The organism is Pseudoalteromonas distincta (assembly GCF_000814675.1).
GTDB classification, from domain to species: Bacteria; Pseudomonadota; Gammaproteobacteria; order Enterobacterales; family Alteromonadaceae; genus Pseudoalteromonas; species Pseudoalteromonas distincta.
The window spans coordinates 1-41,212 of record NZ_JWIG01000012.1 but is presented as its reverse complement, the minus strand read 5'-3'; the positions used below and the strand labels follow the sequence as shown (position 1 = coordinate 41,212).

Genomic DNA, 41,212 nt, shown 5'->3' with positions numbered 1-41,212 from the left:
TTGGCATCAAACTGGGGAGATGAGGCACTGGCTGATACCAGCAAGGCCCGACTTACAGTATGAAATCATCTCCAGCGCAGGTAAAAATGACCATATCATTGAATTGAAAACCACAAAGCATGCACAAAAAAACTTTCCCGATGTTCCTGAAACAATTAAAGCGAGATTAATCAGCAAAACAATAAAGGGCAAAAGCTACCGTATATTAACCTCGATGACGGATAGATTGCGTTATCCAGGTAATGAAATTGTTGAATTATATTGTCATCGTTGGGAGATAGAACTTGGGTTTAGAGAAATCAAACAAACCATGCTTGATAGCGCATACCATTTAAGAAGTAAGCGTCCAGACATGGTGCGTCAGGAGCTATGGGCCGTGTTACTCGCCTATAATTTAATACGAAGAATAATGACGATGGCGGCGACAGTCACAGGGATATGGCCTAACCAGCTTAGTTTCTCTAGCAGTTCGATGGCTGTCATTCAGTATTTCTCGTCAGTATCTATAATGAGCCCAGGGAACATTCCAATACACTGGCAGCACTTACTCGATACACTGGTCTTATTTAAGCTTCCAGCTAGACGAGAGGATAGAAGATATCCCCGATGGGTTAAGCCAAAACCATCTAAGTATCCCCATAAAAAGAAAGATGCCAGTCAGCTTAACTGACTGGCATTAGGCATTTAGCCGCTTTTTTTGTAGCAAAATTAGTATTCGCTTTTAGTCTTTATTTGATAAGTGGTGCAGATGAATCGCGCTGCATTAAAGTAGGTTCAAAAAAGCGATTTATAACAAGGTTTTTATTTTGATAAACATCTTTAAGCACTAATTTAGCAGCCATTTCGCCCATTTTTCCGATCGGATTATCAATCGTCGTGAGTGTAGGGTACAGGTAGTTTGCAAAAATAACGTTATCAAATCCAACAATCGATAAATCGTTTGGTAAATTATAACCGTGCTCTCGAGCATATTTCATAGCACCGGAAGCCATTTCGTCATTGGCGCACACTAGTGCAGTAAAACTGAGCTTTTCATCAATAAAATGTTTTAAGCCTTTACTACCACCGGTTTCGTTAAAGTCCCCAATATAATAAAGCGCAGGATCAAATTTAATATCAGCCTCTGTGAGTGCTTGTTTATGACCCTCTAAGCGGTTAAAAGCATCGGCTTTAAACTGCGGACCTGCAATGTACGCTATTTGTGTATGGCCTTGATTTAATATCGATTTAGTGGCTAGGTAACCACCTAATTGATTATCTAAACTGATACAGTTATCTTTTAGTTGCTCTACATAACGGCTCATTAAATAAACAGGCGTAGAGCCTTTACTTAATTTTATTAGGTAGTCGTCAGAAACGGCTTCTACGTGCAAAATAATAGCATCGCAGCGTCTGCTAATTAAAAACTCAATGCCTTCTTGTTCTTTGTCTTCTTCACTGTGCCCGGTGGTAATAATAACGTGTTTACCCGCAGCTCGAAGCTCCGACTCAATGCCTGCCATCATTTGGGCAAAGAAAGGACCATGTAACTCAGACACTAAAATACCGACACTGTTAGTACAGTTAGAGGCTAAAGATTGCGCTATTGAGTTAGGCTTGTAGCCAAGCTGCTCCATGGCATCAAGCACTTTTTGTTTGGTTTTATCGCTTACACGGGTATTTTTGTTCATCACGCGAGAAACGGTGGCTAACGATACGCCCGCAAGCTCTGAGACTTGATAAATTGTTGCCATGTTATTTGTTCACTCGCTTATCCTTAACTAGTTGTTAGTTTAGATTGAATATTTTCAACAACCTGATTAGTCAGTGTATATTTTTTCATTATGTAGGCAACAAATAAAGATCCAAAAGCAGGTAAGACAGTGAATGACAGTAAAATACCGTGTTGAGTATCAAGTGTTTGTACTACATCGGCTTGATAGCTGTAAAAAGATAACAACCAGCCTGCAATTGCGCCGCCTACCGCCACGCCCATTTTAATAAAAAATATGACGCCTGAATAAACTAAACCCGTAATGCGTACACCTGTTTTTTCATGCCCATAATCTATGGTGTCGGCCATTTTTGCCCACAACAACGGGGTTGCCATATCTAAAAAGAATTTCCATAAAATAAAGGCAGTAAATGCGAGTACTAATTGATCTTTACTAATAAAGTAACTAAAACCACAAATAGCGGCAGCAATAACTTGTAAGCTTATATAGGCTTTTATTTTACAAAAGCGCTTTGCAAGCGGTTGAGCTAAAGCACACCCTAGCATGCTTGCTGCAACGCCTAGTGTCATAAATAAGGTGATTAAATCGTCTCGACCTAAATAGTATTTTACGTAGTAAACAGCAAGCGTAAGCCTTAATACTTGACCGGTAAGTAAAAAAAACGCAGCTAAGCAAAGTGTTCGCCATTGATCGTTTTTAATTAATGCTTTAATACTTTGGGCAAAAGGAATGTTTTGCTCTTTTGGCTGTTGTATACGCTCTTTTGTGCCTAAAAAACAAAGTAAAAACAGTACAAAGCCTAAAATGCTCATTGCAGTCATGGTGTATTGATAGCCCTTAGCTGCATCGCCTTGGCCAAAGTACTCAACCATTGGCATAGTACAACCCGCTACTATTACGCCGCCTAACATACCAAATACAAACCGGTAAGACTGAATAGTCACGCGCTCTTTTACATCTGCTGTAAGTACACCGCCCAGTGCACAATAAGGAATATTGATAGCGGTGTAAGCCACCATAAGTAGTGTGTAAGTAGTAAAGGCGTAAATTATTTTATCGGTGCCTTCTAAATCAGGCGTAGTAAACGCTAAAATACTAATAATGGCAAAAGGAAGTGAAAGCCAAAGTAGGTAGGGGCGAAAGTGCCCCCAGCGCGTATGTGTTTTGTCAGCAAGGTTGCCCATTAATGGGTCGGTTACGGCATCAAAAATACGTACTGCTAAAAACATAGTACCGACAACAGCGGGTGATAAACCCACTACGTCTGTGTAGTACAGCATTAAAAACATCATAACTGTTTGAAAAATAATATTACTGGCGGTGTCGCCTAAGCCATACGCTATTTTTTCTTTTACACTGACCATGATTATTTATCCCGCTTTATACTTGTTTTTAGTTATGGGTATGCTCTTATCTTTTAGAGATGAGTTCTTTATAAGCTAAGCCACTGTTTTTAATAGTGCGTTGCTGGGTTTTATAATCTACATACACAATACCAAAACGTTTTAAATAGCCTTCTGCCCATTCAAAGTTATCCATTAGGCTCCAAGCAAAGTAGCCATGTATAACAACACCTTGTTCAATTGCATTATGAACCGCGTTTAAATGAGTATTATAATAACTTAAACGGTCTAAGTCGTTAACTTCACCATTATTATACGTATCGGGCATTGCTGCACCATTTTCGGTTATATAAATAGGCGGTAAGGTGTATGTTTTATTAAGCGATACGAGCAAGTCAGTGAACGATTGCGGGTAAATTTCCCACCCCATATCAGTTAGCGGGCCCGTAGGTGCAATAGGCTCATAAATGTCAGTAGGGTGCGCTTTATAAACTTGGCGGGTATAAAAATTAATACCTAAGTAATCAATAGATTGAGAAATTAGTTCCATATCGCCCTCAAGAATATCAGGCTGATGGTTTAATGGTAATTGATTAATTATATCAGGATATTGGGCATCAATTATTGGTTTGATATACCACTGATTAAGGTAGTCGTCTGCAAATGCAGTGGCTTTTAAGTCTTCATCACTTTGAGTAAGGCTATAACACGGCGTAAAGTTAAGCACTATGCCATTTAATGTATTAGGCGAGTTTTGCTTTAATACGCTCATAGCGAGTCCGTGGGCTAATAATAAATGGTGCGCTGCTTTACGGCCATATTCTTTACCCACTTTACCTGGGGCATGAATACCAATTTCGTAACCTAAAAACGCACTACAAAATGGTTCATTCAATGTGGCATAAGAGTGAACGCGATCGCCAAAGGCTTTAGTAATTAAATTTACGTAATGTTCAAAAGCGTAAGCTGTTTGTCTGTTAAGCCAACCGCCTTCATCTTCAAGGTGTTGCGGTAAATCCCAGTGGTACAAAGTAACAAAGGCTTTAATATTGCGACGTTTTAGCTCATCTAAAATATCAGTATAAAACTTCACGCCTACAGGATTTAACTTTGCGTCTTGGGTCATCACGCGCGGCCACGAAATAGAAAGCCTGTAAGCATCTACGCCAAGTGACTCAATAAGGTCTATATCATCACGCCAAAGGTTATAGTGATCGCAGGCGGTATGACCGTCTGAGCTATCGACTATTTTATTGGGCGTATCGCAAAAAGTGTCCCAAATACATGGGAGACGATCTTGTGATCCGCCTTCTATTTGAAAAGAAGCTGTGGCCACACCGTATACAAAGTTTTTAGATAAAAGCGGTGAATGGGGTGGTAATGATAATTTTGTCATTAATAACAAACCTTTTGTTAGTCATTTACAGAGAAATCAGCTCTGTGTTTTTGCTTAATTAATGCTGTATGCGTGGTACAAAAAATAAAAAGTGTTGAAATATACAGCTTGTTCGTATTTAATTGCATATGAAAGCGCTTACATTTAAGGTTAGTGTTTATTAATTCTTAGGTCAACTCTTTAATGCTTCTGGATGGTTTAAAGACAGCTGAAAACTAAAACAGAGCAGCTTAAGAATAGATTTATAATAATAAAATACGGAGAACACATGGCAAGTTCAGCACCAGTGACAACACACACACAGTCGCAAAACTATCAGGATAAAAATTACAGTTTTGCATTAACTTCTTTAACAACATTGTTTTTTATGTGGGGATTTATAACCTGCTTAAATGATATTTTAATCCCACACTTAAAAGCCGTATTTAACTTAACGTATGTACAAGCCATGTTGGTTCAGTTTTGCTTTTTTGGCGCTTACTTTTTAATGTCACTTCCAAGTGGTTATATAGTTAAAAAGGTGGGATATAAAAAAGGCATCGTGATTGGATTATTAATTGCAGCAGTCGGGTGTATATTATTTTACCCAGCAGCGTCTTTACATAGTTACCCTGTATTTTTATTCGCTTTATTTGTACTTGCCAGCGGCATAACGTTATTGCAAGTATCTGCTAATCCTTACGTAAGTTTGTTGGGCTCACCAAAAACTGCGTCGTCTCGACTTACGCTTACCCAAGCTTTTAATGCATTAGGTACCACTGTTGCGCCATCATTTGGTGCTCTGTTAATTCTAGACTCAGCGTCAGAAGCTTTTTTAACACCGGCTCAAAATGCAGAGTCAGTTCAACTTCCTTACCTCCTTTTAGCTGCAATGCTTATTTTACTAGCCGGTATTTTTGCTTGGCTTAAATTACCAGACATTATGAGCGAGCAAAAAGCAGAAGCCGAAAAATCAGAGGCAATTGAAGGCAGTGCTTGGCAGTATCGCCATCTTGTATTAGGTGCTGTGGGTATATTTATGTATGTAGGCGCCGAAGTGGCAATTGGTAGCTTTTTAGTAAGCTTTTTAGCACAAGAAAATATAGCAGGGCTAAAAGAGAATGTTGCAGCTCATTACATCACTTATTATTTTGGTGGTGCTATGGTTGGGCGTTTTATTGGTGCTGCTGTAATGCAAAAACTACCCGCAGGTAAAGTACTTGGCTTTAACGCAACCATGGCTATTATTTTAGTCATTATTGCCATGAGCACGTCGGGTCAATTAGCAATGTGGTCAATACTATTGGTTGGTTTATTCAATTCTATTATGTTCCCAACTATTTTTAGTTTAGCGTTAAATGGACTTGGTAAGCATACCGCTCAAGGCTCTGGTATTTTGTGTTTGGCGATTGTAGGTGGTGCAATAGTGCCACTTTTACAAGGTGCGCTTGCTGATAGTGTGGGTGTTCAACTTTCGTATGTTTTACCTATTTTATGTTACATATTTATTGTTTTTTACGGCCTACGAGGCAGCAAACCAGTATTAGTGAAGGAGCCATCATAATGAAAACGACTTTTAAACTTAATGCATTAGCAATTGCAACGTTAGTAGGAAGTGTTACTGCACTAAGCGGATGTACTAACGAAAGCAATGTTGAAAAAGTAAATGTTGAAGCGCAATCAGAGCTTGAGAAAATTTGGCCAAAGCTTTCAATTGCAGTGAAAAAAGACCCAGCTATTGAAGCTCAAATTGTCACGTTTTTAGAAAATATGACGCTTGAGCAAAAAGTAGCGCAAATGATTCAACCAGAAATTCGTGATATTACCGTTGAAGACATGCGCAAATATGGTTTTGGCTCTTACCTTAATGGCGGTGGTGCTTTCCCTAATGGCGATAAGCATGCAACGCCAGAGGATTGGGTTGCACTTGCAGAAAAAATGTATCAAGCGTCTATTGATGACTCAGTTGATGGCAGTAAAATTCCAACTATGTGGGGCACCGATGCAGTACATGGTCATAATAACGTAATTGGCGCGACACTTTTTCCACATAATATTGGTTTAGGCGCAGCTAATAACCCAGATTTAATAGAGCAAATAGCGTCTATTACGGCAGTAGAAGTAATGGCTACGGGGATAGATTGGGTATTTGCACCCACTGTAGCAGTAGTACGAGACGACCGATGGGGCAGAACGTACGAAGGCTACTCTGAGGATCCAAAAATTGTTCACGATTACTCAGCAGCGATTGTAAATGGATTGCAAGGTAAAGCCGATGGCGACTTTTTAAGTGATAAGCGCGTTATTAGCACGGTTAAGCATTTTATTGGCGATGGCGGCACTGTTGATGGGGATGATCAGGGAAATAATATAGACAGCGAGCAATCGCTATTTGATATTCATGCTCAAGGTTACGTAGGTGGTTTGTCGGCGGGTAGTCAATCTGTTATGGCGTCTTTTAATAGCTGGAATGGCGTTAAAAATCACGGCAATAAATACTTACTTACAGATGTATTAAAAACACGTATGGGTTTTGATGGTTTTGTAGTGGGAGATTGGAACGGCCATGGGCAAATTAAAGGCTGTACTAACGAAAGCTGCCCAGAAGCGGTAAATGCTGGCCTTGATATTTTTATGGTGCCAACAGGCGCGTGGAAGCCGCTATATGAAAATACAATTGCACAAGTAAATGCAGGTAAAATAAGTATGAGCCGCATTGATGATGCGGTTGCACGTATTTTACGCGTAAAGTTACGCGCTGGGTTATTTGATAAACCAAGTCCGGCTAAGCGTCTTTACTCTGGAAAAACAGAGCTTATTGGCGCGCAAGCGCATCGCGAAGTAGCACGCCAAGCTGTGCGCGAATCGCTTGTATTACTTAAAAATAAAAATAACCTATTACCTATCGCAGCTAATCAACGCGTGCTTGTTGCAGGTGATGGTGCCGATAACATAGGTAAACAGTCGGGTGGTTGGAGTATTACGTGGCAGGGAACCAATAACAAAAATGCAGATTTCCCAGGAGCAACGTCAATTTACAAAGGGCTTAAAGAGCAAATATCTGCAGCAGGTGGAAGTGTTACTTTAAGTGCTGATGGTACGTTTGAACAACGTCCTGATGTTGCCATTGTTGTATTTGGTGAAGAACCTTACGCAGAAGGGCACGGCGATAAAGATAACCTTGAATTTGAGCGCGGAAATAAAAAGTCATTAGCACTTTTAAGCTCGCTAAAAGAGCAAGGCATTCCTGTTGTATCTGTGTTTATTTCAGGTCGACCTATGTGGGTGAACAGCGAACTTAACGCATCTGATGCGTTTGTGGCTGCTTGGTTACCAGGTACAGAAGGTGCGGGTATTGCTGATGTGTTATTAAAAGCGGCAGACGGCACCATCCAAAATAACTTTAAAGGTAAGCTATCGTTTTCTTGGCCTAAATCGGCGGTACAAACTGCGGTTAATAAAGGCGATGAAAATTACGATCCATTACTTCCTTATGGTTTTGGTTTAACGTATGGCGATAAAAATGTGCTAGCTGACGACCTTGATGAAGACTCTAAACTTGATAACTCAGGGCTTACGAGTATGGATATACTTGTTGGTGCACCTGTAGCACCATGGCGCTTATTGTTAAAATCGGGCGATGAGCTTTTAGATGTATCGAGTAGTACGCATGAATTTGGTGCAATTAAATACCGTACTGAGGACAAAACAGTACAAGAAGACGCGCGCCAATTTCACTTCAGTGGTGCAGAAAAAGCCAGTGCTGAAATAGTAACAAGCTTTGCAGAAGATACCATTGCCTACGTTGAAGCAAACAGTGTGATTAGCTTTGATCTTAAATTAAACGAAGCACTAACGAGCGATGTAGCCCTTGCCATGACTTGTTCTGGTGAGTGTGGTGCAAGCATTGATTTAGCAAGCGTCGTGGATAAAACTATTGAAAATAAATGGCAGTCAGTATCAATTGATTTAGGTTGTTTTGCTGATAAGGGTGTTAATTTTGCAAACCTAACAAGCCCGTTTAGCTTACACAGCAATGGTAAAGCATCAATTTCTGTAGCTAATATTCAGTTTGTACCAAATAAAGCGGACGAGGCTACGCTGTCTTGTAAGTAGTTTATTAACTCTATTGTGTGTATACCAAAGCCCTTCTAATGAAGGGCTTTTTTTATGGATAGATGTTAGCTAGATAAAATATGGTATTTTAAATATAGTTGTTTTTAATGCGCTTATAAGTCACTTAAAAGCAATTAACTTTTAGTGAGTAAGTTTTTTTCATCAAAGGTTACTACTTTGTCTCGGCCTGTTTCTTTAGCTAAGTAAAGGCGTTTATCAGCATAAGCGAGCAGCTCTTTTATAGTTGCATTCCCATTAATTGCATTACTTACCCCAGCGCTTACGGAAAGTTTTATATGCTGATTTTCATGATAAAAAGCTTGAGTGCTTATATTCTTTCTTAATAGCTCAGCATCACTTTTTGCTGCACTAAGGGTGTAATCAGGTAGTAAAATGGCAAATTCTTCTCCGCCAATTCTGGCACTAATACCTACATTTAAAAATTGCTCTTTAATAAAGTGAGATATCCACTTAATTGCGTGGTCGCCCGCTTCGTGACCAAACTGATCGTTTACACGTTTAAAAAAATCTATATCGAGCAAAATAACAGACACATTTTTGTCTATATTTTTAGGATCACTTAGTGCTTCTTTACTTTTTGTAAAAAAGCCACGGCGATTAAGTAATTGGCTTAAAGTATCGGTGTTAGCAAGGCTTGAAAGTGTATGCTCTGTATTAGAAGCCAGCAGGTATGGCAATATTAGTGCGCTACAAGTGGCCAAAATTAAATGACTACTTAAGATAAGTTGCAGTGGCTCTATGTAGTTTGGCGAATTAATACTAAAAATAGATATTGCCAACAGTGTTGTTTGTATAAGCATTAAAATACTATGAATTGAAAAACAAACTATCAGCGCTTTTTTTTGCAAAGTGGCTACAAAGTTCATCTGCTTAATAATATATGCGGAATATAGGTATAAAACCGAAATAATTAAGCTTGTCAGCATTTGCCCTGCAGGGTCTGAATATATGGGTAATAAAGCAACCCCCGTTAATCCAAGGAGACAATACAGAGGTTTTAAGTTTAGTGCCTTACTGTGCTTATATTTATTTAACCCAATAATAATTAACAATGGACTTAGTAATATAAAAATATCAGCCAAATAGTGAGTAATAAAAGGCGCGTCTATTACTAACTTTAAACAGGCAAGTAACTCGGCAAATGCAAAGGTAATGCACGCTAGGCCAAATAATAAAAATGATGTTTGTTTTTTAAAGTTATGTACGGATAAAAAAAACAAGCCTATTAATACGTTAAGAATAAAAGAGAGACTGATCACAGTAGGCAGGTGTAGCATTTAAGATTCTCTTTTATTAAAGATAGGCGTGGTTGGCGTGGAAAACGTGCTGATTATTATGTATTAATGTTTAAAGGTCAATATGGGTAAAAAGTAGTAATTTACCCATATATCTAATTTGATAGGGATTTTAACTGAACGAATATTAACGCCCGCTAAACCAAGCTCTCTAAAGCCGATTTTATATCAGGATGATGAAAACGATAATTGTTAACGAGTGCCTTTTTAGGGACTACAAATTGCCCCGTTGTTAGTAAGTCTGACATTTCACCCATTAATAGTTTAAGTACTGGGGTTGGCATAGTGATAAATGCAGGTCGAGAGAGCGCCTCGCCTAAGCTTTTACTAAATTGAGCATTGCTTACAGGGTTGGGTGCTGTTGCGTTAACAGGGCCTGATATTTCTGGGTGTTTAATAATAAAGAGTATTAGCTGAATCATATCGTCGATGTGTATCCACGACATGCCTTGCTCGCCATTACCAATCGGGCCACCCAAGCATAATTTAAAAGCAGGCAACATTTTTCCAAGTGCACCTCCTTTTTTAGCTAAAACAATACCCGTTCGCAAAAGACATACTCTGGTTTGTTCTGATTGGGCGAGTAGTGCTGCATTTTCCCAGTCTTTACAAAGCTGGTGGCTAAATTCATCGTGTGGGCGTTCAAAAGTTTCATCAATAGGATTACTATTTTGTCGACCATAAAAACCAATTGCACTGCCAGATATAAAAGTATGCGGGGGTATACTACAGGCTTTAATAGCTTCACTAATTTGCTGTGTAATATCAATACGACTGTTTCGTATTATTTGCTTTTGTTTGTCGCTCCAGCGTTTATTTACAATCGGCTCGCCAGCGAGATTAATAACGATATCAACAGTGTTAAAGTCAACATCACTAATGTCACTTACGGCTTTAACTTTGTGGCCTAATAATACGTTTGCTTTAGTTGGATTGCGGCTAAGTACAGTAACAGTATTATGATGAAGTAAAAAAGGGCATAAGTGCTTACCAATTAATCCCGTCGCGCCAGTTATAAATATATGCATTATTCATCCTTACAATAAAATAGAAGCAAGTGATTAAAAAACATACTCGCCAGCAAACAGCTTTGCAAATTTATACGTAAAACAGGCTTTTATGATCACTTCGTAATTATTTCATTTAATTACCTTTTGCCTTACACTGGGGCGATATAGTTAATAAAAGGATTAATAAATTGGCAAGTTTAACTGGAGTAAATAAAAGCTTAATAGTTTTTGCTTCCTTGGTAGTGGTCCTCGCTGGAATAAAAGCCGCGAGTGTAATTATTATTCCGTTTATTTTGGCGGCATTTATTGCCATTATTTGTAACCCGCTTATCAAGTTTTTTGCGCGCTACAAAATTCCTAAAGGCATTGCTGTTATGTTAGTCGTGCTGATTATAGTTGGCTTGGGGGTAAGTCTTGGTGGGCTTGTGGGGCAATCTATCAACGATTTTTCGCAGCAACTTCCTGAGTATAAAACACAACTAAAAGAAGAGTTTGTATGGCTGGTCGATTTAGCATCTCAATACAACATACTGATCAATAAAGATCAGTTAATTAATATGTTCGACCCTGGCAAAATGGTTGATGTGGCCACTAATATGCTCACAGGATTAGGTGGCGTAATGGCAAACATGTTTTTAATTATTTTAACGGTTGTTTTTATGCTGTTTGAAGGGCCAATGCTGAGCAAGAAAATACATATGGCACTTGAAGACCCTGATAGTAAAATGAAGCAAATTGACCGCTTTTTAGAATCTATTAATTCATACTTGGCAATTAAAACGCTAGTAAGTTTAGGGACGGGTATTATTGCTGCGTTTTATTTATGGATTTTAGACGTTGACTACTTTGTGCTTTGGGGCGTTTTGGCATTTATGTTCAATTACATTCCAAATATAGGTTCAATTATTGCGGCTGTACCAGCTGTATTACTTGCCCTTATTACTCAAGGCCCATTAGTGGCAGGACTTGTTGCTGCAGGATATTTAACAATAAATACGGTAATGGGTAATATTGTAGAGCCTAAATTTTTGGGCAAAGGGCTGGGTCTTTCAACGTTAGTGGTGTTTTTATCATTAATATTTTGGGGCTGGTTATTAGGTACTGTGGGTATGCTTTTATCTGTACCATTAACGATGATTGTAAAAATAGCCCTAGAAGCCAGTGCAGAAGGCAAGTGGGTTGCCACTTTACTGGGCAGTGGTGAAGACGTTACTAAAAACAACTAACATCTATAACCATCAAGGGCTGTAAAATTAAAACCCTTGATGGTTAAATTATCAATAAATACAGGGCTATTAATTAATAAACGATTTAATAGCGTCATCCACTGCGTTTATTGCGCCTTCTAAATATCCTGCTTCTTGTTTTGCAAACTCACTCGCTACAAAATGAATATTGAGGTTACTTAATTGCTCTTCCAAGTTTGAAAAACCAAATTCTGGGTGCTGTGAAGGCTGAGTTTGATCGTCTCTATTAGCTACAAATTTATCCTCTGCCCAGTCTTTAATAAAGTATCCGGTTGCCTTTTCAGCATCCTTACCATAAAAGTAGCTAAGCTGTTGGGCACAGGCTTGAATTAATTGCTCTTGAGTTACTTGGTTTCGTGATAAGTAGGGGACACCTATAAAGCCAAATAATGCGGCGTAATTACTATTCTCAGCACTGGCATCGTGAATCTCGACCATAGGGCCTACGCGACTAAAGCATTGCCCAGATAAGTTTTTATCACGCCAAAATGCATGTTCAAAAGTAGCTATAAACTTGGCTTGTCCTGCCATCCATGTAGGTACGCTACTAAGGCGGTTTATGAGTGTTGGAGTCGCCCATAGTTCAGGTGTTAAATGCGTTGTAACCATACGAGGAGGAATTGCTGAAATTAATTTGCCAGTAGTAAAGTGCTTTATATTACCTAAGTGATTAACAGTAACTTGCCAGCTATTATCGTTCTTTTTAAGCTCAGTGACATTGTGTTCTAATAATATTGAATCAGGATTAAGTTTCTCGTATAAGGCAGTTATTATGGTATTCATGCTATGTTTGAGTCTAAATAGTTGCATATCTCCAGCGCCTGCAATTTGTTGAGGTTGCTTGGAGTTAGGTGCTTGATATAACACATCACCTTTATTGTATTGCTCAAATATACTTAAGTTGAGTGACTTAATTAGCGCTTGAATTTTTGGTTGGTGGGGAAATATCCACGTAGGACCCAAATCAAAACTAACATCGTTATTTATTGGTGATTGCGCGGCAAAAATTCGGCCACCTAATTGCGATTTAGCTTCTAATAATAAGTACTCAATATTAAGTAGTTGTAATTTATACGCACTGTACAAACCAGCAAGTCCGCCACCTATAATAATTACTGGTTTAGTCATCTGTTTATCCATTAGTTTTTAGCAATCTACTAGTAGGTAGTTTGTTTTGATATGAATAAATTGTCAAGTAAGCTAAAGGGAGTGAGTAAATAAACGTAACTAGTTTAGTGTGTTTAAGTTACGTCAAAATGGGTGTTTTAGTGATTCTGTAAATTGATTTATAAGCTCAATTTCACACAGTTTATAGCTAATGGCTGCGGTTGTCGCATTAGGAAGTTTTATTAAGTAGCGCCATTGGCAGGCGCTCTCAAGGTACTTTTCATTATTTTTAATGCTGCGCATAAATAACGGCAGCACTTGCGTATTGCCTGTGCTTTCTTGTGATTTAGTTAGCTCATATTTACGCTTTTGTATCCAACTGCCTTGTGCTTGTTTTGCTTTATCAATTTGGCTATCTAGGCATTGAATATATCGCTTAGCTTCATCGGTTGTTGCTTTAGCGGCTAAAGTACATGCTTCATCTGCAAAGCTGTATTGGCTTGAAGCTAATAACACAATGGCAGTTAGTTTTAATAAATAGTTACTTTTTGTCATTGTAATTAAACTCTAAAATAAATTGAGCGCCGCCTAAGTTATCAGCTTCTGTAATGGTAAGTGTACCGCGATAGGACTTAACCAAGTCAGATACAATTGCCATCCCTACGCCGTGTCCACTTTCGTATGTATCCAGACGAGTACCCCGTGTAAGTAGAGATTCACGTTTGTCCTCTGGTACGCCAGGGCCATCATCGCTAATTCCAATACACAAAGTTTTGCTTTGAATAACTTGTATTGCTACTTGTGAGCGACACGCTTTACAGGCGTTATCAATCAGGTTGCCAAGTAATTCCATTAAATCTGTTTGGTCACCTAAAAAGTAATCTTTTTCGGTTACGGTGCAGGTAAAAATAATATCTTTATCACGGTACACTTTTGCCATAGCACTGAGTATTGAATCGAGTACTGGCTTAATAGGTGTTTGTTTTTTCCACGTGTCTGATGCACCGGTTGCAGCACGCTTTAATTGGTGCTCGATCATCACATTTATGCGGTCGAGTTGTTCTTGTGCATCGGCATCGTTTGCCAATGGACTTGATTTAAGTACCGCAAGCGGTGTTTTAAGTGCATGAGCAAGGTCGCTTAATGAGGCTCTGTAGCGCTCTTTTTGGCGTTGTTGCGACTCAAGTAGCAAATTTAGGTCTGCTTTTATTGTTTGCAGTTCTACAGGGTAGAGGCCTTTAATTTCTTGAATATCACCCGATTCAATTGCTTTTATTTCTTTATCGAGTCGTTGGAGTGGGCGAGCGCTCCAAATAAAACCAATCGCCATAAGGCCTGCAATTGCAATGCCCATTATAAACATCCAATCTACAAGGGTTTGCTTAAAGCCATCCATTAAACGAAGTAGAGCGTCATTACGTTTAACTAATATAAAGCGAGCTTGTTCAGACTGGTCTATGTTATTTAAAATTACAGTCAGGCTAAGTTGCCAGTACGCGGTATTATTATACTCCACGCGCCTGAAATCGGCAGCACCGGCTTTGGTCTCTATTTGTTGAGGTACATAGTTTAAGTTTACAGCCGATTCTGAGTTCCAAACAGGATCATCATCGCGGTAAATCATAGCGTAGGTATCTGAATTTAATCTGTTTAACTCAGGCGCTAATATAGTGCTGGGCATAATAATACCATGCTCAGTAAAGTCGACTTCAGATATTAGCGAGTAAAGCTGTGCTTCGAGAGTTTTTTCAGTCGCATCAACAAGTGAAGCGTAATACGCTTTGCCAATTGAATAAAATAAGATAGGGAGCGCGACTAATAAAACAAAGACAAGGATAAATCCTTGCCTTATTTTTAACGATATTTGCGGTATTACCACTGGCTTTTAAGCCTGTAACCACGCCCACGTAGTGTCTCTACTGGGTTTAGCACACCATCAGGGTCAAGCTTTTTACGCAAACGTAGTACAAATACTTCAATTACGTTTGAATCAAGATCGAAATCTTGGTCGTAAATATGCTCAGTAAGTTCTGATTTAGAAATTACTTTTTGCGGATTTACCATTAAGTATTCAAGTACTTTATATTCGTAAGCTGTAAGGCTAAGCTCTTTATCATCAACCCATACTTGTTGTGAACGTGTATGAATTTTAATTGGACCCGCAGTCATTTCTGGATTTGCTTTACCAGCACTGCGACGAATTAATGCATTACAACGTGCAATAAGTTCTTCAACATGAAATGGTTTGGTAAGATAGTCATCAGCACCTGCATCTAAACCTTCTACTTTATCCTGCCAGCGATCGCGCGCTGTTAAGATTAAAATAGGAATAGTAATGCCTTGTGCTCGTGCTTTATTGATTAGCTCAATACCGTCTATTTTAGGTAAACCTAAATCAACTACGGCCATATCAAGCGGGTATTCTGTAATGTGGAAAAGACCTGCTTCACCATCGTGACATAAATCCACGCTGTAACGTTCTTTTTCTAAAGCATTACGTAGGTTATCTGCTAAATGTAAATCGTCTTCAATAACTAAAATTCGCATTTGTTAATCCTTTTTCACTTCGCCGGTTTTTTTATTTATATGTAAATCAACGACGTGGCCGTCATATTTGAGTATTCGTACGGTATAAAAATCTGTTTTTTCGGTAATTTTTAAGGTCTTACCGCCTATTGTTTTCTTTGCAAGTATTACGGCTTTCTTTTTGTCCACCTCAGCATGAGATGCTTGGGTGGCCGTCGCTGCTTGAGCAAAGTTAGCTAAGCTAACACAAGCAATAAAACCGAGGCTTAATAATACGCGCATAATGGAAAACTCCTAGACCAGACCCACTTAGTTTAATTAACTAAGTTACTAAAATTCAAGTAAAAACGCTAAATTCGCTTTTATCTCAGTAATTTTAATTAAAATCTTGTGAACAAACCCTGAATTACAGTGCAACGCACGCTCTTAGGGTTTAATACACTTTTAAGCAGGGAACACTTTTTTGAAAGGTTTAACAACTGTATTTTCATAGATGCCAGCGGCAACGTAAGGGTCAGCTGCTGCCCATTCTCGAGCGGCTTCAATTGACTCAAACTCAGCTACAACTAATGAACCGGTAAAACCTGCTTCTTGAGGATCTTCACTATCGACTGCCGGAAACGGACCTGCGGTAAGTAAACGATTTTGAGAATCAAGCTCACTAAGGCGTGCTAAATGTGCCGGGCGTGCTGCTTTTCTGAGCTCTAAGCTATTTTCAACGTCTGTTGAATGAATCATGTACAACATAAGTAATCTCATAAAAATTGTTAAATTTGATTAACGCAATACTACCACAGCGTTGAAAATTGGTGAATTAAAAGCGTATTTACACAGGTTTACACATCGATTTTATTTTTACGCTGTAATTGCTTGAAAATCTCTGTGTAACACTGGTAGAGTCGCTGAAATATACAAAATAATAAAAAGGTTTCAAGCATGAGCGAAAATAGAGAACGATTTAGTTCCCGTCTCGGATTCATATTAGCGGCGGCAGGTTCGGCTGTTGGTATTGGTAATTTAGTTGGCTTTCCGGTTTCTGCTACTAAAAATGGCGGCGGCGCATTTTTATTAATTTACGCTTTATTTGTCGTATTCATTTGTTTACCAGTCATGATGGCTGAAATGGCAATGGGTCGTAACGCTCAAAAAGATCCACTTGGCTCGTATAAGCTATTATCAAATAACGATAAAAAATGGAAGTTTGCAGGCTTTTTAGCCGTGCTTACGCCATTTATGATTGCTGTATTTTATATGGTAATTACTGTTTGGATTTTTGGCTATTTAACGCAAACAGGCCTAGGTAATTTAGATTTATTAGCAGATCCCGGCCACTTTGGTGTTTTTATCAATAGTTACACTGTGTTTGGTTATATGGCCGTTGTGGTTATTATGGTGAACTTAATTTTATTAGGCGGTGTTAAGCAGGGCATAGAAAAAGCCGCTAAGTTTTTAATGCCCGCCTTATTGGTTATGCTGCTTGCCCTCGTTATTTATGTATTAACGCTTGATAACGCAATGGCCGGTGTTAAATACTATATTATTCCTGATTTTTCTAAAATGAATGCAAGTGTCTTAAATGGCGCATTAAGCCAAGCGTTTTTCTCGCTATCTTTGGGCATGGGTATCTTAATGACTTACGCGTCGTATATTTCTAAAAAGGATGATATTGTAAGTAGCGCTAAAATGGTTGCTATTACTGACTCACTCGTTGCGTTTGTAGCTGGTTTAATGGTGCTACCGGCTATATTTAGTTTTGATCCAAATACAGACCCAGCTGCACTTTCTGACTCGTCTGTATCGATGATTTTTGTATACCTACCTAAAATATTATTAGCACTGCAAAATGATATTGGCTATGTGGGTGCGTCTATTGTTGCGTTCTCGTTCTTCTTATTAGTCTTTTTTGCAGCAATTACCTCACTTGTTTCAATAGTAGAAGTCCCGACTGCAACACTAAGTGACCGCAAAGGTATTAGCCGTAAAAAAGCATTGGGCATCCTTACACTTTCAACCGGTGTACTTACTATTTTATGTACAATGTCGTTTGGTATGATTGACAGCCTTACTTCGTTCACCAGTTATGGCGGCGTTAATAAGAGCTTCTTTGATATTATTGTTGATGTATTTTACGACACAATTTTACCGCTTAATGGCTTAATGGTGTGTTTGTTTGTAATGTACCGCTGGAAAAAAGCACGCTTAACACAAGAGCTAAGCTTAGGTTCGCCTAATTATGCGGGAAGCTTGATGGAAAAGTACGTTAACTTTTCACTTTCAACGTTTATTCCTGTCATTCTAGCTGTGATATTTATAAATACAGTGGCGACTAAGTTTTTTGATTTAAAAATATTTGGTTTTTAAATAGACCTCTTTAAAAGCTTATTGAATAATATAATGCCGCTCAGCTAAGCTCAGCGGCATTTTTTATGAGCGTTTTTTTCAGGTATCTGGTAACTATTAAAAGGATTTAAAATGAATAAAATTATTATTGGGTTTGCTTTTGCTATTTCATCATTTGGCGCATTTGCACAAAGCGCTGATGGTTGGCCAGAAGGCGGTGCAATGCACACCGGCAATATTTATAATTTAGAGGGCAATAGATACAAAACTAAAATCAGTAAAATGATGGATGAAATTTACCCACAACTAACTGATGATTACCAAGTTGATGCAGTTAAAGCACAAATAAAAGCGTGGGAGCAGTATATAGACGCTACATGTAACGTTGTTGGCATAGCAACGGGGGCAGGTGGCTCTTGGCCCTCAACGTATAGTGTTAAATGCGAAAGAAGCCTAAGTTATGATAGATACTTTGCAACTAAAAACGCGCTGAAGTGCGTTAATAGATTAAGCAAAGAAGAGTTTGTAGGGCGTAGCGAAAAGTTAAATTGTTTAATTCAAACATTAAATATAAAAATATTTTAAGGTTTGCAGCATTGCTACAGCTAAATTGTACAGTTAGCTGTAGCATTTTAGGCTTTATAGCAACTCAATACTTACTGTTGCGCCTTTTTCGATATTGCCGCTTTGCGCCGGCACTACAATTAAACAGTTAGCTTTACTAAGCGACGAAAGTACACCCGAGCCCTGTTTATTAAACGGGGCAACCACTAAGTCACCTTGCTCGTTAATTGTTGCTGTACCGCGCTGAAAGTCGGCTCTTCCTGGGCGCTTTTTAATAACGGATGTAGTAACCGCGTTAAAGCGCATTTTAGGATTTACTTCACCAAGCCCCGACAGCTTTTGCAGTGCAGGCTCTACTAACTGATTAAACGTAACAGCAGCCGACACAGGGTTACCTGGCAAGCCAAAAAAGTAACTGTTACTTAATTTACCAAAGGCAAAAGGTTTGCCTGGTTTCATGGCTATTTTCCAAAAGTGGATATTGCCAATTTCGTTGAGCACTTCTTTAGTAAAGTCGGCTTCACCAACCGATACACCGCCTGAGCTTATTACGGCATCGGCAAGTTCGTTCGCTTTTAAAAATGCATTAGTGATGAGTTCTTTGTCATCAGGGATTATTCCTAAATCAAGCACGTCTATATTTTTTTGTTGCAGCGCACTAATAATAACAGCGCGGTTGCTTTCAAAAATAGCGCCTTGTTTAAGCGGCTGACCAGGTTCTATTAGCTCATCGCCTGTAGAAAGCACGGCTATTTTTAGGGTTCTTACCACATCTATATTGGCAATTCCTAAAGATGCCAGTAATCCCACATCAACAGCTTTTAATTTATCGCCTGCTTTTAAAATAACATCGTCGATTGCAATATCCTCGCCAGCAAAACGCACGTTTTCATTTAACTCTGGTTGCGCGGTAAACGTAATTTTATCGCCATCAACCGAGGCGTTTTCTTGCATTACAACGCCGTTAGCGCCAGGTGCAATGGCAGCGCCGGTCATTATTCTTACGCATTGACCAGGGGTAAGTGTTCCTTCAAAAACTTGCCCCGCAAACACACTACCTACTTGTGTGTAGGTTAAGCTTTTATCTGAAATACACAGCGCATAGCCATCCATTGCAGAGTTGTTATGCGCTGGTACGTTTATAGTTGACTTAACATCGCTTGCTAAAACGCGATTAACACTTTGCATTATAGAAATGGTTTCAACGTCTTTAACAGGCGTTATTGTGCCAAGTATATTTTGTATTGCAGTTTCAATTGGTAATAAACCGGGTGCATTGCAAACATCGTTCATATATATTGCTTACTTAAATCATTTTATTTTGAAACAATACTTATAATGTCAAAGCTTTACAATACATGGTTGGGTTATTTTTTGTGTGTGATATGCATGCTTTCGTGCAGCGTAAACGCAAAAGAAACGCTGCAAGTAGCCGTAGCGAGTAATTTTAAAACTGTATTGGAAACCCTACTAAAAAAATCCCCATTACCTAATGTTGACGTGAAAATATCAGCCGCTTCTAGCGGTGTTTTATATTCGCAAATAGTGCATGGCGCGCCATTTGATGTGTTTTTATCGGCTGACGATTTTCGACCGCAATCGCTTATTAAAGAAGGCTATGCCGAGCAAAGCAGCTTAATCACTTACGCGTTAGGCGAACTTGCTTTGTGGCAACCCAAAGCTGAAAAAGTAAATGATAAAGTAGCCATTGCTAATCCGCGTTTTTCACCATACGGACGTGCCTCAGAGCACTACGCGAATAACCATTTTAAAAAACCAATAAATTATGTGTACGGGAATAACATTACACATGCGTTTCAGTTTGTGCAAAGTGGTAATGTAGGAGTAGGGCTGGTGGCTGTTTCATCCCTAAAGGCGGCTTACAGTAACACGCAAGATCAAAAATATTTAGATTATACCGTGCTGCCTACCAATCAATATCCCGATATAATTCAACAAGGCGTTATTATTAGCTCGACTAAAAAGCATGCTAGCGCTAAGCAACTTATGCAATTTTTAATGGCAGAAGCTACGCAGCAGCAGTTAATTGAATTAGGTTACAGAATAAAGGACAACAATGCTTCAAAGTGATTTAACCGCGCTGTGGTTAACTATAAAACTTGCCTTTATAACCGCAGTGCTCCTTCTTGTTTTTTGTATTCCACTGGCATACAAGCTCGCTGGCTATAACGGTAAATTTAAACCATTTTTAGAGGCATTAATTGCAATGCCTTTGGTGCTACCGCCTACGTTATTAGGGTTTTACTTACTTGTTTTATTTTCGCCTGATCACGCTTTTGGGCAGTTTTGGTTTTGGCTAACGGGTACGCAGCTTGCGTTTAGTTTTCAGGGCGTGGTTATCGGCTCGCTTTTTTATTCACTGCCTTTTGTAATGCAGCCGCTTGTGGCTGGGTTTAAACATATTAATCAAACCTATAACGAAGCTGCCATTGCGCTTGGGTTGAGCCCGTTTAAACGCTTTGTGCATTTAATAATTCCACTTTTAAAACCCAGTATTGGTAGCGCGTTTGCTTTAGGTTTTGCGCATACATTGGGTGAATTTGGTTTGGTATTAATGATTGGCGGTAATATTCAGGGGCAAACACAGGTGGTGTCTATTGCGCTTTATGACCATGTTGAATCGTTAAATTATACGGCGGCGCATCAGCTTTCACTTATTTTACTGGCTATTTCGTTTGCCTGTTTAGTGCTGTTATTTAAGTTTAATAAAAGCATTGTAGGGGTTAAGCAATAAAATGATTAAGTTAAGCCTTTTTAAAGCACTCAATAATTTTGATTTAGATATAAACCTTGAGCTTGAGTCGTTTAATGTACTCGGTGTTTACGGGCCTTCAGGCTCTGGTAAGTCAACATTACTGCGTTGTATTAGTGGTTTAGAGCCTGCAAAAAGTATTCATATTAATAATCAGCCAGTGCATGAGTTGCCAAGCGATAAACGCGGTATAACGCTTCAGTTGCAATCGTGCCCGTTGTTTCCTCATTTAGATGTGGCAGGTAATTTAGCGTTTACACAAAAACACTGCGGGAATAAACAAACCAGCTTAACGCTTCAATACGTTGTTAAAACACTTGAATTACAAGACTTACTAAATCGTGATGTACAAAGCTTATCGGGCGGCGAGCGCCAACGTGTAGTATTTGCGCGCACTTTGCTTGCCGGTCAGAAATTTATAATGCTTGATGAGCCTTTTAGTGCGCTTGATTGGTCATTGCGTTTTAAAACGCTCACTAAACTCAATGAGTTAGCCGTTAAGTTTAATATTAAATTTATAATAGTAAGTCACTCATTAAAAGAGCTGCTATTTTGCTGCGATACCCTTATTCAGCTTGATAAAGGTAAGGTGATAAACCAAGGTGCAAGTGCGCACGTTGCAAAAGCTATTTACGCAAACGACAGGCAAACACCGCTGAGCTTAATTAATTACGATGTGGTTAAATTTGATGAAGACTACGGGCTATATCAACTGCAATTACAGCAAAGTGAGCAACCGCTTTTTGTGCTTCCTGCACTTGTCGATAGCAGTAATAAGCTAATTATAGAAAGTGAGAAAATGTCGCTTAGTGCGTTAAAGCCTGAGCAAACAACGCACAGTAATGTTTTAAGGTCGGTATTAACTCAGGCTGAGCTTATTAATAATAAGTGGCAGTTAACGCTCAATGTAGATGGGCAGACTTTGTATTGCTTGGCTTCAAGACGAGTGTGGGACAAAAACGACTTTAAAGTGGGCGATGTGCTTTATACAACAATCAGTGATCTAGAATAACTAAATGCTGCACACCGCACATTGACTGTTTTTAGCTATTTTAAAACGATTAAACTCCATGCTTAAACCATCCACCAGCAATAAGTGCTCGCTTAAGCCACTTGGCAAACCAGCAAGTATTTTTAGCGCTTCAGTTGCCTGAATACTGCCTATTAGCCCCACAATAGGAGAAAGCACACCAGATTCGGAGCAACTTTGTGTTTGTTCACTAAAAAATTGCGATAAACAACCATAACAATGGCTGTTTTCATCCATAGTAAAACACGCGACTTGTCCTTCCATGCGTATTGCAGAGCCTGACACTAGCGGAACTTTAGCTTTAAAACAGGCGCTATTAAGTGCATTACGTGTTGCTAGGTTATCTGAGCAATCAATCACTATATCAATGTTATTAAATAGCTGTTCTGTGGAGGTATTTACATCAAAAAATGCCTCAATGGTGTTTATATCTATTTCACTATTAAGTGCGTTAAGCTGTTTTTTTGCAGCACTGCATTTTGAGCTACCAATATCACTTTCTTTATACAGTATTTGCCTTTGCAGGTTGGTCATGTCTATTTCATCGTTATCAATTAAGGTGAGCGTGCCAACGCCTGATGCCGCTAAATATTGACTTACCGCACATCCAAGCCCACCCACACCAACAATTAATGCATGCGATTGCCATAGCTTCTCTTGTCCGTCTATATCGAGCTGCGGCAGCATAATGTGCCGAGAATAGCGTAGTTGCTGTTGGTACGTTAACGGTGCTTTTTGCATTTTTAAACATCTCATACTTTTTTTGAACAATACCAATTTGTTAAATCCTAGAGCAAGTAGTAACGCTTTTTATTTGCACTGTAACAGCCCATACCCCCTCACTCATATAGTGCAACTATAACGCATTAAAATAATAAATGCATATAACCAACTGAAATATATGGTTTTTAATTAGTGGCTCAGTAATTGCTGTATTGGGTTAACTAAAATTTAACAAAGTTTGGGCTGCTACTCATATAAAAGAGTGGGGCATTTATAAAACAATAATACGTTTACGAGGAAAATAAACATGCAACCGAGTTCTGGATTTAACTTAATATCCTTTAAAGGAAAAATGAAAGTATTACATCTAAGTTGGATGGTCTTTTTTGTGTCATTTTTTGTATGGTTTAACCATGCTCCTTTATTGGGTGCAATTGCGGGCTCGCTTGGTATTACCATGGCACAAGTTAAAACATTACTAATTTTAAATGTAGCGTTAACTATTCCTGCCCGTGTTGTGGTGGGTATGCTGACCGATAAATTTGGTCCCCGGATTGTTTATGCGGCGCTACTTATTACCTGTAGTATTCCGTGTTTTATGTTTGCTATGGCAACCACATTTGAACAAGCCGCTATAGCGCGTTTTGCGCTAGGCTTTATTGGTGCTGGCTTTGTTGTGGGCATTCGTATGGTGAGTGAATGGTTTCCTGCTAACGAGCTGGGCATAGCAGAAGGTATTTATGGCGGCTGGGGTAACTTTGGTTCAGCAGCAGCGGCTATGTTATTGCCAATTATTGCACTTATGTTTGGTGGCGAAGATGGTTGGCGTTACGCAGTAGGTTTAACGGGTGTATTAAGCGTTATATTTGGTATTATTTGGTACTTAAATGTAACCGATACACCAAAAGGCGGTACATACTTTAAGCCTAAAAAAGTAGGCGCAATGGAAGTAACCAGTAAAGGCGACTTTGTATTACTTCTTATTATGAAAATTCCTATGTATGGTGCTCTAGCATTACTTACTTGGAAGCTTTCACCAACCGGTGCTAACCTAATTTCGGCTAACTTTGTACTTGCCGTGTATGCTTTTTTAGTTCTGCTTTATATTTACGAAGTGTATAAAACCTTTGATGTAAATGGTCATATTTTTAAAGAGCCTGTACCCGAGTCGCATCGTTATGAGTTTAAGCAAGTGGCTGTTTTAAATATTTTATATTTTACAACTTTTGGTTCTGAGCTTGCGGTTGTATCTATGTTACCGCTATTTTTTATGGATGTGTTTGCGCTTGATATGGTGTACGCCGGTATTTTAGCCTCAGCTTATGCATTTATGAATTTAGCATCTCGCCCAGGTGGCGGTTGGATTTCAGATAAATTAGGTCGTCGTATTACCCTTATTGTACTTACAACGGGTCTTGCTGTTGGTTATTTTGTAATGGGCTTGGTTGATGCATCTTGGCCTTTATGGCTTGCAGTTGTTGCGGCTATGGCGTGTTCGTTCTTTGTGCAAGCTGGTGAAGGCGCTGTATTTGCCGCAGTACCGCTAATTAAGCGTCGTTTAACTGGGCAAATAGCTGGTATGACAGGTGCTTACGGTAATGTAGGTGCAGTAGTGTACTTAACGGCATTGTCACTTGTTGATTATCAAACTTTCTTTTTCATTATTGCGGGTAGTGCATTACTTGGTCTAGCTGCACTGTTTTTTATGAAAGAACCAGATGGCCATATTACCGAAGTAAATGAAGACGGCACCGTTGAACTTATTTCAGTGACTTAAGGCATTATTGACTATGTTTGATGAAACACTCCACGCTAAATCGCTAAAAAATGAACTCAACGTTTCATTTGGCGGGCACAGTGCTAAAGGGTTAAAAGCAGAAAATCAAGATGCGTTTGCAGCTCTTAATACCAAAGCGCAAGAAAAAGAGTCTAAAGGCGTTATTGCCTGCTTAGCCGATGGGTGTTCATCAGCAAAAAATGCTAAACAAGCGTCTCAACTTTCGGTTACTCATTTTATAAATGAGTATTTAAATACCCCCGAAAGTTGGGCGGTTAAAAAGTCAGTGTCGAAGGTGTTAGCAAGTTTAAATCAGTGGCTTTATTCGCAATCGGTTAATTACAATCATTTAGGTCAGCGCCAAGCCGATTGGATGACGACTTTTACAGCACTTATTTTAAAGTCGGCAACGGGTTATATATTTCACTTAGGTGATACGCGTATTACCCGCTTGCGAGAAAATAAAATAGAGGCAATAACACGGGATCACAAAGTAAACGATACGCTAACGCGTGCGCTTGGCGCACAACTTCATCAAGAAATAGATGTATACGAAGTTGACCTAAAAGCAGACGATATTTATATATTAACCTGCGATGGCGTACACGATGTGCTCCCAAGTAGTGATATAGCTAAATTAATTAACGAGCACACTGATTTAGAAAATGCAGCTAAAGCAATTACCGAACTTGCATTAGCGCGAGGCAGTGACGACAACGTAAGTTGCTTACTGGTAAAAGTAGAAAATATTGCCGAGCAAAAGTTAGATGAACTTTACCATTCGCTAACACGACGAAAAATTCCACCTGCGCTTAATGTTGGGCAAAAAATTGATGACTACACGGTTATTCGTAAATTACATGCCAGTAGTCGCTCGCACATTTATTTAGTGCAACAAGCGCCCGATATACCGCCAGTGGTTTTAAAAGCACCTTCGGTTAATTTTGAAGACGATGTGCACTACCTTCAAGGCTTTATAAGAGAAGGCTGGGTAGGGCAACGCATAAACCATTTAAACGTGATGAAAGTACTGAGTACGCAATCGCAGAGTCGTTTTTTGTATCATATTTGTGAGTACATGGACGGGCAAACACTCAGTGATTGGAAGCACGACGTGCCGCACCCAGAAATAACCCAAGTACGCAGTATTATTGAACAAATAGTACATGCACTAAGGGCGTTTCAGCGACTCGATATGGTGCATCGCGATTTAAAACTCGATAATGTAATGATAGATGCGCACGGAAAAGTAACGCTCATTGATTACGGCACTGTAAGTGTTGCAGCTATGGACGAGTCGGTTAAACAAATTGCGGATGATTGCCCGCAAGGCACTGCCGATTTCACAGCACCCGAAACACTTATTACTATGCACGCCGATTTTAAAAGTGATTTGTTTTCACTTGGCGTGATTGCATATGAGTTATTGTGTTCAAAATTGCCTTATAAACCACTGCCACTTAACCACGTAGCGCCAAAAGATTACACCCATTGGCACTACACAAGTATTCGTAAATACAGAGCCGATATTCCTTTTTGGTTAGATCAAGCCCTTATGAAGGCGCTTGCCCCTAAACCTGAGCTCAGATACCAAGCTTTTTCTGAGTTTATAAACGATATCAACAAACCTAATCCTTATTTAGAAAGTACCGCTAATAAAAGTTCAATAATGAAACGCGATCCAGTTATGGTGTGGAAATGTATTTCGCTGTGTTTATTTATTGCTTTGGTATGTGTATTAATAATTAAAACTTAGAGAACCAAAATGCTTAATTACAAGAACAACTTACCTATTATTTTTATACTGGGTTGCTTCACTGCGCCTTCAATAAGCCAAGCTTCGCAAACTGATCTTGATTTTAGACTGCGTTTTGAAAGCGTTGATCAAGAAAATGCCTTAAAAGATGCAAGCGGCTTAACACTTAGAACCCGCTTAACGCATCAAACAGATGAGGTGAATGGTTTTTCAGCCCTTATTGAAGTAGAAGATACTCGCAGCCTATTGGGCGTAGATGATTACAACAATACGGTGGGGAAAAATACTAATTACTCTGTTATTGCCGACCCAGAAAACACTGAGATAGACCAAGGTTTTGTTAAATATGCCCGCGATGGTCTATCGCTAAAAGTAGGACGCCAAGTAATAGCCCTTGATGGGCAGCGTTTTGTTGGGCACGTAGGTTGGCGCCAAGACAGACAAACCTTTGATGCAGCAACCATTAATTACGCATTTAACAACATAGATTTACAGTACAGTTATTTAAATAAGCGTAACCGCATATTTGCTGACGATAAAGACATTAAATCGTCCGATCATCTAATTAATGCAAGCTTTAAAACAGACCACGGTAAAGTGGTTTTATACAGTTACTTATTAAGTGACGATGCACTACAAGACGACAGTTTAGACACTTATGGCGTTTCTTTTAACGGTAATAAAACCCTAAACGACATAAAATTTTATTACAAAGCGGAGTATGCAACGCAGTCTGCGTCAACAAGCGTGAGTGATTTTGATGCTGATTACTATGCACTTGAAGGCGCTGTGGATTTAAATGGGTTGGGTATAAAAACAGTAACTTTAAAAGTCGGCATAGAGTCACTTGGCTCTGACAATGGCGATTACGGGTTTGCAACACCGCTTGCCACGTTACATAAATTTAATGGTTGGACAGATACGTTTTTAAATACATCCACACAAGGCTTGGACGACACTTACATAAGCTTAAACGGTAAAGCGTTTGACGGAAAATGGCTGGTGGCTTATCACAGTTTTGATGCTAATGAGCAATCAAATGGGGTTGACGATTTGGGTACTGAACTAAACGTACAATACGTTAAACCTATTAATAAACAATACGCAGTGGGTGTTAAATACGCTGATTACTCAGCGGGCGATACTGCTGCTAATAAAGTCGATACTCAAAAATTGTGGGTATGGATGAGCGCTAAATTTTAACCCTCATTATCTTCTAATATTCACTTGTAATTTATAGCGACACAAGATGGTGCAATTGCACCATCTTGTGGGGCTTTATGCTTTTCACCTCTGCACCAATGTAGGCAACCTGCTGATTTTAAATGCTTATATATTTGGCTTACATATTGCTATAACAAACCTATAACAAATTATTCGATGTCAGTTTTAGTCAATCACTAAAGTAGATATCATTTTAAGGTGGGTAAATGCTAAGCAAGCAGCGTGTTGTAGTGGTAGGAAACGGAATGGTCGGGCACCATTTTGTGCAGCAGCTAGTTTCTCAAAATCAAGCTGATGAGCAATTTGAAATTACGGTACTTAGTGGTGAAGACCGTTTAGCGTATGACCGTGTACAACTATCCTCTTTTTTTAAAGGCAAAACCGCAGACGACCTCGCACTTACATGCAATAAAACCTATGACGATTGGCAAGTACGCTTTCATACTCATTCTAAAGTGGTTGATATAAATCGTGATATGCAAACTGTAACGACCGCTAAAGGGGAGTTGTTTGAATACGACAAACTTGTGCTTGCTACAGGTTCATTCCCATTTGTACCGCCTATACCGGGTAAAGATCGCGAGCATTGCCTTGTTTATCGCACCATTAACGATTTACACGCAATAAAAAATTCAGCCCACGGCAGCAAAGTAGGCGTGGTAATTGGTGGCGGTTTACTGGGGCTTGAAGCTGCAAACGCATTAAAGCAATTGGGTCTGCATACTCACGTAATAGAATTTGCTCCGCAACTTATGGGTGTACAAGTTGATGCTGGTGGCGGTCGGCTACTAAAAAACAAAATTACGGATTTAGGCGTTACTGTGCATACATCGGTAGCAACGGAGGAAATAGTAGAAGGTGAAAGTTGCCGTTACAAAATGTGTTTTAAGGGCGGTAAAACCCTTGAAACCGACATGATTGTATTTTCGGCGGGTATTCGCCCTTATGATAATTTGGCCCGCGAGTTTAATTTAGAGTTAGGCGAGCGCGGCGGTATTGTAATTAATAACCACTGCCAAACGAGCGATAAAAACATATACGCTATTGGTGAATGTGCACTGTGGAATGATTTTATTTTTGGCTTAGTGGCACCTGGTTACGCCATGGCTAAAATAGCAGTTGGTCATATTTCACAAGATACGCAGCAAGGTAGTTTACAAAGTACTGGCTTAGACAATAAAGCCGATGAATTTAGCGGTGCCGATATGAGCACCAAGCTTAAATTAATGGGTGTTGAAGTAGGCTCTATCGGCGATGCGCATGCACGCAGCGAAGGCGCAATAAGCTATTACTTTGAAGACCAAGCCAATGGTATTTATAAAAAAATAGTCACTAATTCACAAAGTAATAAGCTGATTGGCGCGGTACTTGTTGGCGATACCAGCGATTACGACAATTTGCTGCAATATCATTTAAACGACATTGAACTTACCACCGATCCCGAAGCGCTCATTATGCCCCTTGCCGGCGACATAGCAGAGCTAAGCGCCGATGACTTGCCTGATGACGCCATTATTTGCGCGTGTCATAAAGTAACCAAACACACCATTGAACAATCAGTTTCTAACGGCTGCATAGATTTGGCAAGTGTGCAGCAAAGCACCAAAGCCAGTACAGGTTGTGGAGGGTGTGAAAAGCTCGTTCAAAACGTAATAAACAGCGTGCTTGCTAAAGCAAGTAACACTATTAACGTAGTTACCCTTAATGAGCCTGTAAAACAGCCTGCATAAATTAAAGCACACTAAAAGAGAGCAGTAGTATGACAACCGCAAACACGTCACCAACTATAAATAAAACCAGTTTAAAACAAACAACATGTGCTTACTGTGGTGTAGGGTGCGGTGTTGATATTTCACTTTTGAATAATGTGCCAACCAAGCTTGAAGGCATGCGAGAACACCCCGCAAACTTTGGTCGTTTATGTGTAAAAGGCACCCATTTGCTCGACACCACAGGCAGTGATAATCGCTTAACGTCGCCCCTTATTAATAACCAAGCCGTTACGTGGGATGAAGCAACCGACCATGTTGCCAATAAATTTAACGACGTAATACAAAAGCACGGACCCGATGCGGTGGCTTTTTATGTATCGGGGCAGTTACTTACTGAAGATTACTACATCGCGAATAAATTAATGAAAGGCTACATAGGCTCAGGCAATATTGATACAAATTCGCGCCTGTGTATGTCGTCTGCTGTGGCAGGTTACAAACGCGCTTTTGGTGAAGACGTAGTGCCGTGTACCTATGAGGATTTAGAGCAAACTGAGCTACTTATTTTAATTGGCTCAAATGCAGCGTGGACTCATCCGGTTTTGTATCAGCGAATGGAGCGTGCAAAGCAGCTTAACCCAAATATGAAAGTAGTGGTTATTGATCCGCGTAAAACCGACACAGCGGAGCTTGCCGACACATTTTTAAATATAAAACCAGGCAGTGACGCTGCGCTTTATAACGGTTTGCTTAATTATTTAAATGAGCATAACCACCTCGATACGCAATTTATTGCTCAGCACACAAACGGTTTTGAAAGCGCATTGCAAGAAGTACAAAAATGGAGCTGTGAGGCAGTTAGTGACTTTTGCGATATAGCAATTGACCAAGTCACTGAGTTTTACGCGCTATTTGCTAACAGCCCAAGTGCGATTAGCTTTTATTCAATGGGTATAAATCAGTCAAGTTCGGGTGTAGATAAATGCAACGCCATTATTAATGCACATTTAGCCTCAGGTAAATTACTTAAGCCAGGCAGTGGTCCGTTTTCAATTACTGGGCAACCCAATGCGATGGGCGGGCGCGAAGTCGGTGGTTTGGCTAATCAGTTAGCGGCGCACTTAGATATTGAAAACGAAGCGCATCAATCACTTGTACAACGCTTTTGGCTCTCGCCAACTATTGCTAACAAAGCAGGCAGCAATGCTATTGATATGTTTGATGAAATAGCCGCAGGCAAAATAAAAGCAGTGTGGATAATGGCAACAAACCCAATGGTGAGCTTGCCCAATAACGCCGCTATTAAAAAAGCATTAGAGACCTGTGAGCTGGTGGTTGTATCTGACTGTATTGCAAAAAGTGATACGTTAAAATTTGCCGATGTTGCCTTTCCATCAACCGGATGGGGCGAAAAAAACGGCACAGTAACTAACTCAGAGCGCAGAATATCAAGACAGCGCCCGTTAGTAGCGCCTTATTCGGGTGCTAAAAACGATTGGCAAATTATGTGTGAAGTCGCTAAAAAAATGCGCTTTGAAGGTTTTGATTTTACAGATCCAAGTGGCATTTTTGAAGAATGGGCACAATTAACCGACTTTGAAAATAACGGCAGCCGATTATTAAACCTCTCTGGTTTAGTTGGGCTCACAAAAAGCCAGTACGATAACTTAAAACCCATTATGTGGCCTGTTGTTAAAAATCAGCCTTATAAAAACGGTCAGGTTTTTACAAATAACCAATTTAGCACCGCTGATAAAAAGGCGCGTTTTATACCTATAACGCCGCAATTACCTGTGCAACAAACATCAATTGATTATCCGTTTGTAATGAACTCAGGACGTATACGCGACCAATGGCATACGATGAGCCGCACGGGTAAAAGCACTGCGCTTTCATCGCATATTACACGCCCGTATATTGAAATTAATCCGCTTGATGCCAGTAAATTAGCAATTAAACAAAACGATTTAATAAGCGCGATTGCCCAAACAGGGCAGGTTACCGCGCATGCAAAAGTAACCGATGCTGTGCGAAAAGGTGAATGCTTTATGCCTATTCATTGGAATAAGCAATTTGCGTCATCAGCAACAGTAAGTGGGTTGTATCAATCGGTAGTTGACCCTCTATCTGGTCAGGCTGAGTGTAAACACGGCGCTGTTAATATAGTTAAAGCACCCTTTGTGCAATATATGCAGCTGTTTGCTAAAAACGAACTTGTTATAAACAGTGATTTTTGGCTCAAAGTTAATGCTAGTAATTGCTTTAATTACCAATTGGCGCTTAATGAACCACAAAGTGATTTACTGTATTACTGCCAAACCTTAACTGGTTTACAAGGGCAGTGGTCGGCTATGAATACGGCAAAAGCCATGCATGTGCAGTGTATTCAAAACGATCAATTAGCGTTTGTTGGTGTTATTTCTAATGAACAAAAAGAAATATCACTTGAGTGGATAAACCATTTATTTGCAGAGCCATTACTGACGTTTACACAGTTACAGTCTTTGCTTTATGCGACCCCCGATGAAGAATTTACTCAAGGCGTGCAAGTGTGTAGCTGCTTTAAAGTAAGAGAGCAGCCAATTATAAACGCCATTAAAAACGGTGCAAACACAGTCGAGCAATTGGGGTCTGAACTTAAATGTGGGACGAACTGCGGTTCGTGTAAAACACAATTAAGCCAATTAATAAAACAACATTACAAAGCAGGTTCTAGCAGCATTGATGTTGCGGTTGTAATGTAAAGAAAAAAGGAAGCATATGCTTAATGATCAATTTGGTCGGCAGTTTAACTATTTGCGCCTCTCAATAACCGATGTATGTAATTTTAGTTGTAGTTATTGTTTACCAAACGGGTATCAGTGCGATACGCCGCGTAATTTTTTAAATAAAAACGAAATTAACACGCTGGTAAATGCGTTTGCAGAACTAGGTACTAAAAAAGTGCGTATTACAGGTGGCGAACCGTGCTTGCGAAACAACGTCACCGATATTATAAAACTCTGTAAAAATACGCCTGGTATAGAAAAAGTAGCCATTACTACCAACGGATTTAATTTATTAAAGAAAATTGATGAATTTGCAGAAGCCGGGCTTGATGCGCTTAATGTCAGTATTGATAGTTTAAATCCAAGTATGTTTAAACTCATAACAGGGCACGACAAACTTAACCTTATTTTAAAAGGGATTGAACGCGCGGTAGAGCTGGGCATAAAAGATATAAAAATAAATGCAGTGCTTGCCAAGCAGTTTAATAAAAACCAATTAAAGGATTTTTTAGCGTGGGTAAAACACCGCAAAGTTACAGTGCGCTTTATAGAATTAATGGAAACCGGTGACGGCGCAACATTTTTTGAAGAAAACCACTTAAGTGGGCAAACGGTTAAAGCCCAGCTTTTAGCTCAAGGCTGGTTACAAGTCGTTAAGGGAAAATTAAACGGACCCGCTGAGGAATTTTGTCATCCTGATTACGATGGTCGTATTGGTTTAATAATGCCGTACAGTAAAGACTTTTGTAAAAGTTGTAATCGCTTAAGGGTGTCGGCGCTGGGTAAATTGCACTTATGCTTGTTTGCCGAGCAAGGTATAGATTTACGCGAACTACTAAACGAGGACGATACTGCAGCGACCGTAAAGGCAATTCAAGCCGCTATGGGCAATAAAGAAATAAGTCATGAGCTAGATAAGCGCTTAACAGGTGCGACAACTCATTTAGCTATGTTAGGTGGCTAGCATGGGAGCTAATATAAAATCTAATATAAAAGCTAAGCGAGATTTTACAGGCGTTGTGCTTGCTGGTGGTAAGTCATCAAGAATGGGCACAGACAAAGCCGATTTAGTTTTAAAAAATAAAACACTATTGCAAAATGCGTGTGATTTATTAAAAGACGTAGGCGCTAAAAACATATTGGTAAGCCGCAACGTGACAAATCCAGTCAAATCATTGAACCATTATTCACCGAGCGATTATCCCTCAGAAAAGTACGTTAAAGATATACACCCAAATAGTGGACCCCTTGGCGGTATTTACTCAACATTAATAGCCACCGAGCATGACTTACTTATTACTGCGGTAGATATGCCTCTACTTACGAGTAGTTTGTTAAGCACAATTGTGCTGGCTTCTCAGTCAAATAAAGTACAAAGTGTGAGCAATCAATTAAATCAGTCACAAATACATGCTTGGCACTTTGAAAATGAACCACTACCGCTGTATATTCGGAATACAAGCAGTGTAAAAAATCATTTAAAACACATACTCACAAACGCAAACAGTCATAAGTCAATAAAACAGTTTACCCAAAGTATTGGTGTGCAAACGCTTTTATGTAATAAAACGCATGCATTAATAAACACCAATACGCCGGCGCAATTTAAAGCTGTAAATGAGCATTTTGACCAAAGCATTAATCAATTAAGAAGAACATTATGAGCCACACAACTGAGTCACAAATAGCATTAAACATTGCCGTAATGACGGTAAGCGATACACGCGATGAAATTACTGACACCTCAGGTCATTACTTAATTAAAGCGCTAACTGAAGCTGGTCATCACTTAGCTGATAAAGACATAGTTAAAGACGACGTTTACCAAATGCGTGCAGTGGCATCGCAGTGGATAGCCGATGACACCATTCATGCTATTTTAGTGACTGGCGGTACAGGCTTTACTGAGCGCGATTCAACACCAGAGGCATTTGCGCCGCTATTTGATAAAAGCGTAGACGGTTTTGGTGAGCTATTTAGGCACATATCGTACGGCGAAATTGGTAACTCTACTATTCAATCTCGTGCATTGGCAGGACTTGCTAACAACACCGTTATTTTTTGTATGCCAGGCTCTACAGGCGCATGTAAAACAGCGTGGACAGGCATAATAAAAGATCAACTTAACTCAATGCATAAACCGTGTAACTTTGCACCGCACATTACCATTGGTAAAAAGTGTGAATCGCGTGAGCAATAGTATGTTGAGTCACGTTGACGAAAACGGCCAAGCTAATATGGTTGATGTATCGCTCAAAGACGTAACCTTGCGCGATGCCTCAGCTGAAGCATTTATTAGCATGAGTAAGCTTGCCTTTGAACAAGTAATGCTTAATCAAAACAAAAAGGGCGATGTGCTAGGCGTGGCACGTATTGCGGGTATTCAAGGCGCTAAAAAATGCGCTGATTTAATCCCGCTTTGTCATCCGCTTGCACTTAGTAAAGTCGCTGTTGACTTTGAACTTGATGAAGAAAATAGCCAAATTAAAATAACCAGCTACTGCAAACTTGCCGGTAAAACGGGGGTTGAAATGGAAGCGTTAACAGCGGTATCTGTGGCTAGCCTTACTTTGTTTGATATGTGTAAAGCAGCCGACCCACTAATGGAAATTAGCGGCATGCGCGTTACTCAAAAAGCAGGGGGCAAAAATGGTAGTTGGCAACGCGATTAATCCAAACGATGCAATATCTAGCGCCGGGAAAGTAGAGTTATTGTTTTTTGGGCAACTAAAAGAGCGGTTAAAGTGCAGTAAATTAAGTCTTGAGATTACGCAGCCGCTTACTATTTCAGAGCTTAAATTAAGATTAGTGAGTCAATACCCGCACTGGCAACCGTGGCTGGAGGAGCGTGAGCTACTTGCAGCGCTTAACCAAACTATGTCATCAAGTGATGAAATAGTGAAAGCAGGGGATGAGCTTGCCTTTTTCCCGCCGGTTACAGGTGGCTAATGAGCATACATATTCAAGTACAAACCGATGATTTTAATGTAGGTGACGAGCACAATACGCTTTGTAGTAGTAATAAAAGCGATGGCGCTGTTGTCACCTTTACAGGTTTGGTAAGAGAGTTCAGCAGTGGCGATAATGTTATTGCACTTGAGCTTGAACACTACCCTGGTATGACCGAGCAACTGCTTCAATCTATTGCAGAGCAAGCACAAACTCGCTGGCAACTGGCGCGAATATGCATTATTCACCGCGTTGGTTACTTAGCACTTGGCGAGCAAATTGTATTTGTAGGTGTAACGTCCCGCCATCGCCAAGCCGCGTTCGAAGGCGCACAATTTATAATGGATTATTTAAAAAACCACGCCACGTTTTGGAAAAAAGAGCACTTTAAAGACTCATCAAATTGGGTTGAGTTTAAACAAAGTGACAAACAAGCGCTGGGTAGGTGGGAGTCTTAATGAAAATAATCTCTACTAATATCTCTAAAATAAAAACGGTAGTGTATAACGGAAAAGAGGTTAAAACCGGTATTTTTAAAACCCCAACTAACGAACCTGTTGTTATTGAAAAGCTAAATATAATAGGAGATGAGCAAGCTGATTTAGTTAATCACGGCGGGGTTGATAAAGCGGTTTATGCGTTTTCGCACAATCATTATGATTATTGGAAACAAACCCTCGAGAATGATGATTTAGCTGTAGGTGCCTTTGGCGAAAACTTCACGATTTCTGACCTTGATGAAGCGAATATACACATAGGTGACCATATTCGAATTGGTACTGCACTGCTTGAAGTAAGCCAGCCTCGTGTGCCTTGTTTTAAACTCGCTATCGCCCTTAATAATAAAAACAGTCTTAAGCTGTTTACGCAGTATTACTGCACTGGCGTTTATTTTAGGGTACTAGAGCAAGGCGTTGCAAAAACGGGTGATAGTGTTGTTATCGAGAAGAAAGCCTCGCACGACATATCAGTTAAAAAACTGTTCCAGGCATTTTTTGATAAAAAATACGTAGGTTATGAAGACATACTTTTAGAAGCATTAACTTTGCCAGAGCTTGCTGTAGAGTGGCAAGAAAAGCTAAAGAAGAAGCTTGCTATTGAAAGTGAATAAAGCAGTTTAAAACTGTTCTATTCCCGCGCTATCTCTCTTTAAAAAGTGTTGCTGCAACCTATTTATTAAACTTTGAAGAACAGGTCCTGTTGATTGGCTTCTTGAAACAACGCATCCCACAGGAGTAAGCCAACCGCCTTGTTCATGAGTAACGGGTAGCGTTATCACTTCAGCTTGGTTTATATACTTCTTAATAGCAAACTCGGGTACAAGCGCCCAACCAATACTCTGAACTACTAAGTCGATAAGGGTTTGATGTGTATTTGCGTACCAAATCCTAGAGCTAATTGCGTAGCTAAACCATAACTCTTTTTGGCTAAGGCTGCGATGAACACATTGCCTATGGGCTTTTAAATCATTGCTTGTTACAGCCTTTAGCTTTGCAAGCGGGTGTTCTGGTGATGAAATCGTTAAAAATCGAGCTTGACCCAATAGAAAAAAATCCATATCAACTTTTAGTTCCCCATCACTATAAATGATACCTAGTTGTGCTTTTCCTATTTTTACTAAGTTTTCTACATCGTCAGTTGTTGTCGATATTATTTCGAAATTAGTAATCGGGAACTGATCAGCAAGTGGGGTAATCACTTTTAAAATATCTTGATTATTTAGGCTTTCATCAATAGCTATAATTACCTCATGCTCATAATTTTTTGCTAATGCATCCACTTTTTGGTCAAAATATTTTTGCTGATGAAGTATAGAGTATGCGACAGGTAACAATGCCTTACCGCTAATCGTTAAGCTGGGTATATTTTTATTACGCGTAAACAATGTTTGATTAATCGCTATTTCAAGATTAGAAATAGCTTGGCTAATTCCCGATTGTGCACGGTTAAGCTTTCGGGCTGTTGCCGAAAAAGATCCTGTTTCTACCACGGTTACAAAAATTTTTAGTTGCTCAAAACTATACATATCATTCAACTTAAAGGTGAGTACTTATTTGCTCATCTTATCACTAAAGGTGATGGCTACTAACTTTGCAAATAATTAAATTATGTCACTATTATTTTCTTTAATTATTTGGCGTAAAAGGGGTTAATTATGGATGCAAAAATGGGGTCGCTAGAGAGGATGTTTCAGGCTGTTTTGTTTGAAGTATTAGCGGTAACGCTGTCGATTATTGGTTTGGCTGTATTTACAGAGCATGCAATATCGGCTTTATCGGGCACTATGATTATAATTGCAACGATTGCGATGTGTTGGAATTTTGTTTTTAATTGGTTTTTTGACAAAGTAGCTACCGGTGCAAAAGAGCAACGATCTGTATTATTCCGTATTTTTCACGTGATTTTATTTCAAGGCGGGTTACTTGTTTTTACTATTCCCGTAATGGCGAGCATTTTAAACGTAGGCTTATGGGAAGCATTAATAATGGATATCGGCGTAACTTTTTTTATAACCCTTTACGCTTTTACTTTTAACCTAGTGTACGACCACACACGAGCCTATATTTTTCATTCAAAAAATGCTGCATGTTAATACACTTTTTAAATATGGGATGACTTAACAAAGTTTGTATTTAGCTGCTGGTGTATTTGCCAATGCACCAGCACTTTTAGAGGCGTAATATTACCCAAGTTTGCTTTATAGTGGCAAAAAACTAATAAAGGATTTTTTTATTAAAAGCGAACAAAGTTAAGCATAAATTATTATTTATAGAGGACCTAGTAAAAAAGATAAAACCTGCTATACCTAATGTTATAAATACTATAATTATTATAGTGTTATTAAAAAACTGTTGGGTTAGTAGCTAAAATAGGTATCGTATATGAATATCTCCAGAAAACTGATGCTTATTGTGATTTTAACAGCTGCAGAGGTAAGTATTACTGTTTACTCAGCTTTTGAAATAGCTAAAGGGGCTAAGTTTCACCAGCTTAATTTTCTTCACTTAAAATATACTCATCAACTTACCAAGTCAGTTAAAAAAATAGAAAATGACCTCCCCATAGATATAAATACCATTGAGTCAGATATAGTGTTAATTAGGCAGCAACCAATTGAGTGTATTGAAGAAATAAATCCATTAAATTACGCTGTTATGAAATTTATTAACACAGAGCAAACTTTAACAATTTGTGAAAAAGATATAGAAATTGCGGATAAAACACTACTGTCAGTTACTCAGTATAAAAAAGGTGAGCTCAGTAGAGATGATTTTTTACTAAACCTTAATGTTGCACTTGTCAGCTTTAACAAACACTCTGAGATGTTTGAAGAACCAATCAGAAAAACAGTATCGTTTATACTAATGACGTTAATCCCACTTGTTATCGTCATATCCTTTTTTAATATTATTTTTATAAGTTACCTTTCTCGTACTATATCCAGCTCTATTCGAAATCTTACTCTGCTCTTATCAAGTAAACCTGAAAGCAATATTAATCTAGATGATGAGCTTGATATAAAAACGTCGGGTGAATTAAAAGCACTCGTTATCGCGGCGAGGCAGCGGATTAAAAATGATCTTTTAAATATTGAAAACAGTATTGAACTCAAAGAGATTATAAATAGCCAAACAGCTTCCCTGCAGCAAGCAAATGACGAACTTGCACAGTTTGCTTATCGAGCTTCTCATGACCTGAAATCACCGTTGTCAGGGGCTAAATCCCTAGCGCATTTTGTTATTGAAGATATAAAAGCAGGAGATACTGAAGAGGCAAGTCGAAATGCATTGGTTATCTATCAACAAATGGAAAAGTTAGAGACACTTGTTGTTGATATTTTATTATTAGCTAAAGCTGAAATTGGTAGTGAAGATAGAGATGTAATTGACTTTAATCAGTTAATTATTGATATGAAAGAGCGACTCACTTGGCTTATGAAAGATAATCCTTGTACGCTTGAGACAACAATTAATCTATCAGTACCTATAAAGTCAGAAAAAGCGCGTTTTGCTCAAATTATTGAAAACTTAATTTCAAACGGGTTGAAGTATTACGACAGAAATAAAGACTCTCCTTATGTCCGCTGTGATATTTTCAATGAGCAAGAGACGTTTTTTATTACTGTTACAGATAACGGAATGGGAATACCACAAAAGCATCAAGGTGAGGTGTTTGATATGTTTAAGCGATTTCATGCACAGACGAGTACGGGCTCTGGTTTAGGGATGGCGTTGGTTAAAAAACATATTGAGTACTTAAACGGTGAAATATCACTGCAAAGCTCTGATAAAGGCACAACATTTAAAATAGTAATACCATTGGATAAGCTAATATGACAAAAATTAAACCTCCTATATTAATTGTCGATGACAACGAAGTTGACCGGTATATTCTGAAAAGGCTAATAAAAGAAGCCAAGTTAGAGCTTACGATTTATGAAAAAAAAGACGGTCAAGAAGCGTTAGAATTTCTCGAAAATTATGAATCGAATAGAATAAAGTACCCTGATGGATTTCCTCCAATTCTTATATTTTTAGACATTAATATGCCAAAAGTTAATGGCATTCAATTTTTAGAGGAGTTCTCTAAACTCAGAAAAATGATAGAGATAAGCTCGTGTGTAGTTATGATGTTTAGCTCATCAGAAAGAGAAGAAGAAAAAAAGATTATAATGTCACACGACTTTGTTAAAGGTTACCTTGTAAAAGGAAGTTTTCAGGCAGCAGAGTTAAAAGAAAAAGTGATGGCTGTTATTGGTCAGCATTTAGATAAATACAGCTGATTTGTAGGTATTTTAAGTTTTAACCCATTAGGCTGTGCCAATTGAAGAGCCTTTAGTTTGAGTATGTGGCTCAAACCAAAGGTTTTTAGCTTAAAGTTATATAGGTGTCTGATTTAAGCTTCAATTTTACAGAGGCTCAAAATAACCTATTTATTTGTATTAGTTCAGACAAGATCTGACACATCAACTTGAAAAAGTGAGAGTTACCCGTTTTGATAAAAGGTGTCGAATCTTTAAATCAAAACATATAAGAGGTAACTCTCATGCTATATACTAACAATCCAATTATTAAACACAAAGCGGGTTTACTTAATCTTGCAGAAGAACTTGGCAACGTATCAAGAGCCTGCAAAGTGATGGGCGTATCCCGTGATACATTTTATCGATATCAAGAACTCGTCGAAGACGGTGGACTTGATGCGTTAATTGATAAAAGTCGTAGAGCGCCAAACTTAAAAAATAGAGTTGATGAAGCAACTGAACAAGCCGTCATTAAATACGCTGTCGATTATCCAGCTCATGGCCAACACAGAACGAGTAATGAACTCAGAAAACAAGGCGTATTCGTTTCTGGCAGCGGTGTTCGTTCAATATGGCTACGTCATGACCTAGAGAACTTCAAAAAGCGTCTCAAGGCACTAGAAAATAAAGTTGCTAACGAAGGTATTATTCTCACCGACGCTCAAGTAGCTGCGCTTGAAAAGAAAAAACATGATGACGAAGCGTGTGGTGAAATTGAAACGGCTCACCCAGGTTATCTAGGCTCTCAAGATACATTTTACGTGGGTAATCTCAAAGGCGTTGGGCGTATCTACCAACAAACCTTCGTTGATACATACAGCAAAGTAGCGTTCGCTAAGCTCTACACCACGAAAACGCCAATTACTGCGGCTGACATACTCAACGACAAAGTACTGCCGTACTTCGAACAGTACGAGCTTCCCATGCTACGTATTCTAACCGATAGAGGCACTGAATATTGTGGCAAAGTCGAACATCATGATTACCAGTTATATCTGGCTATTAATGATATCGATCATACAAAAACCAAAGCTATG

General features: G+C 39.1%; 39 protein-coding genes. 25 read left to right on the top strand and 14 right to left on the bottom strand.

Annotation, left to right across the window (positions count from 1 at the left end; translation table 11 throughout):
• On the top strand, positions 1 to 670 hold a 670-nt coding region (locus QT16_RS09115), incomplete at its 5' end, for an IS4 family transposase (protein ID WP_039486429.1).
• 58 nt (positions 671 to 728) lie between these two features.
• Here the strand turns inward: QT16_RS09115 and QT16_RS09110 are convergent.
• Genes QT16_RS09110 through QT16_RS09100 form a run of 3 tightly spaced genes read right to left on the bottom strand, consistent with a single transcriptional unit; the run spans position 729 to position 4,454 of the window.
• The gene (locus QT16_RS09110; protein ID WP_039488120.1) at positions 729 to 1,733 is read right to left on the bottom strand and encodes a LacI family DNA-binding transcriptional regulator; all 1,005 of its coding nucleotides are present in this window, start codon (positions 1,731 to 1,733) and stop codon (positions 729 to 731) included.
• 23 nt (positions 1,734 to 1,756) lie between these two features.
• Positions 1,757 to 3,079: a glycoside-pentoside-hexuronide (GPH):cation symporter gene (locus tag QT16_RS09105; protein WP_039488118.1), complete on the bottom strand. Its 1,323-nt coding sequence runs from the start codon at positions 3,077 to 3,079 to the stop codon at positions 1,757 to 1,759.
• Between the two features lie 46 nt (positions 3,080 to 3,125).
• Positions 3,126 to 4,454: a GH1 family beta-glucosidase gene (locus QT16_RS09100; protein WP_039488117.1), complete on the bottom strand. Its 1,329-nt coding sequence runs from the start codon at positions 4,452 to 4,454 to the stop codon at positions 3,126 to 3,128.
• Between the two features lie 268 nt (positions 4,455 to 4,722).
• Between QT16_RS09100 and QT16_RS09095 the strand changes: the two genes are divergently transcribed.
• Positions 4,723 to 5,997, top strand: coding sequence for a sugar MFS transporter (locus QT16_RS09095; RefSeq protein ID WP_002959789.1), 1,275 nt, complete (start codon positions 4,723 to 4,725; stop codon positions 5,995 to 5,997).
• On the top strand, positions 5,997 to 8,549 hold the full coding sequence (locus tag QT16_RS09090; RefSeq protein WP_039488114.1) for a glycoside hydrolase family 3 protein: 2,553 nt from the start codon (positions 5,997 to 5,999) through the stop codon (positions 8,547 to 8,549). Before QT16_RS09095 ends, QT16_RS09090 begins: the two co-directional genes overlap by 1 nt.
• Before the next feature lie 134 nt (positions 8,550 to 8,683).
• Here the strand turns inward: QT16_RS09090 and QT16_RS09085 are convergent, their stop codons facing one another.
• Together QT16_RS09085 and QT16_RS09080 are read right to left on the bottom strand one after the other, a co-directional pair.
• The gene (locus QT16_RS09085; protein WP_024595422.1) at positions 8,684 to 9,847 is read right to left on the bottom strand and encodes a GGDEF domain-containing protein; all 1,164 of its coding nucleotides are present in this window, start codon (positions 9,845 to 9,847) and stop codon (positions 8,684 to 8,686) included.
• Between the two features lie 155 nt (positions 9,848 to 10,002).
• On the bottom strand, positions 10,003 to 10,893 hold the full coding sequence (locus QT16_RS09080; RefSeq protein ID WP_039488113.1) for a TIGR01777 family oxidoreductase: 891 nt from the start codon (positions 10,891 to 10,893) through the stop codon (positions 10,003 to 10,005).
• Positions 10,894 to 11,063: 170 nt separating this feature from the next.
• On the opposite strand from QT16_RS09080, the gene QT16_RS09075 reads away from it, so the two are divergent.
• Positions 11,064 to 12,101 carry an AI-2E family transporter gene (locus tag QT16_RS09075; protein WP_024595420.1) on the top strand — a complete coding sequence of 346 codons (1,038 nt, stop codon included), beginning with the start codon at positions 11,064 to 11,066 and terminating at the stop codon, positions 12,099 to 12,101.
• Between the two features lie 69 nt (positions 12,102 to 12,170).
• Here QT16_RS09075 and QT16_RS09070 read toward each other — a convergent pair whose 3' ends face one another.
• The 6 genes from QT16_RS09070 to QT16_RS09045 all read right to left on the bottom strand — a co-directional run bounded on the left by QT16_RS09070 (position 12,171) and on the right by QT16_RS09045 (position 16,502).
• A complete protein-coding gene (locus tag QT16_RS09070; protein ID WP_039488111.1) occupies positions 12,171 to 13,250 on the bottom strand; it encodes a flavin monoamine oxidase family protein in 1,080 nt (359 codons plus the stop codon).
• A 123-nt stretch (positions 13,251 to 13,373) separates the two neighbouring features.
• Positions 13,374 to 13,784: a hypothetical protein gene (locus tag QT16_RS09065; RefSeq protein ID WP_024595418.1), complete on the bottom strand. Its 411-nt coding sequence runs from the start codon at positions 13,782 to 13,784 to the stop codon at positions 13,374 to 13,376.
• A complete protein-coding gene (locus QT16_RS09060; RefSeq protein ID WP_002959804.1) occupies positions 13,771 to 15,108 on the bottom strand; it encodes an ATP-binding protein in 1,338 nt (445 codons plus the stop codon). Before QT16_RS09060 ends, QT16_RS09065 begins: the two co-directional genes overlap by 14 nt.
• Positions 15,102 to 15,776: a response regulator transcription factor gene (locus QT16_RS09055; RefSeq protein WP_002959806.1), complete on the bottom strand. Its 675-nt coding sequence runs from the start codon at positions 15,774 to 15,776 to the stop codon at positions 15,102 to 15,104. The genes QT16_RS09060 and QT16_RS09055 overlap by 7 nt, the downstream gene beginning before the upstream one ends.
• 3 nt (positions 15,777 to 15,779) lie before the next feature.
• Positions 15,780 to 16,037: a hypothetical protein gene (locus QT16_RS09050; RefSeq protein ID WP_039488108.1), complete on the bottom strand. Its 258-nt coding sequence runs from the start codon at positions 16,035 to 16,037 to the stop codon at positions 15,780 to 15,782.
• A gap of 162 nt (positions 16,038 to 16,199) precedes the next feature.
• Positions 16,200 to 16,502: a YciI family protein gene (locus tag QT16_RS09045; protein ID WP_039488129.1), complete on the bottom strand. Its 303-nt coding sequence runs from the start codon at positions 16,500 to 16,502 to the stop codon at positions 16,200 to 16,202.
• A 189-nt stretch (positions 16,503 to 16,691) separates the two neighbouring features.
• On the opposite strand from QT16_RS09045, the gene QT16_RS09040 reads away from it, so the two are divergent.
• On the top strand, positions 16,692 to 18,116 hold the full coding sequence (locus QT16_RS09040; RefSeq protein ID WP_002959812.1) for a sodium-dependent transporter: 1,425 nt from the start codon (positions 16,692 to 16,694) through the stop codon (positions 18,114 to 18,116).
• A 111-nt stretch (positions 18,117 to 18,227) separates the two neighbouring features.
• The gene (locus QT16_RS09035) at positions 18,228 to 18,680 is read left to right on the top strand and encodes a lysozyme inhibitor LprI family protein (RefSeq protein ID WP_039488107.1); all 453 of its coding nucleotides are present in this window, start codon (positions 18,228 to 18,230) and stop codon (positions 18,678 to 18,680) included.
• A gap of 54 nt (positions 18,681 to 18,734) precedes the next feature.
• Here the strand turns inward: QT16_RS09035 and moeA are convergent, their stop codons facing one another.
• Entirely contained in the window at positions 18,735 to 19,952 is a 1,218-nt protein-coding gene (gene moeA, locus QT16_RS09030) for a molybdopterin molybdotransferase MoeA (RefSeq protein ID WP_039488105.1), read from the bottom strand.
• A gap of 96 nt (positions 19,953 to 20,048) precedes the next feature.
• Here moeA and modA point away from each other — a divergent pair, with 96 nt between their 5' ends.
• The 3 genes from modA to QT16_RS09015 are packed head-to-tail and all read left to right on the top strand — an operon-like array spanning position 20,049 to position 22,444.
• The gene (modA, locus tag QT16_RS09025) at positions 20,049 to 20,750 is read left to right on the top strand and encodes a molybdate ABC transporter substrate-binding protein (protein WP_039488103.1); all 702 of its coding nucleotides are present in this window, start codon (positions 20,049 to 20,051) and stop codon (positions 20,748 to 20,750) included.
• Positions 20,737 to 21,414 carry a molybdate ABC transporter permease subunit gene (modB, locus tag QT16_RS09020; protein ID WP_002959821.1) on the top strand — a complete coding sequence of 226 codons (678 nt, stop codon included), beginning with the start codon at positions 20,737 to 20,739 and terminating at the stop codon, positions 21,412 to 21,414. The genes modA and modB overlap by 14 nt, the downstream gene beginning before the upstream one ends.
• A gap of 1 nt (position 21,415) precedes the next feature.
• On the top strand, positions 21,416 to 22,444 hold the full coding sequence (locus QT16_RS09015) for an ATP-binding cassette domain-containing protein (RefSeq protein WP_039488101.1): 1,029 nt from the start codon (positions 21,416 to 21,418) through the stop codon (positions 22,442 to 22,444).
• Here the strand turns inward: QT16_RS09015 and moeB are convergent, their stop codons facing one another.
• Positions 22,445 to 23,203: a molybdopterin-synthase adenylyltransferase MoeB gene (moeB, locus tag QT16_RS09010; protein WP_039488127.1), complete on the bottom strand. Its 759-nt coding sequence runs from the start codon at positions 23,201 to 23,203 to the stop codon at positions 22,445 to 22,447. It abuts the gene before it with no gap.
• 289 nt (positions 23,204 to 23,492) lie between these two features.
• Between moeB and QT16_RS09005 the strand changes: the two genes are divergently transcribed.
• The 12 genes from QT16_RS09005 to QT16_RS08950 all read left to right on the top strand — a co-directional run bounded on the left by QT16_RS09005 (position 23,493) and on the right by QT16_RS08950 (position 36,482).
• Positions 23,493 to 24,962, top strand: a complete 1,470-nt coding sequence (locus QT16_RS09005; RefSeq protein ID WP_033030633.1) for a NarK family nitrate/nitrite MFS transporter — start codon at positions 23,493 to 23,495, stop codon at positions 24,960 to 24,962.
• A 13-nt stretch (positions 24,963 to 24,975) separates the two neighbouring features.
• Complete coding sequence (locus QT16_RS09000; protein ID WP_039488097.1) at positions 24,976 to 26,718, top strand: bifunctional protein-serine/threonine kinase/phosphatase; 1,743 nt, start codon at positions 24,976 to 24,978, stop codon at positions 26,716 to 26,718.
• 9 nt (positions 26,719 to 26,727) lie between these two features.
• Positions 26,728 to 27,921 (top strand): alginate export family protein, encoded by a 1,194-nt coding sequence (locus tag QT16_RS08995; protein WP_039488096.1) that lies wholly within the window; start codon positions 26,728 to 26,730, stop codon positions 27,919 to 27,921.
• A gap of 227 nt (positions 27,922 to 28,148) precedes the next feature.
• Complete coding sequence (locus tag QT16_RS08990) at positions 28,149 to 29,672, top strand: FAD-dependent oxidoreductase (protein WP_052201217.1); 1,524 nt, start codon at positions 28,149 to 28,151, stop codon at positions 29,670 to 29,672.
• Between the two features lie 29 nt (positions 29,673 to 29,701).
• A complete protein-coding gene (locus tag QT16_RS08985) occupies positions 29,702 to 32,398 on the top strand; it encodes a nitrate reductase (protein WP_039488095.1) in 2,697 nt (898 codons plus the stop codon).
• A 16-nt stretch (positions 32,399 to 32,414) separates the two neighbouring features.
• Positions 32,415 to 33,386: a GTP 3',8-cyclase MoaA gene (moaA, locus tag QT16_RS08980; protein ID WP_039488094.1), complete on the top strand. Its 972-nt coding sequence runs from the start codon at positions 32,415 to 32,417 to the stop codon at positions 33,384 to 33,386.
• Between the two features lies 1 nt (position 33,387).
• Positions 33,388 to 34,086, top strand: coding sequence for a molybdenum cofactor guanylyltransferase (locus QT16_RS08975; protein WP_052201218.1), 699 nt, complete (start codon positions 33,388 to 33,390; stop codon positions 34,084 to 34,086).
• Positions 34,083 to 34,622, top strand: coding sequence for a molybdenum cofactor biosynthesis protein B (gene moaB, locus QT16_RS08970; protein ID WP_039488093.1), 540 nt, complete (start codon positions 34,083 to 34,085; stop codon positions 34,620 to 34,622). The genes QT16_RS08975 and moaB overlap by 4 nt, the downstream gene beginning before the upstream one ends.
• Position 34,623: 1 nt before the next feature.
• A complete protein-coding gene (gene moaC / locus QT16_RS08965) occupies positions 34,624 to 35,094 on the top strand; it encodes a cyclic pyranopterin monophosphate synthase MoaC (protein WP_002959838.1) in 471 nt (156 codons plus the stop codon).
• Positions 35,072 to 35,371, top strand: a complete 300-nt coding sequence (locus QT16_RS08960) for a MoaD/ThiS family protein (RefSeq protein ID WP_039488090.1) — start codon at positions 35,072 to 35,074, stop codon at positions 35,369 to 35,371. The genes moaC and QT16_RS08960 overlap by 23 nt, the downstream gene beginning before the upstream one ends.
• Positions 35,371 to 35,829: a molybdopterin synthase catalytic subunit MoaE gene (moaE, locus tag QT16_RS08955; RefSeq protein WP_039488088.1), complete on the top strand. Its 459-nt coding sequence runs from the start codon at positions 35,371 to 35,373 to the stop codon at positions 35,827 to 35,829. The genes QT16_RS08960 and moaE overlap by 1 nt, the downstream gene beginning before the upstream one ends.
• A complete protein-coding gene (locus QT16_RS08950; protein ID WP_002959846.1) occupies positions 35,829 to 36,482 on the top strand; it encodes an MOSC domain-containing protein in 654 nt (217 codons plus the stop codon). The genes moaE and QT16_RS08950 overlap by 1 nt, the downstream gene beginning before the upstream one ends.
• A 6-nt stretch (positions 36,483 to 36,488) precedes the next feature.
• Here QT16_RS08950 and QT16_RS08945 read toward each other — a convergent pair whose 3' ends face one another.
• Positions 36,489 to 37,397: a LysR family transcriptional regulator gene (locus QT16_RS08945; RefSeq protein ID WP_039488086.1), complete on the bottom strand. Its 909-nt coding sequence runs from the start codon at positions 37,395 to 37,397 to the stop codon at positions 36,489 to 36,491.
• Positions 37,398 to 37,526: 129 nt separating this feature from the next.
• On the opposite strand from QT16_RS08945, the gene QT16_RS08940 reads away from it, so the two are divergent.
• The 4 genes from QT16_RS08940 to QT16_RS08925 form a co-directional block, all read left to right on the top strand.
• On the top strand, positions 37,527 to 37,964 hold the full coding sequence (locus QT16_RS08940) for a PACE efflux transporter (RefSeq protein WP_007585216.1): 438 nt from the start codon (positions 37,527 to 37,529) through the stop codon (positions 37,962 to 37,964).
• A 289-nt stretch (positions 37,965 to 38,253) separates the two neighbouring features.
• Positions 38,254 to 39,708, top strand: coding sequence for a sensor histidine kinase (locus tag QT16_RS08935; protein ID WP_039488085.1), 1,455 nt, complete (start codon positions 38,254 to 38,256; stop codon positions 39,706 to 39,708).
• Complete coding sequence (locus tag QT16_RS08930) at positions 39,705 to 40,154, top strand: response regulator (RefSeq protein WP_039488082.1); 450 nt, start codon at positions 39,705 to 39,707, stop codon at positions 40,152 to 40,154. The genes QT16_RS08935 and QT16_RS08930 overlap by 4 nt, the downstream gene beginning before the upstream one ends.
• Positions 40,155 to 40,417: 263 nt before the next feature.
• Positions 40,418 to 41,212 (top strand): IS481 family transposase (locus QT16_RS08925; RefSeq protein WP_039488080.1); only part of this gene is annotated, 795 nt, incomplete at its 3' end.

Excerpts from the sequence above, each read along its gene's own strand:
- QT16_RS08945 (WP_039488086.1), bottom strand. The coding sequence starts at position 37,397 with ATGTATAGTTTTGAGCAACTAAAAATTTTTGTAACCGTGGTAGAAACA.
- QT16_RS08935 (WP_039488085.1), top strand. The coding sequence starts at position 38,254 with ATGAATATCTCCAGAAAACTGATGCTTATTGTGATTTTAACAGCTGCA.
- modB (WP_002959821.1), top strand. The coding sequence starts at position 20,737 with ATGCTTCAAAGTGATTTAACCGCGCTGTGGTTAACTATAAAACTTGCC.
- QT16_RS09045 (WP_039488129.1), bottom strand. The coding sequence starts at position 16,502 with ATGTTGTACATGATTCATTCAACAGACGTTGAAAATAGCTTAGAGCTC.
- QT16_RS09065 (WP_024595418.1), bottom strand. The coding sequence starts at position 13,784 with ATGACAAAAAGTAACTATTTATTAAAACTAACTGCCATTGTGTTATTA.
- QT16_RS09090 (WP_039488114.1), top strand. The coding sequence starts at position 5,997 with ATGAAAACGACTTTTAAACTTAATGCATTAGCAATTGCAACGTTAGTA.
- QT16_RS08950 (WP_002959846.1), top strand. The coding sequence starts at position 35,829 with ATGAAAATAATCTCTACTAATATCTCTAAAATAAAAACGGTAGTGTAT.
- QT16_RS09100 (WP_039488117.1), bottom strand. The coding sequence starts at position 4,454 with ATGACAAAATTATCATTACCACCCCATTCACCGCTTTTATCTAAAAAC.
- QT16_RS08960 (WP_039488090.1), top strand. The coding sequence starts at position 35,072 with ATGGTAGTTGGCAACGCGATTAATCCAAACGATGCAATATCTAGCGCC.
- QT16_RS09080 (WP_039488113.1), bottom strand. The coding sequence starts at position 10,893 with ATGCATATATTTATAACTGGCGCGACGGGATTAATTGGTAAGCACTTA.
- moaA (WP_039488094.1), top strand. The coding sequence starts at position 32,415 with ATGCTTAATGATCAATTTGGTCGGCAGTTTAACTATTTGCGCCTCTCA.
- moaC (WP_002959838.1), top strand. The coding sequence starts at position 34,624 with ATGTTGAGTCACGTTGACGAAAACGGCCAAGCTAATATGGTTGATGTA.
- QT16_RS09105 (WP_039488118.1), bottom strand. The coding sequence starts at position 3,079 with ATGGTCAGTGTAAAAGAAAAAATAGCGTATGGCTTAGGCGACACCGCC.
- QT16_RS08930 (WP_039488082.1), top strand. The coding sequence starts at position 39,705 with ATGACAAAAATTAAACCTCCTATATTAATTGTCGATGACAACGAAGTT.
- QT16_RS08940 (WP_007585216.1), top strand. The coding sequence starts at position 37,527 with ATGGATGCAAAAATGGGGTCGCTAGAGAGGATGTTTCAGGCTGTTTTG.
- QT16_RS09035 (WP_039488107.1), top strand. The coding sequence starts at position 18,228 with ATGAATAAAATTATTATTGGGTTTGCTTTTGCTATTTCATCATTTGGC.
- QT16_RS08975 (WP_052201218.1), top strand. The coding sequence starts at position 33,388 with ATGGGAGCTAATATAAAATCTAATATAAAAGCTAAGCGAGATTTTACA.
- QT16_RS09085 (WP_024595422.1), bottom strand. The coding sequence starts at position 9,847 with ATGCTACACCTGCCTACTGTGATCAGTCTCTCTTTTATTCTTAACGTA.
- QT16_RS08990 (WP_052201217.1), top strand. The coding sequence starts at position 28,149 with ATGCTAAGCAAGCAGCGTGTTGTAGTGGTAGGAAACGGAATGGTCGGG.
- QT16_RS09070 (WP_039488111.1), bottom strand. The coding sequence starts at position 13,250 with ATGACTAAACCAGTAATTATTATAGGTGGCGGACTTGCTGGTTTGTAC.
- moeB (WP_039488127.1), bottom strand. The coding sequence starts at position 23,203 with ATGCAAAAAGCACCGTTAACGTACCAACAGCAACTACGCTATTCTCGG.
- QT16_RS08985 (WP_039488095.1), top strand. The coding sequence starts at position 29,702 with ATGACAACCGCAAACACGTCACCAACTATAAATAAAACCAGTTTAAAA.
- modA (WP_039488103.1), top strand. The coding sequence starts at position 20,049 with ATGCTTTCGTGCAGCGTAAACGCAAAAGAAACGCTGCAAGTAGCCGTA.
- QT16_RS09005 (WP_033030633.1), top strand. The coding sequence starts at position 23,493 with ATGCAACCGAGTTCTGGATTTAACTTAATATCCTTTAAAGGAAAAATG.
- QT16_RS09095 (WP_002959789.1), top strand. The coding sequence starts at position 4,723 with ATGGCAAGTTCAGCACCAGTGACAACACACACACAGTCGCAAAACTAT.
- QT16_RS09015 (WP_039488101.1), top strand. The coding sequence starts at position 21,416 with ATGATTAAGTTAAGCCTTTTTAAAGCACTCAATAATTTTGATTTAGAT.
- moeA (WP_039488105.1), bottom strand. The coding sequence starts at position 19,952 with ATGAACGATGTTTGCAATGCACCCGGTTTATTACCAATTGAAACTGCA.
- QT16_RS09000 (WP_039488097.1), top strand. The coding sequence starts at position 24,976 with ATGTTTGATGAAACACTCCACGCTAAATCGCTAAAAAATGAACTCAAC.
- QT16_RS09040 (WP_002959812.1), top strand. The coding sequence starts at position 16,692 with ATGAGCGAAAATAGAGAACGATTTAGTTCCCGTCTCGGATTCATATTA.
- QT16_RS08995 (WP_039488096.1), top strand. The coding sequence starts at position 26,728 with ATGCTTAATTACAAGAACAACTTACCTATTATTTTTATACTGGGTTGC.
- moaE (WP_039488088.1), top strand. The coding sequence starts at position 35,371 with ATGAGCATACATATTCAAGTACAAACCGATGATTTTAATGTAGGTGAC.
- QT16_RS09110 (WP_039488120.1), bottom strand. The coding sequence starts at position 1,733 with ATGGCAACAATTTATCAAGTCTCAGAGCTTGCGGGCGTATCGTTAGCC.
- QT16_RS09050 (WP_039488108.1), bottom strand. The coding sequence starts at position 16,037 with ATGCGCGTATTATTAAGCCTCGGTTTTATTGCTTGTGTTAGCTTAGCT.
- QT16_RS09055 (WP_002959806.1), bottom strand. The coding sequence starts at position 15,776 with ATGCGAATTTTAGTTATTGAAGACGATTTACATTTAGCAGATAACCTA.
- moaB (WP_039488093.1), top strand. The coding sequence starts at position 34,083 with ATGAGCCACACAACTGAGTCACAAATAGCATTAAACATTGCCGTAATG.